Annotated in this window: 46 protein-coding genes; 25 read left to right on the top strand and 21 right to left on the bottom strand. The window is 60.9% G+C overall.

The window, feature by feature from the left end:
- Positions 1-1,013, top strand: a 1,013-nt coding sequence (pqqE, locus tag ADADOO_RS10540) for a pyrroloquinoline quinone biosynthesis protein PqqE (RefSeq protein ID WP_511277370.1), incomplete at its 5' end; no start/stop codon positions are given.
- Positions 1,014-1,367: 354 nt separating this feature from the next.
- Here pqqE and ADADOO_RS10535 read toward each other — a convergent pair.
- The 3 genes from ADADOO_RS10535 to ADADOO_RS10525 all read right to left on the bottom strand — a co-directional run bounded on the left by ADADOO_RS10535 (position 1,368) and on the right by ADADOO_RS10525 (position 4,970).
- A complete protein-coding gene (locus tag ADADOO_RS10535) occupies positions 1,368-3,221 on the bottom strand; it encodes an AIPR family protein (RefSeq protein WP_511277368.1) in 1,854 nt (617 codons plus the stop codon).
- A 296-nt stretch (positions 3,222-3,517) separates the two neighbouring features.
- Complete coding sequence (locus ADADOO_RS10530; protein WP_511277366.1) at positions 3,518-4,231, bottom strand: hypothetical protein; 714 nt, start codon at positions 4,229-4,231, stop codon at positions 3,518-3,520.
- Positions 4,232-4,295: 64 nt separating this feature from the next.
- Positions 4,296-4,970 (bottom strand): ABC transporter ATP-binding protein, encoded by a 675-nt coding sequence (locus ADADOO_RS10525; RefSeq protein ID WP_511277364.1) that lies wholly within the window; start codon positions 4,968-4,970, stop codon positions 4,296-4,298.
- Here ADADOO_RS10525 and ADADOO_RS10520 point away from each other — a divergent pair.
- Together ADADOO_RS10520 and mnmH are read left to right on the top strand one after the other, a co-directional pair.
- Positions 4,969-5,571, top strand: a complete 603-nt coding sequence (locus ADADOO_RS10520) for an arylesterase (protein ID WP_511277362.1) — start codon at positions 4,969-4,971, stop codon at positions 5,569-5,571. The two genes, ADADOO_RS10525 and ADADOO_RS10520, sit on opposite strands and share 2 nt — an antisense overlap.
- A gap of 4 nt (positions 5,572-5,575) precedes the next feature.
- Positions 5,576-6,637 (top strand): tRNA 2-selenouridine(34) synthase MnmH, encoded by a 1,062-nt coding sequence (gene mnmH, locus ADADOO_RS10515; protein WP_511277361.1) that lies wholly within the window; start codon positions 5,576-5,578, stop codon positions 6,635-6,637.
- Here mnmH and ADADOO_RS10510 read toward each other — a convergent pair.
- A complete protein-coding gene (locus tag ADADOO_RS10510; protein ID WP_511277359.1) occupies positions 6,610-7,149 on the bottom strand; it encodes a class I SAM-dependent methyltransferase in 540 nt (179 codons plus the stop codon). The genes mnmH and ADADOO_RS10510 overlap by 28 nt on opposite strands.
- Between ADADOO_RS10510 and ADADOO_RS10505 the strand changes: the two genes are divergently transcribed.
- Together ADADOO_RS10505 and ADADOO_RS10500 are read left to right on the top strand one after the other, a co-directional pair.
- A complete protein-coding gene (locus ADADOO_RS10505; protein WP_511277358.1) occupies positions 7,148-7,552 on the top strand; it encodes an OsmC family protein in 405 nt (134 codons plus the stop codon). The two genes, ADADOO_RS10510 and ADADOO_RS10505, sit on opposite strands and share 2 nt — an antisense overlap.
- Positions 7,553-7,641: 89 nt before the next feature.
- Positions 7,642-10,359: a bifunctional acetate--CoA ligase family protein/GNAT family N-acetyltransferase gene (locus ADADOO_RS10500; protein WP_511277356.1), complete on the top strand. Its 2,718-nt coding sequence runs from the start codon at positions 7,642-7,644 to the stop codon at positions 10,357-10,359.
- Between the two features lie 88 nt (positions 10,360-10,447).
- Here ADADOO_RS10500 and ADADOO_RS10495 read toward each other — a convergent pair whose 3' ends face one another.
- Positions 10,448-10,657, bottom strand: a complete 210-nt coding sequence (locus ADADOO_RS10495) for a DUF3460 family protein (protein ID WP_511277354.1) — start codon at positions 10,655-10,657, stop codon at positions 10,448-10,450.
- On the opposite strand from ADADOO_RS10495, the gene ADADOO_RS10490 reads away from it, so the two are divergent.
- The gene (locus ADADOO_RS10490) at positions 10,641-11,627 is read left to right on the top strand and encodes a TlpA family protein disulfide reductase (protein WP_511277353.1); all 987 of its coding nucleotides are present in this window, start codon (positions 10,641-10,643) and stop codon (positions 11,625-11,627) included. The genes ADADOO_RS10495 and ADADOO_RS10490 overlap by 17 nt on opposite strands.
- 23 nt (positions 11,628-11,650) lie before the next feature.
- Here ADADOO_RS10490 and ADADOO_RS10485 read toward each other — a convergent pair whose 3' ends face one another.
- Genes ADADOO_RS10485 through ADADOO_RS10475 form a run of 3 tightly spaced genes read right to left on the bottom strand, consistent with a single transcriptional unit; the run spans position 11,651 to position 14,497 of the window.
- Complete coding sequence (locus tag ADADOO_RS10485) at positions 11,651-12,277, bottom strand: cytochrome b/b6 domain-containing protein (RefSeq protein WP_511277351.1); 627 nt, start codon at positions 12,275-12,277, stop codon at positions 11,651-11,653.
- Between the two features lie 4 nt (positions 12,278-12,281).
- Positions 12,282-13,928: a tetrathionate reductase family octaheme c-type cytochrome gene (locus tag ADADOO_RS10480; RefSeq protein WP_511277349.1), complete on the bottom strand. Its 1,647-nt coding sequence runs from the start codon at positions 13,926-13,928 to the stop codon at positions 12,282-12,284.
- 26 nt (positions 13,929-13,954) lie between these two features.
- Positions 13,955-14,497 (bottom strand): DUF302 domain-containing protein, encoded by a 543-nt coding sequence (locus tag ADADOO_RS10475; protein ID WP_511277348.1) that lies wholly within the window; start codon positions 14,495-14,497, stop codon positions 13,955-13,957.
- 683 nt (positions 14,498-15,180) lie between these two features.
- Between ADADOO_RS10475 and cydP the strand changes: the two genes are divergently transcribed.
- The 9 genes from cydP to ADADOO_RS10430 are packed head-to-tail and all read left to right on the top strand — an operon-like array spanning position 15,181 to position 20,439.
- Positions 15,181-15,381 (top strand): cytochrome oxidase putative small subunit CydP, encoded by a 201-nt coding sequence (gene cydP / locus ADADOO_RS10470; RefSeq protein ID WP_511277346.1) that lies wholly within the window; start codon positions 15,181-15,183, stop codon positions 15,379-15,381.
- Positions 15,371-16,942 (top strand): cytochrome ubiquinol oxidase subunit I, encoded by a 1,572-nt coding sequence (locus ADADOO_RS10465; RefSeq protein ID WP_511277344.1) that lies wholly within the window; start codon positions 15,371-15,373, stop codon positions 16,940-16,942. The genes cydP and ADADOO_RS10465 overlap by 11 nt, the downstream gene beginning before the upstream one ends.
- A gap of 24 nt (positions 16,943-16,966) precedes the next feature.
- Positions 16,967-18,106: a cytochrome d ubiquinol oxidase subunit II gene (cydB, locus tag ADADOO_RS10460; RefSeq protein ID WP_511277343.1), complete on the top strand. Its 1,140-nt coding sequence runs from the start codon at positions 16,967-16,969 to the stop codon at positions 18,104-18,106.
- Between the two features lie 10 nt (positions 18,107-18,116).
- Positions 18,117-18,737, top strand: coding sequence for a ubiquinol-cytochrome c reductase iron-sulfur subunit (petA, locus tag ADADOO_RS10455; RefSeq protein ID WP_511277341.1), 621 nt, complete (start codon positions 18,117-18,119; stop codon positions 18,735-18,737).
- 12 nt (positions 18,738-18,749) lie between these two features.
- Entirely contained in the window at positions 18,750-18,884 is a 135-nt protein-coding gene (cydX, locus tag ADADOO_RS10450; RefSeq protein WP_511277339.1) for a cytochrome bd-I oxidase subunit CydX, read from the top strand.
- Complete coding sequence (locus ADADOO_RS10445; protein ID WP_511277337.1) at positions 18,868-19,185, top strand: cyd operon YbgE family protein; 318 nt, start codon at positions 18,868-18,870, stop codon at positions 19,183-19,185. The genes cydX and ADADOO_RS10445 overlap by 17 nt, the downstream gene beginning before the upstream one ends.
- Before the next feature lie 8 nt (positions 19,186-19,193).
- Positions 19,194-19,562: a NifB/NifX family molybdenum-iron cluster-binding protein gene (locus tag ADADOO_RS10440; RefSeq protein WP_511277335.1), complete on the top strand. Its 369-nt coding sequence runs from the start codon at positions 19,194-19,196 to the stop codon at positions 19,560-19,562.
- The gene (locus ADADOO_RS10435) at positions 19,546-20,031 is read left to right on the top strand and encodes a DUF2141 domain-containing protein (protein WP_511277333.1); all 486 of its coding nucleotides are present in this window, start codon (positions 19,546-19,548) and stop codon (positions 20,029-20,031) included. Before ADADOO_RS10440 ends, ADADOO_RS10435 begins: the two co-directional genes overlap by 17 nt.
- An 18-nt stretch (positions 20,032-20,049) precedes the next feature.
- Complete coding sequence (locus ADADOO_RS10430) at positions 20,050-20,439, top strand: DUF6858 family protein (RefSeq protein ID WP_511277331.1); 390 nt, start codon at positions 20,050-20,052, stop codon at positions 20,437-20,439.
- 104 nt (positions 20,440-20,543) lie between these two features.
- On the opposite strand, the gene chrA is transcribed toward ADADOO_RS10430, so the two are convergent.
- Both chrA and ADADOO_RS10420 read right to left on the bottom strand, forming a co-directional pair.
- On the bottom strand, positions 20,544-21,767 hold the full coding sequence (gene chrA / locus ADADOO_RS10425) for a chromate efflux transporter (RefSeq protein WP_511277329.1): 1,224 nt from the start codon (positions 21,765-21,767) through the stop codon (positions 20,544-20,546).
- Positions 21,768-21,796: 29 nt separating this feature from the next.
- Positions 21,797-22,129: a YnfA family protein gene (locus ADADOO_RS10420; RefSeq protein WP_511277327.1), complete on the bottom strand. Its 333-nt coding sequence runs from the start codon at positions 22,127-22,129 to the stop codon at positions 21,797-21,799.
- A gap of 1,276 nt (positions 22,130-23,405) precedes the next feature.
- Here ADADOO_RS10420 and ADADOO_RS10415 point away from each other — a divergent pair.
- On the top strand, positions 23,406-23,780 hold the full coding sequence (locus ADADOO_RS10415) for a cupin domain-containing protein (protein WP_511277326.1): 375 nt from the start codon (positions 23,406-23,408) through the stop codon (positions 23,778-23,780).
- Positions 23,781-24,225: 445 nt separating this feature from the next.
- Here ADADOO_RS10415 and ADADOO_RS10410 read toward each other — a convergent pair whose 3' ends face one another.
- Complete coding sequence (locus ADADOO_RS10410) at positions 24,226-25,200, bottom strand: arsenic resistance protein (RefSeq protein ID WP_511277325.1); 975 nt, start codon at positions 25,198-25,200, stop codon at positions 24,226-24,228.
- Positions 25,201-25,327: 127 nt separating this feature from the next.
- Between ADADOO_RS10410 and ADADOO_RS10405 the strand changes: the two genes are divergently transcribed.
- The 6 genes from ADADOO_RS10405 (at position 25,328) to ADADOO_RS10380 (ending at position 30,963) form a co-directional block, all read left to right on the top strand.
- Positions 25,328-26,542, top strand: coding sequence for an efflux RND transporter periplasmic adaptor subunit (locus tag ADADOO_RS10405; RefSeq protein ID WP_511277324.1), 1,215 nt, complete (start codon positions 25,328-25,330; stop codon positions 26,540-26,542).
- Between the two features lie 9 nt (positions 26,543-26,551).
- Positions 26,552-27,772: an ABC transporter permease gene (locus tag ADADOO_RS10400; protein ID WP_511277322.1), complete on the top strand. Its 1,221-nt coding sequence runs from the start codon at positions 26,552-26,554 to the stop codon at positions 27,770-27,772.
- 4 nt (positions 27,773-27,776) lie between these two features.
- The gene (locus tag ADADOO_RS10395; RefSeq protein ID WP_511277320.1) at positions 27,777-28,490 is read left to right on the top strand and encodes an ABC transporter ATP-binding protein; all 714 of its coding nucleotides are present in this window, start codon (positions 27,777-27,779) and stop codon (positions 28,488-28,490) included.
- Between the two features lie 17 nt (positions 28,491-28,507).
- Positions 28,508-29,242 (top strand): DUF4395 domain-containing protein, encoded by a 735-nt coding sequence (locus ADADOO_RS10390; RefSeq protein WP_511277319.1) that lies wholly within the window; start codon positions 28,508-28,510, stop codon positions 29,240-29,242.
- Between the two features lie 18 nt (positions 29,243-29,260).
- Positions 29,261-29,683, top strand: a complete 423-nt coding sequence (locus ADADOO_RS10385; RefSeq protein ID WP_511277317.1) for a hypothetical protein — start codon at positions 29,261-29,263, stop codon at positions 29,681-29,683.
- A 77-nt stretch (positions 29,684-29,760) separates the two neighbouring features.
- Positions 29,761-30,963 carry an NrdH-redoxin gene (locus tag ADADOO_RS10380; protein ID WP_511277315.1) on the top strand — a complete coding sequence of 401 codons (1,203 nt, stop codon included), beginning with the start codon at positions 29,761-29,763 and terminating at the stop codon, positions 30,961-30,963.
- A 58-nt stretch (positions 30,964-31,021) separates the two neighbouring features.
- Here the strand turns inward: ADADOO_RS10380 and hflX are convergent, their stop codons facing one another.
- The 9 genes from hflX to ADADOO_RS10335 all read right to left on the bottom strand — a co-directional run bounded on the left by hflX (position 31,022) and on the right by ADADOO_RS10335 (position 39,273).
- A complete protein-coding gene (hflX, locus tag ADADOO_RS10375) occupies positions 31,022-32,374 on the bottom strand; it encodes a GTPase HflX (RefSeq protein ID WP_511277314.1) in 1,353 nt (450 codons plus the stop codon).
- 140 nt (positions 32,375-32,514) lie between these two features.
- Positions 32,515-33,192 (bottom strand): DUF799 domain-containing protein, encoded by a 678-nt coding sequence (locus ADADOO_RS10370; RefSeq protein ID WP_511277313.1) that lies wholly within the window; start codon positions 33,190-33,192, stop codon positions 32,515-32,517.
- Entirely contained in the window at positions 33,189-33,575 is a 387-nt protein-coding gene (locus tag ADADOO_RS10365; RefSeq protein ID WP_511277311.1) for a DUF4810 domain-containing protein, read from the bottom strand. The genes ADADOO_RS10370 and ADADOO_RS10365 overlap by 4 nt, the downstream gene beginning before the upstream one ends.
- A gap of 22 nt (positions 33,576-33,597) precedes the next feature.
- Complete coding sequence (locus ADADOO_RS10360) at positions 33,598-34,272, bottom strand: CsgG/HfaB family protein (RefSeq protein ID WP_511277310.1); 675 nt, start codon at positions 34,270-34,272, stop codon at positions 33,598-33,600.
- A gap of 253 nt (positions 34,273-34,525) precedes the next feature.
- Positions 34,526-35,479: a branched-chain amino acid ABC transporter permease gene (locus tag ADADOO_RS10355; protein ID WP_511277308.1), complete on the bottom strand. Its 954-nt coding sequence runs from the start codon at positions 35,477-35,479 to the stop codon at positions 34,526-34,528.
- A gap of 33 nt (positions 35,480-35,512) precedes the next feature.
- Positions 35,513-36,394, bottom strand: a complete 882-nt coding sequence (locus tag ADADOO_RS10350) for a branched-chain amino acid ABC transporter permease (protein WP_511277306.1) — start codon at positions 36,392-36,394, stop codon at positions 35,513-35,515.
- 126 nt (positions 36,395-36,520) lie between these two features.
- Positions 36,521-37,735: an ABC transporter substrate-binding protein gene (locus ADADOO_RS10345; protein WP_511277304.1), complete on the bottom strand. Its 1,215-nt coding sequence runs from the start codon at positions 37,733-37,735 to the stop codon at positions 36,521-36,523.
- A gap of 34 nt (positions 37,736-37,769) precedes the next feature.
- A complete protein-coding gene (locus ADADOO_RS10340) occupies positions 37,770-38,492 on the bottom strand; it encodes an ABC transporter ATP-binding protein (RefSeq protein WP_511277303.1) in 723 nt (240 codons plus the stop codon).
- Positions 38,493-38,505: 13 nt separating this feature from the next.
- The gene (locus ADADOO_RS10335; protein WP_511277301.1) at positions 38,506-39,273 is read right to left on the bottom strand and encodes an ABC transporter ATP-binding protein; all 768 of its coding nucleotides are present in this window, start codon (positions 39,271-39,273) and stop codon (positions 38,506-38,508) included.
- A 372-nt stretch (positions 39,274-39,645) separates the two neighbouring features.
- On the opposite strand from ADADOO_RS10335, the gene ADADOO_RS10330 reads away from it, so the two are divergent.
- Positions 39,646-40,194, top strand: a complete 549-nt coding sequence (locus ADADOO_RS10330; protein ID WP_511277300.1) for a thioredoxin domain-containing protein — start codon at positions 39,646-39,648, stop codon at positions 40,192-40,194.
- Between the two features lie 32 nt (positions 40,195-40,226).
- Complete coding sequence (locus ADADOO_RS10325) at positions 40,227-41,255, top strand: methyltransferase (protein WP_511277298.1); 1,029 nt, start codon at positions 40,227-40,229, stop codon at positions 41,253-41,255.
- Positions 41,256-41,307: 52 nt separating this feature from the next.
- Here the strand turns inward: ADADOO_RS10325 and ADADOO_RS10320 are convergent, their stop codons facing one another.
- A complete protein-coding gene (locus tag ADADOO_RS10320; RefSeq protein ID WP_511277296.1) occupies positions 41,308-42,591 on the bottom strand; it encodes a Glu/Leu/Phe/Val family dehydrogenase in 1,284 nt (427 codons plus the stop codon).
- A gap of 119 nt (positions 42,592-42,710) precedes the next feature.
- On the opposite strand from ADADOO_RS10320, the gene ADADOO_RS10315 reads away from it, so the two are divergent.
- The coding region (locus ADADOO_RS10315; protein WP_511277295.1) for a pyridoxal-phosphate-dependent aminotransferase family protein at positions 42,711-43,374 on the top strand (664 nt) is incomplete at its 3' end.

Below are 43,374 nucleotides of genomic sequence, written 5' to 3'. Positions count from 1 at the left end.
ACTGGCTGCGCGTCCTGCGCGAAGGGCGCGAACTGGGCGCCGTGCAATGCGGTTTCTCCGGCGGCGAACCGCTGCTGCGCGACGACCTCGAAATCCTCATCGGCGAAGCCCGCCAGCTCGGCTACTACACCAACCTCATCACCTCCGGCGTCGGCCTCACCGAAGCGCGCCTCGACGCCTTCAAGGCCGCTGGTCTCGACCACATCCAGCTCTCCTTTCAGGATTCGACCAAGGAGATCAATGACTTCCTGACCCACACGCGCACCTTCGACCTCAAGCAGAAGGTCGGCGAAATGATCAAGGCGCGCGGCTGGCCGATGGTCATGAACGTCGTCATCCACCGCCTGAACATCGACCACATCGGCCGCATCATCGAAATGGCCGACGCCCTCGGCGCCGAATACCTCGAACTGGCCAACGCCCAGTACTACTCCTGGGCGCTGCTCAACCGCGACCAGCTCATGCCGTCACGCGAACAACTGCGCCGCGCCGAAGCCGTGACCAACGAATGGAAGGAAAACCTGGCCGAGCGCATGCGCATCCTCTTCGTCGTCCCCGACTACCACGAAGGCAAGCCGAAGAAATGCATGAACGGCTGGGGCAACGTCTTCCTGACCGTGACGCCCGACGGCACCGCCCTGCCCTGCCACACCGCCCGCATGCTGCCCGGCCTGAGCTTCCCGAACGTCCGCGACAGCAGCCTGCACGACATCTGGTACGACTCCGAAGGCTTCAACCACTACCGCGGCACCGGCTGGATGAAAAAGCCCTGCCGCGACTGCGACCACAAGGAAGAAGACCTCGGCGGCTGCCGCTGCCAGGCCTATTTGCTCGCCGGCGATGCCGACGCGGCCGACCCCGTCTGCCCGAAAAGCCCGCACCATGGAATCGTCAGCACGGCGCTCGAAAATGCCACGATTCCGGATCGCCAGACACAGCCGCTCATCTTCCGCGACCCGAAGGAAAGCAAGCGGCTGATTGAAGAAGCGGAAGCGTCAGAATCGACCAGCTGACCCGCCAGTTGGCCATTCCTACGGTCAACCGGAAAAAAAGGGCGAAATTTGAAATCGAGATATTTCGGATCGCTTCGGCGAGGGACTGTTTGTCGTTCAAACCTTGCTCAGGCGGACACGCTACGGCGAGCATTCAAGGCTGCTTCTGTTTTTTGCGAATGAGCATTTCGTGCCCATAGCGGAGCTCGGGCGGTTCAAAGGCAAGTACTGATGCGACCTGCCGCTCAACGCGTCCTATTGAAGTAACAGGACGACCAAAGCCGGGAACGGCCCACCGTTGGCTGTTGGTAGCAATCAGACGCATCTCCACCAATGCCCAACGGCAGAGTCACACTTTGCCGCTTTCTTTGAGAATCACCCTTCATTCAATGCAGCTTTTATCTGCGCAGCAACCGGGCTACGGCGAAAATCTCGTCTAGCATAATTCAACTGTGCCTTGAGGCTAGGTGAATACTGTTCATCCTTGCCAAGTTTTTCTGACATTAGAAATGGACGTACCTCTTGCGTTTTGCGGAAACCAGGCTCATCGAACAAGCAGTCTTCACCACCAGCCCGAAAATAATCGTCGATTACGTTGATGGAAATTGCGCCAATTTCCTCCAACAAATTAGTCTTATCCAGTGTGTCAATACACTTTGAAATATCGTCACTGCCATGCGCCATATCGTGCATTAGGAGGAAATTCCGCAGCAGATCAACCACGATCATATAGAACAAAAAACGGGTCAACGCGCGCGATTGCTTCTCTGAAGCACGGCCAAAATTGTATGTATCGGCCAAACGCTGGAGCAGATATGCGGAGTACATTGCCTCAACACCGAATTCTGGCAAGGAGCTAACCTTCTTGAACCAAACACCACCTGGCGCAAAGGGTGAATTACTTCCCAGAGCTGCTCCAGGCTCAGCTAGCCAACCTGCCACATATATCTTCAATAAATCAAAAGCGTAGGCAGAAGCCTCATACTGGGGCTGTGCCAACGGATTCTGTTTTTGCCAAGCCTTACGGGCATCCCAGGCACCACGTTGAATTTCGAGAAATACACCGTACTGCGCATTAAATATAGAAGCCCAACTGCGGAAATTCTGCTCCAGCGAAATAAAATCCTTGTCGCTCACCGCATTCTGTGAGTTGGTATAGCGCGTGGTTTCGGTGAGCAGCCCTTCACCTTCATCACCAACCACCACGATTTTCGTTACAACCACGGCACTATCTAAGCGTTTCAGCCAATGATCGTGCAGCGGGTTACTATTTCCCTTGCCGCCAGAATTTAGTTTTTGCTGCAGAACCAGATGGATCGAGCGAGTGGTCTGACAACCGTTGACCACGTAGGGATTAGTCAAATTAATCTTGCCATCCGCATCCAACTCCACGGCTTCAGCCACGATGGTGATGCCATTGTTGTAAAGACCGAAGCGCTCAGGGTATTGCTCAATGGTATGTTCGATTCCCTTGTTAACCTTACGCCGATGGCCTAGGAACTTGCGGACGTTCTTGTCGTACAGCGTATCTAGGTCGCCGGTCTGCTTTTTGTATGCCTGCATGAAGGCAAATACATCTACCAATTTCGTTGCGCCTACGAAAAGGATGTCGCCTGAACTGGCAATGGTGGTTTTAAGCGGTACCTTCAGCCTGTTGCCGCCACCCGTATCTCCCTCGGGCCTTTTGTTGTAGATCGTCTCGATGGAAACATCTTCGACATGGAAAATCGAACCGAATTTTTCCTGACCAATCCTCCTGATTGCTTGCATATCGTCGTATTGCGTATGACTCAATCGCTGGTTAGTAGCTACCACATATTCCAGACGATCCTTTACTCCAGCTTGCGAGAGGAATTGCCGAATGCGTTTAACCACATCACCAGACAAAGAGGAAAGGTTTTCGCGTTGCCCTTCCAGCGTGGCGAATACTTTCTGTGCTTCGGCAAACAACGTATCCGTGCCCTTGAACGCACTTCCGTACTTGCTCTGAACGAGCATCCACGTATCCCCGTCTCCCCCCTCTTCACTGCCGTGAGGAATAAACACTGCTGCATCAATACCACCATCACCAGCGCCATCGCAGTAGATGATCTCTGCTGCATCCGAATCAAGCTCAAGCCAGTCCCGTAGGATTTTCTGAGCAAACCGATGTCCTTTCCGTGTGCTTGAGGGCATACCAGCCTCAATTTCCTCAAGCCATTGCGCCTCAAAATCTGACAGTGAAACCATGTATATCCCCAATGTTTGTTTTCTAGTGATCGAATTCTACGGGTATGGGGGAGAGGCGACTAGGAAGCCATAGCTACCCGCATAGCCAGACTATCTATCTCCCGCCGGTTACGACTAATGATAAACGAATGCCCTAACGGCAGCGCTGGAAGTACAGCTGACGCTACAATGACTGCAAAAGGAACGTGCCGAGTTCCCGCTGTTGGCCGAAAGCCCCCAAGCGAACACCCACAGAATCCCGCCTCATTCAAAGCCTTCACCGGCCAGCACGAATATCCGCACCCATCCTGTCAGGATCACCCAGCGCTCCGCAGCGCCTTGGCCGCCTCGATCCTCAAGGCCAACGGCACGCTGGCATCGTTCATCACCGCCATCAGAAATTCTCGTGGTTCGCTGTAGCCGCCGCCGATGGTGGTGTGGGCCGTCCCCGCTACCGGCCCCTGGTCTGCCGGCAAAGGGGCGGTCAATGCCGCCAGGGCACGGGCAAATTCGGCTGGTTCGATGGGGGTGATGGCGGCCAGCTGGTCGGCCTGGCGATCGGGGTTAGGTTCGAAATCGAGGCCGCCTTCGTCGGCGAACATGGCGCCCATGGTCGGGTCGATGAAGGTTGACCAGCGACCGCTGTCGGCCGAGAGCGCAGGGATGCGGCGCACGTGGTCGGTCCCGCCGGCCGAGGGCAATAGGGCCAGGTCGTGGTCGGCGATGTCGCCGAGGTATTGGCGGCGCAGAGCGGCGAGAAAACGGGCTGCGCTTTCCGGCGCTATCGGTTCGGCGAGCGGCAGCCATATCTGGAAGCCGGCCTTGCCGTCGACGCCGACAGCCGGCAGCGGCAGGCTGAGGGTTTCCTGCAGGCCGTCGAGCAACGCCGCCACGGCTGGCCAGTCACGCGAACGGGCGAAACCGACGATGAGCGTTGCCACCCGGCCGTTGCCATCAAGCAGCGCTATCTCCTCTGTCGCCGCATCCGGCAGGCGGAACAATCGCTTCAGTTCGCTTTGCAAACGCCTCATCTTTGCCCCATTCGAATCGATTCCTGCGGTCAACCGGAAATTTTGCCCAAAATTAAAATGCTGCCTACGCCACCAGCCGCCCGGACTGAATACGCAGCACGCGCCCGCAGCGAGCCGCGATGGCTTCGTCGTGGGTGACCAGCAGCAAGGTGGTTCCCTGCTTGGCGTTCAAGTCAAACATCAGGTCGCTAACCTGCTGGCCGGTCGCTGCGTCGAGGTTGCCGGTCGGTTCGTCGGCCAGCACGAGTTGCGGGTTGGGGGCGAAGGCGCGGGCCAGGGCGACGCGCTGTTGCTCGCCGCCGGACAGATGTTTCGGGTAATGTTTGAGGCGGTGGCTCAGGCCGACGCGTTCGAGCCAATCGCTGGCTGCCACGGTCGACCGGGAAAAACCGGCCAATTCCAAAGGCAGCATGACGTTTTCCAGCGCAGTCAGCGAGGGCAGCAACTGGAAGGACTGGAAGACGAAACCGAGCAGGCGGCCGCGCAGTTTGGCGCGCTGGTCTTCATCGAGTGAATTGAGCGAAACGTCGTCGAGCCGCACCTCGCCCGCCGTCGGCGTATCGAGCCCGGCGAGCAGCCCGAGCAGCGTCGATTTGCCGGAACCGGAGGCGCCGACGATGGCCACCGTTTCACCCGGCATGACCGAAAAGGAAATATCCTGCAAAATCGTCAGCGGCTCGCCGCCGTTATCGACGGTTTTGCCCAGCCCCACCACTTCAATCACCGGTTTCCCTGCCATGCGCTTCGCTCTCTTCCTGTTGGCCCTGCTCTTCACCGCCCCGCCCGCCCTGGCCGCCAAGACCATCCTGGTCATGGGTGACTCCTTGTCGGCCGGCTACGGCATCCGTCCGGAACAAGCCTGGCCGTCGCTGCTCGACAAACGCCTTGCCGAAAAGCGCCTCGATTATAGCGTTGCCAACCTGTCGATCTCCGGCGAAACCACGGCCGGCGGACGCTCGCGCCTCGGCCCGGCACTGACCACCTACCATCCAGCCATCGTCGTCATCGCGCTCGGCGCCAACGACGGCCTGCGCGGCCTGCCGCTCGGCCAGATGCGCAACAACCTCAACGCCATGGTCGACGCCTCGCGCGCTGCCGGGGCCCGAGTCGTGCTGGCCGGCATGCGCTTGCCGCCCAATTACGGGCCGTATGCAACCGATTTTTTCACCAGTTTCAAGTCCATCGCCCAGGCCAAGAAGGCGCCGCTCATCGATTTCCTGCTCGAACCGCTCAATACCCAACCGCAACTGTTCCAGGCCGACAACCTGCACCCGCTGGCCGAGGCCCAGCCGCTGATCCTCGACCACGTCTGGCCGACCCTTGCCCCGCTGTTAAAATAGCCGGATGAAGCCTTCCCGCCCCACCGTGGCCGATCTCGCGGCCTACGACGAAATCATCGACGTCCGCTCGCCAGCCGAATTTGCCGAAGACCACATTCCCGGCGCCATCAACTGCCCGGTGCTCGACAACGAGCAGCGCATCCAGGTCGGCACGATCTACAAGCAGGTGTCGCCCTTCGAGGCCAAGAAAATCGGCGCCGCGCTGGTTTCCGAAAACATCGCCAAACATTTGAAAGAACGTTTCCTCGACCGCCCGAAAACCTGGAAGCCGCTGATCTACTGCTGGCGCGGCGGCGACCGCAGCGGCTCGATGACCACCGTTTTCAAGGCCATCGGCTGGCGTGCCGGGCAACTCGATAGCGGCTACAAATCCTGGCGCAGCCATGTCATCGCGACGCTTGAAGCGCGGCCGCAGCTATTCCGGTTTACTGTCGTCTGCGGCGCCACCGGCAATGCCAAGACGCGCATCCTGCAAGCGATAGGCGAACTCGGCGAACAGATTCTCGATCTCGAAAACCTGGCCAATCACAAGGGCTCGGTGCTCGGCGTCCAGCCCGATTCACCGCAGCCCTCACAAAAAGGTTTTGAAACCGCCCTGATGCAGGCTCTCGCCGCGCTCGATCCGGCCCGCCCGGTCTATGTCGAGGCGGAAAGCCGCAAGATCGGCAACCTGCACGTACCGGAAGCGATGATCGCCCGCATCCGCGATGGCGAATGCATCGCCGTCGAGGCCACGCTCGATGCCCGCATCGCCTTCTTGCTCAAGGATTACGACTACTTCCTGACCCGCCCCGAGTTTCTTGGCGAGCGGCTCGAAGCCCTGCGCTCGCTGCAAAGCCGCGAAACGATGGCGCGCTGGCAGCAGTTCATCGTTGATGCCGACTGGCCGATGCTGGTGCGCGAGCTGCTCGAACTGCATTACGACCCGCTCTACCGGCGCTCGCAGGACCACAACTTCGCCGGCATGCCGGATTCCGGCAAGTTCTCGACCGACGATCTGTCCGAGGACGGCATCAAACGGCTAGCCGCCGCTATCGTTCACGCGCGAACGGCGCAGATCGCCTGACGCATGGCCGGCTTCGGGCTGGCCATGTAGCCTTCTTCGAAGGCGATTTGACGCAAGCCGGCCGCTTGGGCCACCTCACGCAACTCGCCCGGCCGGAGCAGAAAAGCCGGGCTCGACGGCTTGCCGTAAGCCTCGTTGCCGAGCATGAACGTCTCGTAAATCAGCACGCCGCCGGGCGCCAGCATGGCCAGCAAATCTGGCAAACGCGGCCGCCACAGGTAATTGGTGACGACGATGCCGGCGAATGTCCGGCCAGCCAGCGGCCACTCGTCGCCTTCCAGATCGAGCTGCGTCGCGGTGACCCCCGGCACATTCTGCAATTTCAAAATTGCCGCAAAATCCCGGTCGACCGCAGCAACCTCGAATCCCAGCCTGGCCAGCAGTCGGGCGTGGCGACCGCTGCCACAAGCCAGGTCGAGCACGCGCCCGCCCGTCTCGATCAGTCCGCAATGCGCGGTAACCCAGGGCGATGGCAGTATGATTTGCGGCAATTCATTCAGGGAGTCGGTCATGTCGGGCGTTGTCGTTGCAGAAAATGGTCAGGGAAGATACCAGCAGGCAGTCACCATCGGCCAGCATCAATTGATCGCCGACGAGCCGGTCAGCGTCGGCGGCGCCAACGCTGGCCCGGCACCTTTTGATTGGGTGATGGCTGGCCTCGGTGCCTGCACCTCGATGACGCTGCGCATGGTCGCCGAACGCAAGGGCTTCGCCCTGAGCCACATCAGCGTTGCATTGCACCACAAAAAAATCGAGGTCGACGGCGTTTCCCGCGACCACATCGAACGCACCATCAGCCTCGAAGGAGAGCTCTCGGCGGAGCAGCGCCAGCGCCTGCTCGAAATCGCCAACAAATGCCCGGTATACCGCGCCCTATCGCACTCGCTGCTCATCGAAAGCGCCCTGTCCACATAGGGAATAACCCTACAAGCCCAATGACAATGGGTGGGCGTTATGCCAGAATTCCGCATTGCACAAAAATATATCCTGACTAGGGGTTCACCATGTTGGAACAGCACTATTTAACCTCGCTTTTCGAACCGAAATCGGTCGCTGTCATCGGTGCATCAGACCGTGAAAATTCAGTCGGCAACATCATTTTCAAGAACATCCTGAGCTCGGGTTACAAGGGCCGCCTGTACGCCATCAACCCCAAGCACGACACGATTCAGGGCCAGCCGTCCTACAAATCCATCGAGGAAATCGGCGCCCGCGTTGAAATGGCGGTCATCGCCACCCGTCCGCAGACGGTTCCGCAGCTCATTGAAGAGTGCGGCCGCAGCGGCGTACGCAACGCCATCGTCATCGCCTCCGGCTTCTCCGAAGCCGGCCACATCGGCGCCGCGCTCGAACGCAAGGTCATGGAAATCGCCCGTTCCTACAACGTCCGCATCCTCGGCCCCAACTGTCTCGGCATCATCCGCCCCGACCTTGGCCTTAACGCCACTTTTACCCGGATTTCCGCCGCCCCCGGCAACCTCGCCCTCGTCTCGCAGTCCGGTGCCATGTGTTCCGCCGTGCTCGACTGGGCCAAAGCCAACCAGGTCGGTTTCTCGTCGGTCATTTCCATCGGCATGACGGCCGACGTCGATTTCGGCGAAATCCTCGACTACCTGATCTACGACAACCGCACGCACTACATCCTGATGTACGTCGAAGGCATTCGTAACGCCCGCCGCTTCATGAGCGCCCTGCGTTCCGCCGCCCGCATCAAGCCGATCATCCTGCTCAAGGCCGGTCGCCACGCCGCCGGCTCGGCTGCTGCGGCGACCCATTCGGGCATGGCTGCCGTATCCGACACCGTTTTCGATGCCGCCGTCCGCCGCGCCGGCGTGGTGCGTGTCCAGAACGTTGGCCAGCTGTTCTACGCCGCCAAGGCACTCGCCTCCAAGTTCCGCCCAATGGGCAACCGCCTCGCCATCATCACCAACGGCGGCGGGCCGGGCGCCATGGCCGCCGACCGCGCTGGCGACATGGGCATTCCGCTGGCCGAGCTAAGCAACGAAACGATGGCCGTGCTCAACAAGGCAATGCCGACCAACTGGTCGCATAGCAACCCGATCGACATCGGCGGCGACGCGACGCCAGAACGCTACCGCGATGCCATCATGGCCGTCACCCACGACCCGGGCGTTGACAGCACCCTGGTCATGCTCTCGCCGCAAGCGATGACCGACCCGCTGGCCGTCGCCCAAGCCATCATCGAAGTCGCCGACAAACTCAATCGTTCGCTGATCTGCTGCTGGATGGGCGAAGAGCAGGTGCGCGAAGCGCGCAATCTGCTTGAAAATGCCGGCATCCCGGCTTTTCGCATGCCGGAAACGGCGATCGAGCTGTTCCATCATATTTCCAAGTACTACCGCAACCAGAAGCTCCTGCTGCAAACGCCGGAGCCGACGCGCCAGACCGGCCGCCCGGAAACCGAAGGCGCCAAGATGCTGATCGAGGCCCTGCTCGCCGAACGGCGCAAGGTGCTGTCCGAAATGGAATCGAAGGCCATCCTGCGCGCCTTCAAAGTGCCGGTCGCCCAGACCATGGTTGCCCGCACCGCCACCGAGGCCCTGCTGCTCGCCGAACAGATCGGCTTCCCGATCGCCATGAAGGTCGATTCGCCCGACCTGCCGCACAAGTCCGATGCCGGCGGCGTCCGCCTCAACATCACCAACGCACCCGCTGTCCGCAACGCCTATCACGACATCATCGATACCGTGCAAAAGCGCCACCCGGGCGCCAAGATCAACGGCGTCTCGATCGAGCCATTCCTGTCGCGCCCGAATGGCCGCGAAGTCATGATCGGGGTTTTCCGCGATCCGATTTTCGGGCCGGTTATCACCTTCGGCGCCGGCGGTTTCGACGTCGAAATCTTCAGCGACCGCTCGGTCGCCCTGCCGCCGCTCAACGAATTCCTGGCCAAGGATTTGATCGACTCGACGCGCGCTTCGCTGATTCTCGACCAGTTTCACAACATGCCGCCGGTCGACCGCGCAGCCCTCAAGGAAGTGCTGCTGTGCATTTCCGAAATGGTCTGCGAACTGCCGTGGATTCAGGAGCTCGACCTCAACCCGCTGATCGTCGATGAAAACGGCGCCATCGCCGCCGACGCCCGCATCGTCATCGACCATGCCGCCAGCTCCTCGGGCGACCGTTACGCCCACATGTCGATCTACCCCTACCCGGTGCACCTGATCCAGGAATGGCAGATGAACGACGGCAGGACCGTCACCATCCGCCCGATTCGCCCGGAAGATGCGGAAATGGAACAGCAATTCGTCAAGGCCATGTCCGACGAATCGCGCTACTACCGCTTCATGGACACCCTCCGCGAACTGACCCAGACCATGCTGGTCCGCTTTACGCAGATCGACTACGACCGGGAAATGGCCTTGGTCGCCACGATCAGCCAGGAGCTCGAAGATAACGTCGACGGGGTCGAACCGGTCGAACTCCAGATCGGCGTGGCACGCTACGTCGGCAATCCGGATGGCGAATCGGTCGAATTCGCGCTGGCCGTCGGCGACGACTGGCAGAAGTGCGGCGTCGGCCGCAAGCTCATGACGGCGCTCATTGAATGCGCCCGCATGAAGGGCTACCGTGCCGTGGTCGGTGACGTGCTATCGACCAATGCCAAGATGTTCCGCCTGATGACCAGCCTCGGCTTCACCATCCATCCGCACCCGGACGACACCGCCGTCAAGCGCGTCGTCAAGCCGCTGAGCGGCTAGGCGTTTTGCTCCGCGTCGGCAGGTCCGGCGCGCACCAAACAAAAGCCGGTCGATGACCGGCTTTTTTACATCCCAAATTTAGCGGCGCTTATTCACCGAGGAAATTCACATCGTAGGGATAAGACTTCTGCGGCACCTTGGAAGCCGCGTTGCGCGCCAAACTGTCGACATCCTGCTTCTTGTCCCACCACAGGGCACGACCGGCTTTTTGGTCGGCAACCCACTCGGGATGCTTTTCGAGCTGCTCGTTCATCCAGGTCTGGTGATCGGACACGTAGCTGGTGTTCACTTCCGCCATTTCGCTGTTTCCTCAAGATATTCAAGACAATGCTGCGATTCTAGCACGTCAGGTCAAGACCATGTCCGAGCCCATCGCGAAGAGGACTGATCGTCTGGTTATGTTAGGATTTTCTAATACTCAACCAACTTCCGGGATGACCATGAACCGGTGCCAGCCCTTCATTGCGCTGCTTGTCCTGTCACCCGGCCTCGCGCTGGCTGATTCCTTACCCGGCCTGCCGCCGGCCGGCCAACAAGCCTATGGTGATTTTCAGCGAGCGCCGAACCATCGGGCCTTTGCCATCGCTCCCGGTGGCGCCTGGGCGTGGCATGCGTCGGCCGATTCGACCGATGTCGCGGACGAGGCGGCAATCAACGAATGCCAGGCGAACACAGCGCAGAAGTGCGTTCTATATGCGAGCGATGACCATGTCGTGTTCAATTCCCGGCGCTGGCCTGAACTGTGGGGTCCCTATGCCGACCGGGCTGCTGCCGCCCGGGCAAAAAGAGGCAAGCGGCCAGGCGAGCGACTGGCCAATTTGGCCTTTGTGGACGCTCAGGGCAAGCCATCTTCAATCGACCAGTTGCTCGGCAAAATCATCGTCGTGCACCTGTGGGGTAGCTGGTGTTCGCCCTGCCGCAAGGAAATGCCCGAGTTGGCGAGCCTGCACAAGGCATTGGCCGGGCAGAAGGATATTGCGTTTGTCTTTCTACAGATGCGCGAGCCCTATGCCACGGCGAAGGAATGGCTGAAGAAGCAGCATCTCGACTTGCCCCTTGCCGATTCAGGCAGTCGCGATGAAAACGATGAACAATTGCGCCTTAATGACAACACTCAGCTTGTCGACCGCGAGATTGCCCGGACCTTCCCGACAACTTACGTGCTCGACAAACGGGGCCTGATCATTTTTTCGCATGCCGGTGCGGTGTATGACTGGCCGCAATACAAGGCCTTCCTGCTCCATGCAGCAAGGCACTCGGGGAAATGACCCGGCCGGGCAGCCGGGTCCGGTCAGGCTTCGCCGGCCGACGGCTGCTCATCCTCGGCGTCTTCCCAGCCGGTGATCATGGTCTTGATGTGGGCGAAGGGGGTATGACCGGTGGTGGTCAAATACACGTGCACGATGAAGAAGGTCAGCATCATGAAAGCACCGGCGGTATGGGTCAGCCCGACCGTTTCCAGCGTCAGAAAACGATCGAGCCCGTAGCCCCGCCAGTAGGCGTAGAACAGGTAGAGTAGCCCCGACCCCCAGATCAGCGGTGAAACGAGGGCCAGCAAACTGACGTAGGCCAGGCGCTGCAAGGGGTTGTGCTTTTTGCCAGCCGTCTTGTGGAACGGGTGTGGCGCATTGACGAAAATGCCATGGGTGTAGTAACGCACCATGGCCAGCACCCGGGTCAGCGTCGGGATGTATTGCCGCCATTCGCCGGTCGTGAATTGCCAAAAAATGGTAAAGGCCCACAGGGTCAGCAGGGACCACGCCGCCAGCGTGTGGTACTCGACAGCATGCCGGAAGCCGAAATTCTGGTAGACACCGTGAATTTCAAAACCAGTGAGCATCATGAAGATGACCAGCACGGCCTGCGACCAGTGCCAGAAACGCTCGTAACGTTTGTACAGGTAGATACGATTGTTCATGGCTTCACCCCTTGCGCTTGGTGTGGATATAGATGCGTGTCCCGCCGTGGATCAGCACGCCGAGCAGGCTGAGCAGGACAACGGCCCAGCCGATCATGTCGATGGCCAGGCTGCGGTCGCGGCCGGGCAGATAGATGCCGTCGATGCCTTGCAGGCGGCCGTGGTCGCTGTGGCATTGGGCACAACGCAACGCGTCGGCCTTCGGGGCGACCATGTGGGTAATCGGCCAGCTCATTTCCGTGCTGACAAAACCGAACTTGCCGCTGTAAGGCAGGCCGGCGGTTTTCATGCCGGTTTCGATGGCCTTTTGCCAATCGAAATTCTTCCATAGCGCGGTATCGTCTTCGCCCGCCGTATGAACCACCAGCAACATCTTGTTCTCGGTATCGTAGGCCTGCTTGCCGCGATGGATCTTGAACGGCCAGATGCGCGCTGTGGCATCACCAGCGGAACCCTCCGGGTGGTTGATTTCGACAACTTTTTGCGGATCGATCGTATCGCCCTTGGCTTTGTAGGACACATGACCGTTGAACCAACGGTATTCGGGAATCAGATAAGAGTCCCAGACAAAATGGCCTTTCTTGGAATCGAAAGCACGACGACCGGCGCTGTCCTTGATGAAAACTGGCTTGCCCTCCGGCCCCATTTGGGTGGCTGTCGACCAGTCCCAAACCTTCTCAGTACCAATGCTGTCGCGGGCAAATTCGGCGATATGGCAAGTCTGGCAGGCCAGCTTGTCAGTGTGCGAATTGAGCCGCTCAGCGTACAGGAAGCTTTCCTTGTGCGGCTTGTCACCATGGCATGACGGGCAGGAGGCCGGCGCCGCATCGGCCTTGCCGCGCATGTGGGCGGGTCCGGTCTGGGCAGCCGTCATCTCATAACGGCTGCCGGCAACGCGGTGCCCGGCTGTAACATGGCAGGTCGAGCAACTGAAGTTCAAGCCCTTGGCATCCATGTGCACGTCGAGATACTTGCCCGGCATTTTCAGCGCGCTGTCGAGGTCGCCGTGTTTGGTACCGTCGCCGCCCGCCCCGTAAAAGTGACAGGTGCCGCAGTTGTTCCGCTTGGGCATGGCCACGCTCTGCGCGACCTTCGACAAATCAACCGCCTCGACGAATTTGCCTGAACCGTGCGGGAATTCCTTGCGCTCGTAGACCGGATGCCCGGCGTCACCCGGCAGTTTGCGATAGGTGCCGGTGGCATCGTGGCAGATCAGACAATCGACGTTCTCTTCGGCCTTGAAGTCGAAGGTCGCATCCTTCCAGCCGTAGCCGGCGTGGCAGGCCATGCAGTCCTTTTCGTTGGAGATCGTTGTCGTGCAGTAATTGTTGATGACGTTCTTTTTACCCAACATCTTGCCCGACTTCGGGTCGGCGTATTCCCAGGTCCAGTGCTTGGTTTTCTGCACTTGTTTCGCTGCCTCGGTATGGCAGGACAGGCAGGCCTTGGTGACCTCCGGCCCGGAAGCAAAGGCCCTCTGTAATTCCTTGAATTTGCTGTGATCGGCGGTGCTGTCGCCATTGCTTTTGGCCGGCCCGGGACTGGCCGCGACGGGCGCCGCCACGACAGGTGTATTGCCCGATGCCGAGCCCCAACCGATTGCCGCGCTGAGCGCCACAATGGCCAGAATGATACGGGTCATTCGTTTCATATCAGTCTCCTCGCTGTCGGCAAGCACTAGCAGCCAGCGGCTGCGCCGCCACCGGAACCGCCCTCGCCACCCATTTTGGGAATAATCAGGGCCGGCGCCGGTTTGCTCGGGTCCATCACGAGGAACTTCTTTTGGTCGACCACCACCTTTTCCATGATGCCGCCGACCATCGAACCAAACAGTTTGCCGATCAGGTCGGCATTCAGGATGCCGATATAAACCTTGCCATCATTTTTCTTGTAGACGGCAATCTTGCAGGGCATCAGCAGGGAGAGGAAACGCACGCTGTCTTCCTGGAGGATGGGCCCGGAGTATTTCGTACTGCACGCCTCGATCAACAAGACCGGCAGAACATTGCCACCGTCGGCCTCGACTGGTTTTGCCGGATTGCGCAAACCGGAAATAGCCCAGCCATTGCCGGCCGCCTGAATGTTTTGCTGAATGCGCGCGGTCGTTTCTTCGACAGAATACGGACTGACCTGCTCCGAAAACGCCATGCCGCCAGCACTATTCCAGATAACCCCGACAGCCAGGCCGACACCAACCAAAAATCCAATGATCAACTTCATCATTTATCCCCTCCCAAAAATTGATAAACGCCACGAGCGGCGGCAGCGGTATCGTTGCCATGACGTATATTAGAAGTTTCTTATGTTCTTATATTATTTACCTAAGCCGGCACGCTGTCTAGTGCCAGATTCATCTATCGTAAATAACTTCCCCAGTAATTAACTGGTCATATTTTTACAATGCAGGACTTCGTGATTCGGGAAATTCGCGAGCGCTACCTCAACCCTTGAAGCGAGGGCCAGGGATACACTTGGCAGCCCCCGGAAACATTTCAAAATTGGGCTTTTTTCCCGGTTGACCGTAGCAAACCGGCTCGCAGCCCATAGAACTCGCCGTTTGCCAGAAATGGCTGTCCTGCCTTGTATGCTGAGCTTGGCTATCGGTCGGCTTTTTTTACCGCCGTTATTAACGATCGGCGCCAGCACTGCGGATCGCGGTTCGTTGACACTTTTGAGAACTGAAGCCAGTTCGATGGATACCCGGGGCGAGCACCGACCAATGCCAATAATGGCAATTTTCTTTGCCAAATATAGCCAAACCACCCGGCAAACAAGCAAAACGCCCCTGCGACCGAATGTCGCACCCATTCCATCTCATTGATCAAACGGCGAATTATTTCGACCCACGGACTGGCACGAGTCTTGATAAGCAAGTACTGATATTTAAATCCTGATGACGTCCGATGCCCCGCAAGCCTGTCAATCTTCGCCACGAACTTACCCTCCTCGTGATCATCAAGCTGATGGTGATCATTGGCCTGTGGTGGGCTTTCGTGCGCGATGCCAAAGTCGAGGTGGATAGCGAGCGGATTGCCACGCATCTCTCGGCACCGGCCGTAGCAACCAGCCCAACTCATCACACAGGAAACCCCCATGTTCAGTGAGCAACTCGTCGACCTGTCGCGCCTGCAGTTCGCCGTCACCGCGATGTACCACTTCCTTTTCGTGCCGCTAACCATCGGCATGACCTGGATCCTGGTCATCATGGAAACGGTCTATGTCATGACCGGCCATGCGATTTACAAAGACATGACCCGCTTCTGGGGCAAGCTGTTCGGCATCAACTTCGCGCTTGGCGTGACCACCGGTATCACCATGGAGTTCCAGTTCGGCACCAACTGGGCGTATTACTCGCACTACGTCGGCGACATTTTCGGCGCGCCACTGGCCATCGAGGGCCTGATGGCCTTCTTCCTCGAATCGACTTTCATCGGCCTGTTCTTCTTCGGCTGGGATCGCCTGTCGCGCCGCCAGCACCTGCTGGTCACCATCCTCATGGCGGTCGGCACCAATCTCTCGGCATTGTGGATCCTGATCGCCAATGGCTGGATGCAAAACCCGGTCGGTGCCGAATTCAGCTATGTGACGATGCGCATGGAAATGGTCGATTTCTGGGCCGTGCTGTTCAACCCGGACGCCCAGGCCAAGTTCGTCCATACCGTCTCGGCCGGCTATGTCACCGGCGCCATGTTCGTCCTCTCGATCTCGGCCTTCTACCTGCTGCGCGGTCGTGACGTCGAATTCGCCAAAAAGAGTTTCCGCATCGCCGCCGCCTTCGGCTTCGCCTCGATCTGCTCGGTCATCGTGCTCGGCGACGAATCCGGCTACACCGTCGGCGAAGCCCAGCAGACCAAGCTGGCCGCCATCGAAGCGATGTGGGAAACCGAACCGGCACCGGCCGGCTTCAACCTGATCGCCATTCCCAACGAAAAAGAGATGAAGAACGACTTTGCCATCGAGATCCCTTGGATCATGGGCATCATCGGCACCCGTTCGCTCGACAAACAGATCCCCGGCATCAAGGCAATCCGCGAGAAGAACCGCGAACGCATCCTTTCCGGCCAGGAAGCCGTCATCGCCCTCGAAGCGCTGCGCAAGGATCCGGCCGACGCTGCCATGAAAACCCGTTTCGAGGACCACAAGGCGGATCTCGGCTTTGGCCTGCTGTTGAAGAAATACGTCGCCGACGTTCGCCAATCGACGCCGGAAATCATCGAAACAGCCGTCGCCGACACCATCCCGCGCGTCACGCCACTGTTCTGGAGCTTCCGCCTGATGGTCGCCTTCGGCTTCCTGATGCTCGGCCTGTTCGGCGCCGCGCTGGTCTATTCGCTGAACGGCAATTTCGCCGACAAACCCTGGCTGCTGCGTTCCGCCCTGTGGATGCTGCCGGTTCCCTGGCTGTCCTGCGAACTGGGCTGGTTCGTGGCCGAGTACGGTCGGCAGCCGTGGACCATCTACGGCGTACTGCCCACCCACATGTCCGTGTCGACGCTGTCGGTGAACAGCCTGTACGGCTCGCTGGCCGGCTTCGTCGGCTTCTACACCGTGCTGCTCGTCGTCGAGATGTACCTGATGGTCAAGTTCGCCAAGCTCGGGCCGGGCAGCCTTGGCACCGGTCGCTATGACAACGAATACGCCCACGCCGGAGAAAACGCGCGATGAAAACCCGATCCACAAGGAAAAACCATGCTTGATTATCCAACCCTGAAAATCATCTGGTGGCTGCTGGTGGGCGTCCTGCTCATCGGCTTCGCCATCATGGACGGGCACGACATGGGCGTCGGCACCCTGTTGCCTTTCGTCGGCAAGAACGACGTCGAACGGCGCATCGTGATCAACACCGTCGGCCCGCATTGGGACGGCAATCAGGTCTGGTTCATCACCGGCGGCGGGGCCATTTTCGCCGCCTGGCCGCTGGTTTACGCGACCGCTTTCTCGGGCTTCTATTGGGCCATGCTCGCCGTGCTCTGGGCGCTGTTTTTCCGCCCGGTCGGCTTCGATTACCGCAGCAAGATCGCCAACGCCACCTGGCGCAATACCTGGGACTGGGGCCTGTTCGTCGGCGGCGCGGTGCCGCCGCTGATCTTCGGCGTCGCCTTCGGCAACCTGTTTCAGGGCGTGCCCTTCAGCTTTGCCGACAACCTAATGTCGACCTACAGCGGCAGCTTCTGGGCCCTGCTCAACCCCTTCGCCCTGCTCTGCGGCGTGGTGTCGACGGCGATGATCACTTTCCACGGAGCGATCTATTTGATGCATCGCACCGACGAGGCGGTCTATCGCCGCAGCCGCACCGCCATGCTGATCTTCGGCAGCCTGCTGCTGAGCGGCTTTACGGTCGCCGGCCTCTGGCTGTGGCAAGGCATCGAAGGCTATGCCATCACCTCGACGGTGACGCCGGGCGCCCTGCCCAATCCGCTCGACAAAACCGTGGTCCGCGAGGCTGGCGCCTGGCTGGCCAATTACGACCGCTATCCGGCAACCATGGCCCTGCCCTTGCTGGCCTACGCCGGCGCCCTGGCCGCCATGCTGCTCGCCGCCAACGGCGCAACACTGGCCGCCTTCGTCGCCTCCTCGCTGGCTATCGTCGGCGTCATCGGTACGGCCGGCGTCTCGCTCTTCCCGTTCATCATGCCCTCATCGAGCGACCTGCGCTCCAGCCTCACCGTCTGGGACAGCGTTTCCAGCCAGTTGACGCTGAACATCATGCTCTGGGCAACCCTGATCTTCATGCCGCTCATCCTTGTTTACACCAGCTGGGCCTACAAGGTGATGGCCGGCAAGGTCACCGCTGCCTACATCCGCGAAAACGAGCACGCCGCTTACTAAGGAGTCTTCCATGTCTGAATGCATCTGCCAGGGCCCATCCTTCACCACCGTCGACAGCCAAGCCCGCCGACAGTGGCTGATGGCCACCGTTGGCGTCGGCGGCGCCCTCACCGTCACGGCGGTCGTCCCCTTCGTCACCAGCCTGATGCCATCCGAGCGGGCCAAGGCAGCTGGCGCGCCGGTCGAAGTCGATATCGGCAAGCTCGCTCCCGGCAACATGATGATCGTCGAATGGCGCGGCAAGCCGGTGTGGATTCTCAACCGCACCCCGGAAATGCTGGCCGCCCTGAAAAAAGCCGAACCCATGCTGGTCGATCCGGCCTCCGAAAGAAACCAGCAGCCGGCCTATGCCACCAACGAAACCCGCTCGCGGCGGCCGGAAATGCTCGTCGCCGTCGGCATCTGCACCCACCTCGGCTGCTCGCCTTCACCGGCCTTCACCCCCGGCGACCCGGCACTCGGTGCCGACTGGCCGGGTGGTTTTCTCTGTCCCTGCCACGGCTCGACCTTCGACTTCGCCGGCCGTGTTTTCAAGAACAAGCCGGCCCCGACCAATCTCGAAGTGCCGCCCCACCAGTACCTGACCGACACGCGCCTGATCATCGGCGCCGACGAGCAGAACCAAGCCTGAAAGGAATTCGCCATGTGGTATTTCGCCTGGGCGCTCGGTATCGGCTTCGCCGTACTGCTCGCCATCCTCAACGCCCTCTGGGGCGACAACGAAGAAGCCCGTCTCGCCTCGCTGCGCCCGACGCCCTCCGATGACAGCCCACACTGAAGCGCAATCGGGCGCGCCGGACAAACCCGGCCTGGCCTGGCTGCCCTTGTTGCTGGCGCTGCTCATTCTCGTCGTCATGACGGTTCTGCCGGGCATGGCCACCGACGATGACGGTGTGGCCGATCACACGGCCGCCATGCTGTTGTTCGGAGCAATGAGCGCCGGTTTCGTGCGCGGCGTCGGCTTTGTTCCCCGCAACCTCATCGGTCGTGTCCTGCTCTCCGGCGAGACGACCATCATTCTCTTCCTGCTGGCCTGCCTGCGTTTGATGCAGAACGGACGCCTGCCCCCCATTTTCTAGGAATCATCATGCAAATCGCTGTCACCAGCCAAAACCGGAAAAACGTCACCGAACACGCTGGCAAATGCCGCAAGTTCTGGCTTTACGACGTTGAAAAAGGCACTGTCACCGACAAGCACCTCGTCGAACTCCCCCTCGAAGACAGTTTCCACGCCCGGCAACACGGCATGGCCGACGAACTGGCCGGCATCAATGTGCTGATCACCGGCGGCATGGGCAACGGCCTGTACTACAAGCTCATGCAACGCGGCATCCTGTCCGTCATCACCCGTGAAGAAGACCCGGACAGCGCCGTCTCCGCCTTCCTCGACAACCATCTCGACCGCCTGCCGCTGCCCGACAACACCCATTGCCAAGGCCATGACCATCACCACTGAACCCCGCACCATCATCCCGCGGCTGAGCCGTCACACGATTCCGCGCCTGCCCATCGAGGGCCTGCTCCTCGGCTGCCTGCTCGCTGCCGGCCATAGCCAGGCCGACGACAGCCGGCTGGTCGTCAACCTGCTTGGCGTGCGCGACGCCACCGGCAATCTGCGCGCCTCGCTGTACCGCGAACCGGACACCTTCCGCAAGGAAGACAAGGCCGTGCAAGTCGTTTCGCTGCCGGCTGCAAAGGGCGACGCCAAACTCGTCGTCACCGGCCTGCCGCCCGGCCGCTACGCTGTCATGGCCTATCACGACGACAACATGGACCAGAAACTCAACCTGCGTTTCGGCATGTTCCCGACCGAAGGCTACGGCCTGTCCAACAACCCGAAAGTCATCGGCCCGCCGAAATTTGCCGACAGCGCCTTCGACCTGGCCGGGCCGGAAACCGCCATCAACATCAAGCTTGCTTACTAACCACAAAAGGTAAAACCCATGAAACAGACCCTGCTCCAGGAAAAATACCCCCTTTTCGTCGCCGAGATCGCCAAGACCGAAACCACCTACAACACCGTCGACGCCCTCGTCGCCTACTACAAGGGCAAGATCGCCGAAAACCCGAAGGTCCAGTTCATCGGCGTCTTCGACCACTACGCCCACACCAGCAAGATCGGCGGCCCCATCGTCGAAGGCATGAAGGCCGCAGTCGACCTCATTTTCTGCTTCGGCTTCGCCATCCCGACCCCGCAAATGCTGGCCGTCCGCCCGCGCTCCATCGGCATCGCCGACATGGGCGACAAGTACGTCGTCAGCTTCATGGAAGCCCCGATGCAACCGGCCAACGAAGCCATGGAAGCCTGGACCCTGGCCCTGCGCGACGCCTGAACAAACCCGCTGCAAACAAAAACCCCGGCGCTGTCTGGCCGGGGTTTTGGCATTTCAATTTTGGGCGTTTTTTTCGGTTGACCGTAGCAATCGGCAATCCGGTTTCACGTTCCAAGAAACCATCCGCCGATAGCGGCAAGGATGACCACGATGACCGGCGAAGCCTTGCCAAAGACCAGCAACCCGTATGCCGCCAAAGCCAGACAAAAGTCTGCTTTTGAATGAATGGCACTCGTCCACACCGGGTCATAAAGTGCCGCCCCGAGAACCCCGACGACGGCAGCATTGATGCCGCCCATTGCCCGCTGAACGCCATCCCGCTGGCGCAAGCTTTCCCAGTACGGCAACGCCCCGGCGACCAGCAGGAACGAGGGAAGAAAGATAGCCAGCAACAGCACAATGCCGCCGAACCACCCACCCAGCGGCGACGGCATCGCCGCGCCAAGGAAAGCGGCAAACGTGAACAGCGGGCCAGGCACCGCTTGCGCTGCGCCGTAGCCGGCCAGGAAGGTATCGTTGCTGACCCAGGCTGGCGGAACGACGCTCGCCTGGAGCAGCGGCAAGACGACATGCCCACCGCCAAAAACCAGCGAGCCGGCCTGATAAAAGCCTGAAATGGCCGAAACAAGCAGCGAGTCGGACAGCGCAGCCAGGGTTGGCAACCCGAGCAGCAACAGCCCGAACAGCGCCAGCAGCAAGCCGCCGGCTGTCCGGCTCACCCCGAAATCGCGGTGTTGGGCTGTCGACAGATGCGGGAGCGACAACAGACGCCAGCCGAGCAGACCACCGAGCACGATTGCGCCAATCTGAATGAACGCCGCTGAAAACATCAGCACCAGCATGGCGGCACCGATGGCAATGCCACCTCGCAGGCGGTCGGGACAAAGTGATTTCGCCATGCCCCACACCGCCTGGGCCACCACGGCGACGGCCATCACTTTCAATCCATGAATGACGCCGGACTGCGCCAACCCAGCCCAGTTGGCCACGCCAAACGCAAACAGGATGAGCGCAATGGCCGATGGCAGCGTGAAGCCGAGCCAGGCCGCCAGCGCACCAAGCCAGCCGGCGCGCCCCAGACCCAGAGCCATGCCGACCTGGCTGCTCGCCGGCCCCGGCAGGAACTGGCACAGGGCCACCAGATCCGCATAGCTTTTGTCGTCGAGCCACTGCCGACGTTCGACAAACTCGGACCGGAAATAGCCCAGATGGGCAACCGGTCCGCCAAAAGAAGTCAGCCCGAGCTTGAGGAAAGCACCCAGGACCTCAATTGGGCTGCCCCTTTCGGGCTGGTTGGTGACAGGGGGTGATTCGATGTTGTTTTGCATGATCAGAAACGGCTATTCAATGACTGTAATCAGGCCACCGAAGGCTGCAGCGCAATCACCGCCATACCAACGAGAGCAATCCCCGCACCCAGCGCATCCCAGCGAGTCAGCGCGACACCATCGACGAAATGCAGCCAGAGCAGCGCGACGGCAATATACATCCCGCCATACGCGGCATAAGTCCTCCCCGCCGCAGTCGGGTGCAGGGTCAGCAGCCAGGCGAAAACGGCCAGCGAAAGCGCCGCCGGAAGGAGCAAGAGGAGGCTCTTGCCTTGCTTCACGACCAGCCACGGCAGGTAACAACCAACGATTTCGGCAACGGCAGTGACGGCAAACAACAGACTCAGGCGCAACAGTTCCATGGCTTATCTCGAACGAACAGAGTCCGCCATACTGCCTCAACTTGCCTACTGTTGTGCCAGCAGCCCAAAAGTCATGGCTCCGCCGAGATTTGCCGACAGCACCTGCGACCTGGCCGGCGTTTTTGCAATTCAATTTTGGGCGTTTTTTCCGGTTGGCCGTAGCAAGACCGGTTGACCGCAGAATCGCGATGGCTCGGCCGCAGAATCGAATCGGCGATAAGCAGCCGAAATCACATCAGTGACCTGCCTTTGTCGGGCGGCGGTTGCGTGCCCAATCCGGCCGTTGAGTTCTTCGTAGCTCCAACGGCAGCTAACAAAGTCGAGCAGTCATAAAGCCCGATCACCCACCGACAGTGCATCGGCCATTGCCGCCATTCAGCCATCCATCCGTATCGGTCAGCAATGGACCGGATAGCTGCCGGTCAGTAACAAATCAAGCCGAAAGGCAGCTTCCTCATTCGGCGAATGCGTACTCAGTGCCCTAAACCGACGTAGCCGTTTCCCGAGAGCAGCCGTTCAACCAGCGTGCAATTGCGGAAACGTCTGTGTCCCACTCACTGACAGAATGTCCCTCTTCAGTGACCGTACAGCGAGAGGCGAGGTGATTGCAAAAATCACCATCTCGGGCAAATACCTGTTGGACGAAGCAGTGCTGGCCTTCGCGATAGATGATCCAGGCAAACCTGGGGTCATAGGCGAGAGCTACTGAGGCGGCTCCATCAATGAGTTTGCGCAGTTCAGCTCTCCAGATACACTCCAGTTCATCAACGCTTCCGAAGATTGGATAGCAGGTGAACTGCTCGGCGAAATCGCCAATCGAGATTTCGCCTAAACGCTGACCATCAACATTACATTGATGGGGCGGAAGCACTCGGATAGAGAACATGTGGGCGGCCTAACATAGTGCTGGAGAACCAGCGCAGTTTTATGTACGTGTCCTGGCATCGTGCCATTACGCACATGGAATGGCAATATCGACCGGCGGGTATTGGCCGGTTGCGCCAATTCGCTAGCGTCGCCTGATTGCAGACGTTCATGCTCGATCCAATTCGGCAACGGCCGCTTGCAGGAGCACAAGGCCAACGCGCACTCCCAGCCAGGAGCGGCCGGTGGCCGTTACATTTCACTTGCGGCGCGAGGGCGCGTGTCTATGCTGAAGCAATGCCATGACAGGTAGTGTTTCCCGTCCAAGAGCGACCGTCGAGGGCGGCGTCACGGAACGGCGTCTCGCGGCCAGTCCTGCTACCACGAAATATCAATAGTCGGAGGAAATGTCATGTTTCGCAGATCAGTAATTTTCGCGGCGATAATCCTGCCCCTAGCCGTACACGCGCAAGATCCCGTGCAGACCGACGGGGACAAATACAACGCTATCTTTGAGAATGACTGCGTGCGAGTTCTAGACTACAAAGACGTTCCCGGTGACAAGACGAACCAGCACAAGCATCCGGCCTTTGTTCTTTACTCACTATCCAACTTCAAGCGATCAATTACTTTGCCGGATGGCTCAGTGTTGCAACGCCAGTTCAAGGCGGGTGATGTGATGTGGTCAAACGCGCAGACTCACATCGGGACAAATACAGGTGAAACGCCCACGCATGTCATCCTTGTTGAGATGAAGAGCCAAATCGGCGCCTGCGCAGCGAGGTGATGCCAACATTGCGGTAGCGAGGGACGCTCCACCGGGAAGCCGGCTCCGCGCCCCTCAACGGTTGAGCATGTATCGATTGCGTTCTTGTGAACGTCGGCCTCTCGCCTCAGTGAGTGACCGCAGAGGGTCGAAAGATCGAGTTCATCGAACAGCGAAGCAGTCATTGACCGCCATGAGCCGTCGAGCGGCAGTTGATCAGCGCATTGCCGACCGAGTCGGATTGCAGACCCAAGGTCGCCTTTGGCCGAGTACCACGAATTGGCCGACAGGCAGGTTTCGGAGCAGAGCAGCCGACTGAATGACCGCTGCTGCGGGATGCTGACTGGCCGCTACTGGCCGATTTCCGCCTGATGAACGTAGGGGAATCAGGAACGCCTGTTCCCGTGGTCATCCGGGCAGACATGCCGCAGATGGCCACCAAACCTCGCGCCCACCGGGCGCAGCTTCAGCCCTGAACCGGCTTTTTCCCGAACAGCGTATCGGTCAGCTTGACGTACCACGCGGCGGACTGGACCTGGATGATGTAGGCCAGGGTGATGACCAGGGCGGCGTCGGAGGCGGCGCTGCCGAAGGCGTTCATGGCCAGGGCCAGGGCTATCGACAGGTTGCGCATGACCGTGCCGTAGACCAGCGCGATGGCATCGCCACGCGGCAGCAGGGCCTTGGCGACGAGGGTGCTGAGCAGGTAGTTGATGCCGTAGAGGGCGAGCAGCGGGCCGACGAGTTGCAGCAGTTCGGCCGGCTGGGCGGCGAGTTGCTGGGCTTTGAGGGCCATGGCGACGAAGACGATGCCGAGCACGCCGAGCGTCGAGAAGGGCGGGAACCTCGGTCCCCATTCGGCCTGAAAAGCCTTCTGCCCGTGCTTCTTGAGCAGGTAGCTTTGGGTGAAGTGACCGGCCACCATGGGCAGGAAGACGATGAAGACGATCTGCGAAAACACCGCCCACAGATCGACCGGCACCGCCGCGCCCATCAGCCATTGGACGTAGAACGGGGTGGCCAGTGAACCGAGGATCAGGCCGAGCACGGTCATCTTGACGGCCGCGCCGAGGTTGCCGCCGGCAAAGCCGGTCCACGAAATGGTCATGCCCGAGGTTGGCAGCAGCGCGGCGAGCAGCAGGCCCATGGCGTAATACGGCTGGGTCGGGAAAAAGGTTTGGCCAAGGCCGAAAGCGACGAAGGGGATGATGGCGAAGTTGATCAACTGGGCAAGCAGTTGCGCCTTGCTGTCGCCGCCTTCGAGCACTTTGCTCAGCTTGAGCGTGACCATCATCGGATAAACCATCAGGAAGGTCAGCGGGACGATCAGCGACTTGAGCCAGGCGGTCGGTGCCAGCAGGCCAAAGCCGAAACCGAGCACCATCATGACCGGAATGGCGAGGATCAGATTCTTTGAAACAAAGGACAAAAACTTCAGCACGATGCGCTCCAGAAGCCCCGCAATGGCTCTCGGTTACATAAGCAAACAATTATATACCTCGGGTTTTCCGTCATTCGTTTAACATCAGCATTTGCTAATTTTCTCTTCAGAAAAGCCCTGCCCGCCCATGACCCGCCTCCTCCGTTCCCGCCGCAGCCTGCTTGTCATTGCAGGCATTGCCATCGTGGCCTTGCTTGTCGCCGGCTATGCCGGCTGGGGTGGCGAGCGCGTCGTGGTGGCCGTGGCCGAACGCGGCGAATTGCGCCAGGCGGTGGTGGCCAGCGGCCGGGTGCGGACGCCGCAGCGCATCGAGGTGGCGGCGCAGATCAGCGCCCGCGTCGTCGCCGTCAAGGTGCGTGAAGGCGATGCCGTGACGGCCGGCCAGACGATGGTCCAGCTCGACGACACCGAATGGCGGGCGAGTGCCGCCCAGGCCCGGGCCAGCCTGGCGCAGGCCGAGGCCAAACAGCGCCAGCTCGACCGCCTCGGCCGGCCGGTGGCCGAGCAAAGCGTGCAGCAGGCGGAAGCCAACGCACTGCAGGCGAAGCGCCATTTCGAGCGGGTCGGCGAACTGGTTGCCAAGGGTTTCTACAGCACCGCCCAGCTCGACGATGCCCGGCGCAACGCGCAGGTCGCCGACAGCCAGTGGCAGGCGGCCAAATTGCAGTTGGCCAGCAACCAGCCGGGCGGCAGCGAGACGCAGGTCGTGCGCAGCAATGTCGAGCAGGCGCGCGCCGCGCTGGCCGTGGCCGAAGCGCGCCTGACCTACGCCACGCTAACGGCGCCGAGCGCCGGCCGGGTGCTGACGCGTAGCGTGGAAGCCGGCGACATGGTGCAACCGGGCAAGGTTTTGCTGACGGTCGCGCCGAATGGCGACACCGAACTGACGGCGCAGATCGACGAGAAAAACCTCGCCCTGCTCCAGCTTGGGCAGACGGCGCTGGCCTCGGCCGATGCCTATCCGGGCGAACACTTCACGGCCGAGGTCACCTACATCGCCCCGGCTGTCGATGCCCAGCGCGGCTCGGTCGAAATCCGCCTGCGCGTCGCCGAGCCGCCGGCTTACCTGAAGCATGAAATGACTGTTTCCATCGACATCGCCTCGGCCCACCGCGCCGACACGCTGATCGTGCCGGCCGATGTCGTGCGTGACCAGGCTTCCGGCCAGCCGTGGGTGATGGTGGTGCGCGAGGGCGTGGCGCAGCGCCAGCCGGTCAAGCTCGGTATCCGCGGCGCCGGCCGGGTGGAAATCCTCGATGGCCTCGTTGCTGGCGAAGCCTTGGCCGCAGCCAGCCAGAACCTGGCCGAGGGCCGCAAGATTGCTACGGTCAACCGGAAATAACGGCCAAAAATGAAATCCTGGATGCCTTTCGAGTGGATCGCCGCCATCCGCTTCCTGCGTGAGGGCCGCATGCAGTCGCTGCTGATTATCGTCGGCGTCGGCGTTGGCGTCGCCGTCATCGTCTTCATGTCGGCGCTGCTCTCCGGGTTGCAGGCCAATCTGGTCAAACGCACGCTCAGTTCGCAGGCCCACATCGTTTTGTTGCCGCCCGAAGAAATCGCCCGGCCGCAATCGCCGGCGGCCGGCATTGCGCTCCGCCTGCAAAAACAGGCCCAGCGCCTGCGCTCGATCGATCAGTGGCAGCAGATTCAGGCCCGGCTGGAGGTGTTGCCGAACATCGCCGCCATTTCGCCGATAGCTTCCGGCCCGGCCTTCGTCGTACGCGGCGACGCCAACAAGGCGATCACCCTGCTCGGCATCGACCCGGTGCGCTACAGCGGCATCATCGCCCTGCCCGAACGCATGATCGCCGGCCAGTTGCGCGTCGGCGCCGGCGAAGCGGTGATCGGCATCGAACTGGCCAAGGACCTCGGCGCCGACATCGGCGACAAGATCCGTGTCACGACTGCTGGCGACGCGACCGAAACCTTCACCGTCACCGGCCTGTTCGACCTCGGCAACAAGGGCGTCAATGCCCGCAACGTCTATGTCAGCCTGCGCTCGGCGCAAAGCCTGCTCGATCTGGTCGGCGGCGTGTCGAGCATCGACATTTCGCTGCACGACATCGACGAGGCCGAACGACTGGCCAGCAAAATTGCCGCCGAAACCGGGTTGACCGCAGATAGCTGGATCAAGACCAACGCCCAGTTCGTCACGGCGCTGACCTCGCAGCGCGTGTCGAGCAACGTCATCCGTTTCTTCATCGGCCTCTCGGTCGCCTTCGGCATCGCCAGCGTGCTCGTCGTTTCGGTCATCCAGCGCGCCCGCGAAATCGGCATCCTGCGCGCCATGGGCGCCTCGCAGGGGCAGATGCTGCGCATTTTCCTGCTCCAGGGCGGCATTGTCGGCTTCTTCGGTTCCCTGCTCGGCTCCGGTCTGGCCTGGACTTTCCTGATGCTCTGGCGGCTCATGGCGCGCAACCCGGACGGCACGCCGATGTTCATCATCGGCGTCGACCCATGGCTGGTCGCCATCGCGGCCGGCGGCGCCAGTCTGGTCGGCATCCTCGCCGCCCTGCTGCCAGCCCGCCGGGCGGCGCGGCTTGATCCGGTGGTGGCGATCCGTGGTTGATCCCGTGACGACAACGCCCGTTCTCCAGCTCAAAAACATCCGCAAATCCTACGGCAGCGGCGAAACGGAAAGCGAAATCCTGCACGGCATCGACCTGCGCCTCGAACGCGGCGAATTCGCCGCCCTGATCGGCCCCTCCGGCTCGGGCAAAAGCACCCTGCTCAACCTCATCGGCCTGCTCGACCGACCGAGCGGCGGCCAGCTGTTCATCGACAGCCAGGAAACCGGCCAGCTCGACGACACCGGCCTGACCCGCCTGCGCGGCCAGCGCATCGGCTTCGTCTTCCAGCACCACCACCTGATTCCTGCCTTCACGGCGCTGGAAAACGTCGCCATGCCGCTGCTCGTCGCCCGCGGCCGGCCCGATGCCGAGATGTTCGACCAGGCCGGCCGGCTGCTCGACCAGGTCGGCCTTGCCGAACGCAAACAGAACCTCGCCAACCAGCTTTCCGGCGGCCAGCAACAGCGCGTCGCCATCGCCCGCGCCCTGGCCATGAGCCCTTCGCTGGTGCTCGCCGACGAACCCACCGGCAACCTCGACACCCATTCCGCCGACGACGTCTTCGCCCTGCTCCGCGAGGTCAACACCCGGCTCAACACGACCTTCCTGATCGTCACCCACGACCGCCGCCTCGCCGCCCGTTGCGACCGGATCATCGAAATGGTGGACGGCGACATCGTCGCCGACGACCGGGTTCACGATAAATTACCAGCCTGACCACGACGGAAACCACCATGAACAAACTGCTTACCTTCGGCGAACAGATCAACGGCTACGAGGTTCCCGTCCTCAACGAGCGGGAAGTCCGGGCCAGCGCCGGCATCCTGTTTTTCCTGGCCCTGATCGCCTTCATGAACGCCTGGCTGGTCGGCGACTTTCGCTTCACGCGCGTCTTCGTCGTCGCCTTCCTGATCGATTTCAGCATCCGCGTCTTCATCAACCCGAAATATGCTCCCAGCCTCGTTCTTGGCCGCCTGATGGTGCGCCGGCAGCAGCCCGAATACGTCGGCGCGCCGCAAAAGCGCTTCGCCTGGGCCATCGGCTGGACACTGGCGCTGGCCATGCTGTTTCTCGTCGTCATCAACCGCGTCATCGGGCCGGTCAACCTGATCATCTGCGCCACCTGCCTGCTCCTGATGTTCTTCGAAACGGCCTTCGGCATCTGCCTCGGCTGCAAGATCTACAACCTGTTCAGCCGCCGTCAGGCCCAGCTTTGCCCCGGCGGCGTTTGCGAGACGCGAACGGCCTTGCCGGTCAGCCGCGCCCAGATGGCGGTGACCGTGCTGTTCTTCGTCGGCATGGTATTCATCGGGCGCGCCCTGCTGAACGACGCCGGCGATGCCGAATCTCAACCGGCCGCCGTTGCAACGCCCGAAACGGCCCAGCCCGTCAGCGAATGCACGCCACCGGATTGGGCGGTCGCGATGGACCATGCCGACAAATGGAAGCTGCACCACAACTGCAAATAAGCTGAAAACGGACAGAACATGAGCGCCCGCCAAAAACTCATCGCAACTTTCGCCATCGCCCTCCTCAACCTCTTGCCGGCACTTTCCCAGGCCGCCCCGCCAACCGTCGAAATCATCGCCATGGCCCATCCGCCAGTACAAAGCGCTCTCAAGCCATTGCGCGAATGGCTGGCCGACCAGGCCGGCAAAGTCCGGGTCGCCGAAATCGACGCTGAAAGCCCGACCGGCGAAAAGCGCCTTGAAACCATCGGTCTCAAAGGCCACGTCCCCATTGCCATCCTGATCGACGGCAAAGCCCGGTTCCAGCGCAAGAACGGCAGCGCCGTCAATTTCATCAACTTCCCGGCCGTCAAGGAAAGCCCGCCCGGGATTCGCGGCGACTGGCTGACCGAAGACGTGCAGGCGGCGGTGGTCGAGCGTTTGGGCAAGGCCGGGCGCTAAGCGCTGTGCCGACCGGCGGTTGGCCCGGAACCGGCTATCCTGAAACAAGCGCAGCATCTCAAGCCGCGCCGACCAACATGTTTTCCCGCCTCCTTTTCGCCTCCCTGTTTAGCCTGTGTCTCGCCTTCCCGGCCTGGGCGCAGGGCGAGGTTGATCTTTACCTGTTCTGGTCCTTGCGCTGCCCGCACTGTCTTGAAGCGCGACCGCAGGTGCAGGCGCTGGCCGCAGAGCAGCCGTGGCTACGCCTGCATGACCACGAAATCACCCAGTCGCCGGAAAACCTCGAACGCTTCGTCACCATGGCGCGCCAGCTTGGCGAAGAGGCGCAGTCCGTACCGACGCTCATTTACTGCGGCCGCATGGAGGTCGGCTGGGATGATCGCCCGAAGGCCCAAGCGGCCCTGCTCGCCCGACTGGAAGCCTGCCGGGACGTTAGCAGCGGGACTGCGAAGCCCATCGTCAACGAGCCACTGAACCTGCCGCTGATTGGCGAAATCGATCCGGCGTCAGCCTCGCTTCCCCTGCTCACCCTGCTGCTGGCTGGGCTGGATGCCTTCAACCCCTGCGCCTTTTTCGTGCTGCTCTTTTTGTTGTCGCTGCTCGTCCACCAGCATCAGCGCCGCCGGATGCTGCTCATCGGCGGCGTCTTCGTCGCTTTTTCCGGGCTGATGTATTTCGCCTTCATGGCCGCCTGGCTCAATCTGTTTCTCGTCGTCGGCAGCCTGCCCTGGGTCACCGCCGGCGCCGGGCTGGTTGCCTTGCTGATCGGGGCGTTCAACATCAAGGATTTCGTCGCTTTCAAGCGCGGGCCTTCGCTGTCGATTTCGGAAGGACGCAAGGCCGATATTTTCCAGCGCGGCCGGCGCATCCTGGCCGCCGGCAGCCTGCCGGCCATGCTGGCGGCAACCATCGTCCTGGCCATTGCCGCCAATTTCTACGAACTGCTGTGCACAGCCGGCTTCCCGATGGTTTTCACGCGCCTGCTTACCTTGCGCGAGCACCGCCTCGGCCAGCATTACCTCTATCTGGCGCTCTACAACGTGATCTACGTCTTGCCGCTACTCGTCATCGTGCTCGCCTTTGTCCGCTCGATGGGCAGGCGCAAGCTCAGCGAACGCGATGGCCGACTGCTCAAACTGCTCTCCGGGCTGATGATGGCCGGCCTCGGCGCCGTCCTGCTACTGGCGCCGGAACGCCTCGACCAGCCGACGGTGGCACTGGCCTTGCCGGCCACAGCCGTGGCGTTGACCTGGCTGGCCAGGCGCTACGGTCGACTTTGATTTTGGCCGTTTTTTACGGTTGACCGTAGCAACCTTGATAAACACCGAAAAATCAGGCTCAGATCTGTGCGAACTGCGCGCGCAAATCCTCGACAACAACGCTTGCGCCGCGAACCTTGAAAAAGGCACCATCAGCGTCAGCGCGTTCCTCCAGCACTTCGCAACTGGCGAAGATTTCCTTGCGCAACTGCTGCGCCGACCAGGGCAGGAAAAGCTCGGCCTCGACGTGATCGCGCTGGAAAAAAGCGATGATCTTCATGCGTAGCGCGGCCACTTCCTCGGGCCGGCGGGCGCTCATCACGACGCAATCCGGATACTTCTCCCGCAAGGCCGCTTCGCACTCGGCCTGTGCCTCGGCATCGCCGACGTGGTCGATCTTGTTGAAGATGCGCAGGCGCGGCACGACATCGGCACCAATCTCTTCGAGCACCTTGTCGGTCACTTCCAGTTGACGCTCGAAACCGGAGTCGCTGGCGTCGATAACGTGGAGCAGCAGCGAGGCATCGAGCGCCTCATCGAGCGTGGACTTGAACGACGCCACCAGACCGTGTGGCAGGTTCTTGATGAAGCCGACCGTATCGCTGACCAGCACGCGCGGCACGCTCTCCGGATACAAGGCGCGGACGGTGGTGTCGAGCGTCGCGAACAGCTTGTTGGCGACCAGCACTTCGCTGCCGGTCAGCGCGCGCATCAGCGTCGACTTGCCGGCATTGGTATAGCCGACGAGCGCCACGGCGGCCTGGCTCTGGCGCTCCTGACGACGGGCCCGCTGGGTCTTGCGCTCGGCTTCCATGGCAAGGATTTCGAGCTGTAGTTCGGCGATCCGGTCGCGGATCTTGCGTTTGTCGAGTTCGGTGTGCGACTCGCCGGCCCCGCGGCCGCCGACACCGCTGCGCTGCCGACCCTGCGGCCCGGCCAGCTTGGCCGCCTCGCGCAGGCGCGGTGCCATGTAGCCGAGGCGGGCGATTTCCACCTGCGCCTTGGCCGCCCGTGAGCGGGCATTGCGATGGAAAATTTCGAGGATGACCATGGTCCGGTCCATGACCTCGCAACCAGCCTCGATTTCCAGATTGCGCGCCTGCGACGGCGAGATTTCGTGATCAACGAGAATCGCGTCGATTTCCGGCAGATTCGACTCGGCCAGCGACAGCACCTCGTCGCCCGCCTCGTCAAAAATCGGCTCGCCGTGCACGAAAGCGCGTATCTCCTGCCGCTTGCCAACGCCGAGATAACCCGTCGTATCGAAGCTCGTGCGCTTCTGCACGAAGCTATGGACGACCTTGAAACCCAGGGTCTTGGCCAACTCACGCAACTCCATGAGCGACGCCTCAAACTCGACGTCGGTGACGTTCGGCAGTTGTACGGCCGCGGCAACGGCAACCCTGAGTTTTTGTTCTACTTCCGTCTGCATCCGAAATTTTTTCTCTTGATTTGGCGAAGGCAGATAGTAACCGGCAATGGATTGGTTGACAGCCATTGCCCCCTTGGCCAGAAGACCTCAAATAACAAAAAACGGGGAGCAAGCTCCCCGTTTCGTCTGTTCAAACAACATCACGGTGTTGGCGAACCATCCTTGAGATACCGCGGAGATCGCGGCCCGTAGAGAATCCCGTTCGGACGCCCGGCAGCCAGCAAACGGTTGCTCGTCATGCCGGCGATGGCATGCCCGCGGTTGCTCAGACTGTCGATGATCTGGCTGACGACAGCCTTGACCAGCAAGCCTACCAGCCCGCCACCGGAGTTGTTGTTTCCTTCGTTGCTGGAGGCCGTTGCGCTGCCCTCCCAAAGGGTCTTGCCGCTGCGCAGATCAACCAGCCGGCCCTCGGCAGTCACCCGTGTCTCGCTCATCACGATGGCGTAGGTGGTGCCGTACTGCCTGACGTTGATGTACAGGGCCGCATCGGCACCAAAAATTTCACGAAGTTTGCTGGCCGACACCTGATGAATATCGGCCGGCGTCGTCATGCCGTTTTGCTTGAAGGTTTCATCAACCAGCGTCACCGGCAAGACGTAGTAGCCGGATTCAGCCAGCGGCAAGGTGGCGTGGGACAGCATGCTGTAGGTTGCATTGACATCCGGCGAACCATTCAGGGGCGGCAGCACGAGAATTGAAGCCGGCCGGCTTTCGCGAAAGGCTGAATAGTCGTACTTCGCCTGCGTCGCGCAACCGCTCAGCAGCAGGAAACCGGTCACGAGCGCCAGCCATTTGAAGGAGACAAGTTGTTTCATTGGCCCACCTTGGCATCGACTTGCGGTGAAAATTTCTTGAGCAGGAAATCCATGAAGGTCGTGCTTTCGGGGAACTGCTTCTTTTCCGCCTCAAGTTGCTCAACCAGACGCTCGGACCGCCCTGTCTGGCCATAGAGCATGGCGAGGTGGGCCTGGAAACCGGGCGGCAACGCCTTGCCCTGCGAGCGCGCCTCTTCACGCACGGCTTCAAGCGCCGCAATCTGCTCTTCGGGGCCCTTCTCACCTTTGAAGTGGCCGTACACCTGGGCCTGATAATCCCCCCAGTAATACAGCGGCTGGGGACGAGAAACGCAGCCGGCCAGGAGGAGCGACGAGAACACGGCCAGCCCGCAGAGGCGGGCTGCCTTTGGGAAAAATTTCATGATCTGGTTTGCTCGGTCAGTCTCAGTTGGCTGGGCGCCATGCACCCGCATCAATCCCGGCAACCAATGAATCAACGGCCTCGCGAATGGCCAGATCGAGCACCTTGCCGTTGAGGGTCGAGTCGTAGCTCGCCGTGCCGCCGAAACCAACCACCTCGCGATTCGACAAGCTGTATTCACCGGCACCTTGCGCCGAATAGACAACTTCCGAGGTTTGCACGTCAACCACGTTCAAGGCCACCTTGGCGTAGGCGATCTGCTGCTTGCCGCGACCGAGGATGCCGAACAGCTGATGATCGCCGACTTCCTTGCGGCCAAACTCGGTTACATCACCGGTCACCACGTAGCGGGCGCCCTTGAGGGCCTGATTGGTCTTGGCCAGAGCGGCTTCCTGCTTGATCTCGGACATGTTTTCACGATCGAGGACGCTGAAGCGATTGGTTTGCTGCAGATGGGTGATCAGGATCGTCTTGGCCTGGCTGCCCAGACGATCGACGCCATCGGTAAAGATGCCGCGCATGAAGCTCGAGCGATTGTCGAACTTGCCGATCGAAATGGGATTGCGCACACCGTTGTAAGGCCGCGCCGATGAGACCGATTTCGCCACGGCGAGGCTGCGTGAATCTTCCGTAGCACAACCACCCAAGGCGCCAACCAAGGCGCTGACAATAACCAGGGGGATGAGTTTTCTCTTCATGCTATTGCCTCGCAAAAGTTACGGTTCGTTCAAAACAAGGCCGAAATTATAGCATCATCATTAAATTGATTTTTCTCGAACTCCTCTTCGGACAAGCATCTTGCGTTTTTTTGGGCCTCTCTTGAGCGTGCGAAGACGGATGGTCACCGGCAATGAGAGTCGGACCAAGGCATTGCCCAGTGCATGCTCGCGGCCATTCAAGCCAGGCAGATGAACTATCCACCCAGCTTCACATCAACGGAGAAGGCTCAACTCAATTGACGCCTGAACGCTTGATCAGTGCCTGCAGTTCGCCGACGATACCGCGCCGGAAGCTGAGCACGCAGATCACGAAAATCACGCCCATGATCACCGTCACCCACGAGCCGACCGAGTCGGCGAGCTGGGTTTGCAGGGCGACGATGGTGGCGGCGCCGACGATCGGGCCGAGGATGGTGCCGAGGCCACCGAGCAGGGTCATCAGCACCACTTCGCCCGAGGCATGCCAGTGCACATCGCTCAGTGAGGCGAGCTGGAAGACCAGCGTCTTGGTCGCCCCGGCCATGCCAGCCAGGGCGGCCGAAATGATGAAGGCGATCAGCTTGAACTTGGCGACGTCGTAGCCGAGCGAAATAGCGCGCGGCTCGTTCTCGCGGATGGCCTTGAGAATCTGGCCGAAGGGCGAATGGATGGTGCGGTAGATGACGAAGAAGCCGAAACAGAAGATGGCAAAGACCAGGTAATACATGGCGATGTTGTCGGAGAGATCGAGCAAGCCGAACAGGTGGCCGCGCGGCACGCCCTGCAGGCCGTCCTCGCCGCCGGTTTCCTTGATCTGGATGGCGAGGAAGAAGACCATTTGGGCCAGGGCCAGGGTAATCATCGCAAAGTAGATGCCGGTGCGCTTGATGGCCAGAGAACCGAACAGCCAGCCGAGCAGGCCGGCCGCCACAGTGCCGGCGAGAATGCCGACTTCCGGCGTGACGCCGACATCGCGCACCATCATGCCGCAGACGTAGCCCGCCGTGCCAAGGAAGGCAGCGTGCCCGAAGGAGAGCAGGCCGGCAAAGCCGAGCAGCAGGTTGAAGGCGCAGGCGAACAGCGCGTAGCAGAGGATTTTCATCAAAAAAGTGGGGTAGACCGCAAAAGGTGCGATCAGGCCGATGACGAACAGCACGCCGAGGAGCAGCGGCAACTTCGACTCGGCAAACGAGACCGGCGCATTCATGAGGTTTTCCTTCGATTTTTCACTTGTCGCGTTTCAGGACTTGCCGAACAGACCTGCCGGCCGCAGCAGCAGAACGATGACCATGATGACGAAAACGACCACGCTGGAGGCTTCCGGATAGAACACCCTGGTCAGGCCTTCGATCAGGCCGAGGCCGAGGCCGGTCAGGATCGAGCCCATGATCGAACCCATGCCGCCGATCACCACGACGGCAAAGACGACGATGATCAGGTTGGAGCCCATCAGCGGATTGACCTGGAAGATGGGCGCCGCCAGCACGCCGGCAAAGGCAGCGAGCGCGACGCCGTAGCCGTAGGTGAAGGTGATCAGCAGCGGCACGTTGATGCCCAGGGCCTGGACCATGGCCGAGTTTTCGGTGCCGGCGCGCAGGTAGGCGCCGAGCTTGGTGCGCTCGATCATGTACCAGGTGCCGAAACAGACGGTCAGCGAGGCGATGATCACCCAGCCGCGATAGATGGGCAGGAACATGAAGCCGAGATTGACGCCGCCGGAGAGCAGCTCGGGCACCTCGTAGCTTTCGCCGGAAATGCCGAACTGGTCGCGGAAAACACCTTCGAAAATCAGCGCCAGACCAAAGGTCAGCAGCAAGCCATAGAGGTGATCCAGCTTGTACAGCCGACGCAGCATCAGGCGCTCGATCAGCACGCCGGTGATGCCGACGATCAGCGGCGCGGCGATCAGCGAGACCCAGTAATTGATACCGAAGCGAGTCAGTGCTATCCAGGCGACGAACGCGCCCATCATGTACTGCGCACCGTGGGCGAAATTGATGATGTTGAGCAGGCCGAAGATAATCGCCAGCCCGAGACTGAGAATGGCGTAGAACGAACCGTTGATCAGCCCGATCAGCAGCTGGCTGCCGAGCAGGGCGGTCGAGATTCCGAAAATTTCCATGAGAGGCTCCGGGGATTCAATCCTGGCCCCGTTCGGGCTGAGCCTGTCGAAGCCCTTGGTGCATGGCCCTTCGACAGGCCCGTCCTGAGCAGGGTCGAAGGGCTCAGGGCGAACGGGGGGGATTTATTACTTCTTGATCAGCGGGCAGCGCGACAGCGACAGCGGCTGGAAGGCCTCGGCCGCCGGGATGGTCGCCTTGATCGTGTAGTAATCCCACGGGTACTTCGATTCGGCCGGCTTCTTGACCTGGACCAGGTACATGTCGTGCACCATGCGGCCGTCGTCGCGGATCTGCCCGTTCTTGGCGAAGAAGTCGTTGATCGGCGCCTTCTTCATCGCCGCCATGACTTTGCTCGTGTCATCGCTGCCGGCCGCCTTGACCGCCTTCAGGTAGTGGTAGATCGACGAGTACTGGCCGGCCTGGACCATGGTCGGCATCTTCTTCTGCTTGTCGAAGAAGCGCTTCGACCAGGCGCGGGTTTCTTCAGTGCGATCCCAATAGAAGCCGGTGGTCAGGAACATGCCCTGGGTCGGCTTGAGGCCGAGGGCGTGGACGTCGGTGATGAACATCAGCAGGCCGGCCAGCGACTGCTTGGGCGTGACACCGAACTCGGCTGCCTGCTTGATGGCATTGGTGGTGTCGGCACCGGCATTGGCCAGGCCGATCACCTGGGCGCCGGAGGCCTGGGCCTTGAGCAGGAAGGAGGAAAAGTCGGAGCCCGGGAAGGGGTGGCGTACTGCACCGAGCACCTTGCCGCCGTTGGCTGTGACGACGGCTGAGGAATCCTTCTCCAGCGCATGACCGAAGGCATAGTCGGCAGTCAGGAAGAACCAGCTCTTGCCGCCCTGCGTGGTCACTGCCTTGGCTGTGCCGTTGGCCAGCGCATAGGTGTCGTAGGTGTAGTGCACCGAAACGTCGTTGCACTGCTCATTGGTAATCGGCGTCGAGGCCGGGCCGTTCATGATGACGACACGGTCCTTTTCCTTGGCAACCTTCATCACCGCCAGCGCGGTGGAGGTGGTGACCAGCTCGGTCACCGTATCGACGTTCTCGCGCTCGATCCATTCCCGCGCCTTGTTCGAGGCGATGTCGGCCTTATTTTGGTGATCGGCGGTCACCACCTCGATTTTGAAGCTGGGCTTTTCTTTGGCAATGAAATCGTCAATGGCCATTCTGGTGGCCAGTATGGCCCCGGAGCCGGCAAGGTCGGAATAGGTGCCGGACAGATCGGTCAGCACGCCGATTTTTACCGAGCCGCCCGAAATCTGGGCCTGGGCACCGAAAGAAAGCGCAGCCAGAGCGGCGGCGCAGGCAGTTTTTGCATATTTTCTGGATGACATGGTGATTCCTCCTTATGGTTGTGGGCAAGCACGGTTAGACACCGAGCGTGTGATGCAGCCAGTCCATCTTTCCCGGGAGTTCGTCCCGGGTGATGGTGGCGATTATTTCTCCGTGTTCGAGCACGTAATGGCGATCAGCCAGCGGTGCAGCAAAGCGGAAATTTTGTTCGACCAGAATGATGGTGAAGCCGCGCATCTTCAGTTCGGTAATCACCTCGCCGAGCTTCTTGACGATGACCGGGGCGAGACCTTCGGTAATTTCGTCGAGCAATAGCAGCTTGGCCCCCGTGCGCAGGATGCGGGCCATCGCCAGCATCTGCTGCTCGCCGCCGGACAGCTTGCCGCCCGGGCTGGTGCGACGTTCGCCGAGATTCGGGAACATCGTGTAAAGCTCATCGACCGACATGCCACCGCTCGAAACAATGGGCGCCAGGGTCAGGTTTTCCTCGGCACTGAGCGAGGTAAAGATGGCCCGCTCTTCCGGGCAATAGCCGACGCCGTGGTGGGCGATCTTGTGGGTCGGCACGTGGATGACCTCGTTGCCGTTGACCATGATCGAGCCGGTTCGCCGCCCGACCAGGCCCATGATCGACTTGAGTGTGGTCGTCCGGCCCGAGCCGTTGCGGCCGAGCAGCGTAATGCATTCGCCCTTGGCAACGCTGAGGTCCAGCCCGTGCAAAATGTGCGATTCGCCGTAAAAGGTGTGCAGGTCGGTCAGGCGGAGATATTCGGGTTTGGGTTGAAAAGCACTGGTCATGGTCGTTTCCCGCCTAGTGATGCGCGTCGTTCATGTTGTCGGAACCGACGTAGGCTTCGAGCACCTGCGGATTTTTCGAGACCTCTTCGTAAGTCCCTTCGGCCAGCACGCTGCCCCGGGTCAGCACGGTAATCCGGTCGCACAGGTTGGCGACCACCGACAGATTGTGTTCGACCATCAGGATGGTGCGATTGACCGAGACCTTGCGAATCAGTTCGACAACACGGGCGATGTCCTCGTGCCCCATGCCCTGCGTCGGCTCATCGAGCAGCATCATGTCCGGCTCCAGCGCCAGCGTCGTGGCAATCTCTAGTGCCCGTTTGCGGCCATAGGGCATTTCGGCCGTCATTGTGTCGGCGAAGCTGCCCAGGTCGACCGCCTCAAGCAGTGCCATCGCCTCGTCGTTGAGCTTGTTGAGGCTCTTTTCCGATTTCCAGAAATGGAACTCGGTGCCCAGCTTGCGTTGCAGGCCGATGCGCACGTTTTCCATGACCGTCAGGTGCGGGAAGGTAGCGGAAATCTGGAAGGAACGGACAAAGCCCCGGCGCGCTGTAACCGCTGGCGCTTCGTGCGTGATGTCCTCGCCCTTGAAATGAATTGTGCCGGCGGTAGGCGGCAGGAATTTGGTGACCAGATTGAACACTGTCGTCTTGCCCGCGCCGTTCGGCCCGATCAGCGCGTGGATGGTGCCGCGCTGCACCTTGAGATTGACATCGGAAACAGCGGTAAAACCTTTGAATTCCTTGGTCAGACCGCGCGTTTCCAGAATGAAATCGCTCATTGCTTCTCCTGACCGCTTTGTCTTTGCTTGCGGCCGGCTATGGATGGCGAAGCAGGCACCGGGTCTGCTTGGCGCTGATCAGTCCAGAGATTGAATGTCACCACTGCCTCACCTCCGTCTTTAGTTGCCGATACTGCAACCGATTCATCTGAGGTTAATTATGGCACGAAAATATGCTGAATTGCTTGCCGGAACAGGGCTGTTAGCCTAGGGGTATACCCTTACGGGGAGCGACTTTCCGCGGTTTTGAACAGCACCTCATTGGCCACCGGTTTTTCAAATACCGTCGGGTGTTTGGCCACCAACACGTAAAATAGTTGCCCGTTGGCTTGCCGGTTCGGACTTATTACCCTCAAAGGAAACGAGATCGCCATGAATGACTCCATCCACGACATTTCCCTCAACAGCCTCGATGGACGCGCACTGACACTGGGCGAGTTCCGGGGGCAGGTCTTACTGGTTGTGAATGTCGCCTCGAAGTGCGGGCTGACGCCGCAATACGCCGGGCTTGAGAGCCTGTTCAGGCAGTATCGCGAGCGCGGCCTGCAGGTGCTGGGCTTTCCCTGCAACGACTTTGCGGCGCAGGAGCCGGGCTCAGCCGACGACATTCAGGATTTCTGCACGACCAACTACGGCGTCGACTTCCCGATGTTCGAGAAGCTCAATATCAACAGCCAACCACGGCATCCGCTCTATGCATCTTTGATCGCCGCCCAGCCGGAATCCGTGTTTCCGGCCGGCAGCGATTTCCGCGAGAAGCTGGCCGGTTATGGCTGCTCGCCCAAACAGCCGAGCGATGTGCTGTGGAATTTCGAGAAATTCCTGGTCGGGCGTGATGGCCGTGTTTTGCAGCGTTTTTCGCCGGATACCACACCGGACGATCCGACCCTGCTCGCCGCAATTGAAGCGGCGCTCGGCTGAGCCGCACCCAGCAACCAAAAACAAGAATACCGATGCCCCGCCCCCGCAAACCGGATGTCTGCCAGCCGACCGGCTCGGCCGAACTCGCCATGCTCGACGTTTACATGCCGATGATGAAATCCTCGGCGATCATTTCAGCTGGCCGGCTGGGCCTATTCGAGGCGCTGGTCGATGGCCCGCTGACGGCGGAAGAACTCGCCGCGAAGATCGATTCGAGCCTGCGCGGCACGGCGACGCTGGTCGATTTCCTGGTCGCCATCGGCTACCTCGAAAAACACGGCGAGACCTTTGCCAACACCGTCAGTACCCGACGCTGGTTCACCAGTGCCGGCCAGGTCGATTACACCCCCGGACTGCTGTGGACGCACGAGGCGTGGAGCATGATGGGCAGCCTGGCCGAAACGGTACGCAAGGGCGAGCCGGCGCAGACGCTGTGGGAGGCGATGATCGAACAGCCGCATCTCGGCCCGCTCTTCTCGTCCTACATGGGCGCCTTTGCCGCCGACCTTGGCCCTGATCTGCTGCGGCACGTGCCGGTATCGCCGGATTATCGCCGCCTGCTCGACCTCGGCGGTTCGCACGGCCTGCACTCGATCCGGTTTTGCCAGCACTACCCGCGGCTCGACGCGGTCATCGTCGACATGCCGAGCGCCCTGACCGAGACCGGGCCGGAAATCGAGAAAGCCGGGCTGGCCGGGCGCATCAGCCTGAGCCCCGGCACCTTGCAGGAGCACGATTGGGGGGACACCAACGATCTGGTCTTCTACCTGTCGGTCGCCCACAACCATTCGGCTGAAGAGAATCGCCAGGCCATCCGGCAGATTGGCGATTCGATGCGGCCGGGGGGGCTGCTGGTCATTCACGAATACCTGGCCGAAACCTCGCTCGATGCGCTCAACGCGGCTTTCCGCCTGACCCTGCTGCTGGAAACCGGCACCCAGACGCATCGTCATGAAGATTATTGCGTCTGGCTCGCGGCAGCCGGGTTTTCGGCGATCGAACGGATCGACCTTGAGCCGCGCGAAAAAGGCTCGCTGATTCTGGCCCGACGCCAAGCGTAAAGCCCATTTCAATTTTGGCCGTTTTCCCCGGTTGACCGTGGCAATCGCCCGACTAGGGATACAAGCCGCGCGTCGCCCGTGCTTCGAGCACCCGGCTGCAACCGATGACGAAAGCGGCTGAACGGAGCGGCATTTTGCGCTCTTCGGCCATCTGCCAAATGGCGTTGAAGGCCTCGGCCATGACCCGGTCGAGGCGGGCGTTGATTTCATCCTCGCTCCAGAAAAAGCTCGAAAAATCCTGCACCCACTCGAAATAGCTGACGGTGACGCCCCCCGCGTTGGCCAGCACGTCGGGCACGACGACGATGCCGCGCGCGGCGAGGATGGCGTCGGCTTCCGGCGTCGTCGGCCCGTTGGCGCCTTCGACGACGATCCGGGCAGCGATGCGCTCGGCGTTAAAGCGGTTGATCTGCGATTCGAGCGCCGCCGGGACGAGGAATTCGCAGGGCACGGCCCAGAAATCGTCGTTGCTGATGGTCGTTGTGCCGGGTGCCCCGAGCAGGGTCTTGTGTTCGCTCAGATGGCGTTTGAGAGCGGCCACGTCGAGCCCGGCTTCATTGAAAACCGTGCCGCTGACATCCTGAATGGCCACCACCCTGGCGCCGTGCCGGGCGAAGATCCGGGCGCTGGCCTCGCCGACATTGCCGAACCCCTGCACGGCGACGCGCGCCCCTTCGATCGGCACATTAAGGCGCCGTCCCGCCTCGCGGGCGCTGACAAAAACCCCGCGCCCGGTCGCATCCGGCCGCCCGAGCGAGCCACCGAGCGACAGCGGCTTGCCGGTCACCACGCCGGTCACCGTGCGCCCTTCACCCATCGAGTAGGTATCCATCATCCAGGCCATAATTTGGGCGTTGGTATTCATGTCGGGCGCCGGAATATCCTTGTCCGGGCCGATCATCGAGCTGATTTCACTGGTGTAGCGCCGGGTCAGCCCTTCCAGTTCGGCCATCGACAACTGGCGCGGATCGACGCGAATACCGCCCTTGGCACCGCCGAATGGGACATTGACGACGGCATTCTTGATGGTCATCCAGCCGGCCAGCGCCATCACTTCGGACAAGGTCACATCCTGGTGGTAGCGCACACCGCCCTTGCCCGGCCCGCGCGACGTATTGTGATGCACGCGGTAGCCTTCGAAGTGGGTGATCTGACCGTTATCGAGGCGGATCGGCACATCGACGATCAGCGAACGCTTCGGCCGGCGCAGGGTATCAACCCAGGGCAGCAGGGACTTGTCGAGCAACGGCGCCACCTGCTCGACCTGCTGCAGAAAGATATGCCAGGGACCGATGTTTTCTTTGGATAGGTAGGAAGGCAGTTGGGGCGTGCTCACGTCGATTCCTTTTAGGGCTGAACAAGCCCGCAGTGTCGCCCAACGCAGAGCGCCTGACTAGCGCGCCGTCAGGGCTTGCAGGTATGCTCATGAAAACATCGATCAACAGGAGACTCTCTGTGCCTGCACTGCTGCCCCAACCCGATCCCGATGGTCTACTCGAATATTCGGTGGTGTACACCGACCGTGCCCTCAACCACATGTCGCAACGCTTTCAGGGCGTCATGAAAGACATCTCGCGGCTGATCAAGAAGGCCTACAACGCCAAGTCGGCGATCATTGTGCCGGGTGGCGGCACCTTCGGCATGGAAGCAGTGGCCCGCCAGTTCGCCAGCCATCGCAAGGTGCTGGTCATCCGCAACGGCTGGTTCAGTTTCCGCTGGACGCAGATTTTCGACACCGGCCGGATTCCGTCCGAAAGCATCGTCCTCAAGGCCCGGCCAATCGGCAGCGGGCCACAGGCACCGTTTGCGCCGCCGCCAATCGAGGAGGTCGTCGCCGCCATTCGCCAGCACCGTCCGGAAGTCGTCTTCGCACCGCACGTCGAAACCGCGTCGGGCATGATCCTCCCCGACGACTACATCCGCGCCGTCGGCGAGGCCGTGCGTGCCGTCGATGGCTACTTCGTGCTCGACTGCATTGCTTCCGGCACGGTCTGGGTCGACATGGTCGCCAACCACGTCGACATCCTGATCAGCGCCCCGCAAAAAGGCTGGAGCGCCTCGCCGTGCTGCGCCATGGTCGCCCTCGGCGAACGCGCCCGCGCCCACATCGACGCAACGA

Source organism: Azonexus sp. (assembly GCF_036170495.1).
In the GTDB taxonomy this organism is placed as follows: domain Bacteria; phylum Pseudomonadota; class Gammaproteobacteria; order Burkholderiales; family Rhodocyclaceae; genus Azonexus.
Note: the sequence above shows the minus strand (reverse complement) of the source record. Positions and strands in the feature narration are given on the sequence as shown.

Excerpts from the sequence above, each read along its gene's own strand:
- ADADOO_RS10535 (WP_511277368.1), bottom strand. The coding sequence starts at position 3,221 with ATGGTTTCACTGTCAGATTTTGAGGCGCAATGGCTTGAGGAAATTGAG.
- ADADOO_RS10530 (WP_511277366.1), bottom strand. The coding sequence starts at position 4,231 with ATGAGGCGTTTGCAAAGCGAACTGAAGCGATTGTTCCGCCTGCCGGAT.
- ADADOO_RS10520 (WP_511277362.1), top strand. The coding sequence starts at position 4,969 with ATGCGCTTCGCTCTCTTCCTGTTGGCCCTGCTCTTCACCGCCCCGCCC.
- ADADOO_RS10525 (WP_511277364.1), bottom strand. The coding sequence starts at position 4,970 with ATGGCAGGGAAACCGGTGATTGAAGTGGTGGGGCTGGGCAAAACCGTC.
- mnmH (WP_511277361.1), top strand. The coding sequence starts at position 5,576 with ATGAAGCCTTCCCGCCCCACCGTGGCCGATCTCGCGGCCTACGACGAA.
- ADADOO_RS10505 (WP_511277358.1), top strand. The coding sequence starts at position 7,148 with ATGTCGGGCGTTGTCGTTGCAGAAAATGGTCAGGGAAGATACCAGCAG.
- ADADOO_RS10510 (WP_511277359.1), bottom strand. The coding sequence starts at position 7,149 with ATGACCGACTCCCTGAATGAATTGCCGCAAATCATACTGCCATCGCCC.
- ADADOO_RS10500 (WP_511277356.1), top strand. The coding sequence starts at position 7,642 with ATGTTGGAACAGCACTATTTAACCTCGCTTTTCGAACCGAAATCGGTC.
- ADADOO_RS10495 (WP_511277354.1), bottom strand. The coding sequence starts at position 10,657 with ATGGCGGAAGTGAACACCAGCTACGTGTCCGATCACCAGACCTGGATG.
- ADADOO_RS10485 (WP_511277351.1), bottom strand. The coding sequence starts at position 12,277 with ATGAACAATCGTATCTACCTGTACAAACGTTACGAGCGTTTCTGGCAC.
- ADADOO_RS10480 (WP_511277349.1), bottom strand. The coding sequence starts at position 13,928 with ATGAAACGAATGACCCGTATCATTCTGGCCATTGTGGCGCTCAGCGCG.
- ADADOO_RS10475 (WP_511277348.1), bottom strand. The coding sequence starts at position 14,497 with ATGAAGTTGATCATTGGATTTTTGGTTGGTGTCGGCCTGGCTGTCGGG.
- cydP (WP_511277346.1), top strand. The coding sequence starts at position 15,181 with ATGCCCCGCAAGCCTGTCAATCTTCGCCACGAACTTACCCTCCTCGTG.
- ADADOO_RS10465 (WP_511277344.1), top strand. The coding sequence starts at position 15,371 with ATGTTCAGTGAGCAACTCGTCGACCTGTCGCGCCTGCAGTTCGCCGTC.
- cydB (WP_511277343.1), top strand. The coding sequence starts at position 16,967 with ATGCTTGATTATCCAACCCTGAAAATCATCTGGTGGCTGCTGGTGGGC.
- petA (WP_511277341.1), top strand. The coding sequence starts at position 18,117 with ATGTCTGAATGCATCTGCCAGGGCCCATCCTTCACCACCGTCGACAGC.
- cydX (WP_511277339.1), top strand. The coding sequence starts at position 18,750 with ATGTGGTATTTCGCCTGGGCGCTCGGTATCGGCTTCGCCGTACTGCTC.
- ADADOO_RS10445 (WP_511277337.1), top strand. The coding sequence starts at position 18,868 with ATGACAGCCCACACTGAAGCGCAATCGGGCGCGCCGGACAAACCCGGC.
- ADADOO_RS10440 (WP_511277335.1), top strand. The coding sequence starts at position 19,194 with ATGCAAATCGCTGTCACCAGCCAAAACCGGAAAAACGTCACCGAACAC.
- ADADOO_RS10435 (WP_511277333.1), top strand. The coding sequence starts at position 19,546 with ATGACCATCACCACTGAACCCCGCACCATCATCCCGCGGCTGAGCCGT.
- ADADOO_RS10430 (WP_511277331.1), top strand. The coding sequence starts at position 20,050 with ATGAAACAGACCCTGCTCCAGGAAAAATACCCCCTTTTCGTCGCCGAG.
- chrA (WP_511277329.1), bottom strand. The coding sequence starts at position 21,767 with ATGCAAAACAACATCGAATCACCCCCTGTCACCAACCAGCCCGAAAGG.
- ADADOO_RS10420 (WP_511277327.1), bottom strand. The coding sequence starts at position 22,129 with ATGGAACTGTTGCGCCTGAGTCTGTTGTTTGCCGTCACTGCCGTTGCC.
- ADADOO_RS10415 (WP_511277326.1), top strand. The coding sequence starts at position 23,406 with ATGTTTCGCAGATCAGTAATTTTCGCGGCGATAATCCTGCCCCTAGCC.
- ADADOO_RS10405 (WP_511277324.1), top strand. The coding sequence starts at position 25,328 with ATGACCCGCCTCCTCCGTTCCCGCCGCAGCCTGCTTGTCATTGCAGGC.
- ADADOO_RS10400 (WP_511277322.1), top strand. The coding sequence starts at position 26,552 with ATGAAATCCTGGATGCCTTTCGAGTGGATCGCCGCCATCCGCTTCCTG.
- ADADOO_RS10390 (WP_511277319.1), top strand. The coding sequence starts at position 28,508 with ATGAACAAACTGCTTACCTTCGGCGAACAGATCAACGGCTACGAGGTT.
- ADADOO_RS10385 (WP_511277317.1), top strand. The coding sequence starts at position 29,261 with ATGAGCGCCCGCCAAAAACTCATCGCAACTTTCGCCATCGCCCTCCTC.
- ADADOO_RS10380 (WP_511277315.1), top strand. The coding sequence starts at position 29,761 with ATGTTTTCCCGCCTCCTTTTCGCCTCCCTGTTTAGCCTGTGTCTCGCC.
- hflX (WP_511277314.1), bottom strand. The coding sequence starts at position 32,374 with ATGCAGACGGAAGTAGAACAAAAACTCAGGGTTGCCGTTGCCGCGGCC.
- ADADOO_RS10370 (WP_511277313.1), bottom strand. The coding sequence starts at position 33,192 with ATGAAACAACTTGTCTCCTTCAAATGGCTGGCGCTCGTGACCGGTTTC.
- ADADOO_RS10365 (WP_511277311.1), bottom strand. The coding sequence starts at position 33,575 with ATGAAATTTTTCCCAAAGGCAGCCCGCCTCTGCGGGCTGGCCGTGTTC.
- ADADOO_RS10360 (WP_511277310.1), bottom strand. The coding sequence starts at position 34,272 with ATGAAGAGAAAACTCATCCCCCTGGTTATTGTCAGCGCCTTGGTTGGC.
- ADADOO_RS10355 (WP_511277308.1), bottom strand. The coding sequence starts at position 35,479 with ATGAATGCGCCGGTCTCGTTTGCCGAGTCGAAGTTGCCGCTGCTCCTC.
- ADADOO_RS10350 (WP_511277306.1), bottom strand. The coding sequence starts at position 36,394 with ATGGAAATTTTCGGAATCTCGACCGCCCTGCTCGGCAGCCAGCTGCTG.
- ADADOO_RS10345 (WP_511277304.1), bottom strand. The coding sequence starts at position 37,735 with ATGTCATCCAGAAAATATGCAAAAACTGCCTGCGCCGCCGCTCTGGCT.
- ADADOO_RS10340 (WP_511277303.1), bottom strand. The coding sequence starts at position 38,492 with ATGACCAGTGCTTTTCAACCCAAACCCGAATATCTCCGCCTGACCGAC.
- ADADOO_RS10335 (WP_511277301.1), bottom strand. The coding sequence starts at position 39,273 with ATGAGCGATTTCATTCTGGAAACGCGCGGTCTGACCAAGGAATTCAAA.
- ADADOO_RS10330 (WP_511277300.1), top strand. The coding sequence starts at position 39,646 with ATGAATGACTCCATCCACGACATTTCCCTCAACAGCCTCGATGGACGC.
- ADADOO_RS10325 (WP_511277298.1), top strand. The coding sequence starts at position 40,227 with ATGCCCCGCCCCCGCAAACCGGATGTCTGCCAGCCGACCGGCTCGGCC.